General features: G+C 66.5%; 47 protein-coding genes and 2 tRNA genes (2 of these 49 only partly in view). 20 read left to right on the forward strand and 29 right to left on the reverse strand.

The window, feature by feature from the left end:
• The 6 genes in view from FBY33_RS18145 to FBY33_RS18170 are tightly spaced (at most 46 nt apart) and all read left to right on the forward strand, a layout consistent with a single transcriptional unit that may run on beyond the window.
• Positions 1-449 carry the 3' portion of a DUF7847 domain-containing protein gene (locus FBY33_RS18145; protein ID WP_235010612.1) on the forward strand. It extends 1,048 nt beyond the left edge of the window, so the window shows 449 of its 1,497 coding nt (coding positions 1,049-1,497); the start codon falls outside the window, past its left edge; its stop codon occupies positions 447-449.
• Positions 439-1,077 carry a DUF4129 domain-containing protein gene (locus FBY33_RS18150; RefSeq protein ID WP_142031729.1) on the forward strand — a complete coding sequence of 213 codons (639 nt, stop codon included), beginning with the start codon at positions 439-441 and terminating at the stop codon, positions 1,075-1,077. Before FBY33_RS18145 ends, FBY33_RS18150 begins: the two co-directional genes overlap by 11 nt.
• Positions 1,074-2,276 carry a DUF4350 domain-containing protein gene (locus FBY33_RS18155; RefSeq protein ID WP_142031730.1) on the forward strand — a complete coding sequence of 401 codons (1,203 nt, stop codon included), beginning with the start codon at positions 1,074-1,076 and terminating at the stop codon, positions 2,274-2,276. The genes FBY33_RS18150 and FBY33_RS18155 overlap by 4 nt, the downstream gene beginning before the upstream one ends.
• Positions 2,273-3,268 (forward strand): AAA family ATPase, encoded by a 996-nt coding sequence (locus FBY33_RS18160; protein WP_142031731.1) that lies wholly within the window; start codon positions 2,273-2,275, stop codon positions 3,266-3,268. The genes FBY33_RS18155 and FBY33_RS18160 overlap by 4 nt, the downstream gene beginning before the upstream one ends.
• Positions 3,268-4,560, forward strand: coding sequence for a DUF58 domain-containing protein (locus tag FBY33_RS18165; RefSeq protein ID WP_142031732.1), 1,293 nt, complete (start codon positions 3,268-3,270; stop codon positions 4,558-4,560). The genes FBY33_RS18160 and FBY33_RS18165 overlap by 1 nt, the downstream gene beginning before the upstream one ends.
• 46 nt (positions 4,561-4,606) lie before the next feature.
• Positions 4,607-5,320: a DUF4166 domain-containing protein gene (locus tag FBY33_RS18170; protein ID WP_142031733.1), complete on the forward strand. Its 714-nt coding sequence runs from the start codon at positions 4,607-4,609 to the stop codon at positions 5,318-5,320.
• A gap of 2 nt (positions 5,321-5,322) precedes the next feature.
• Here FBY33_RS18170 and FBY33_RS18175 read toward each other — a convergent pair whose 3' ends face one another.
• The 9 genes from FBY33_RS18175 to FBY33_RS18215 form a co-directional block, all read right to left on the reverse strand.
• Positions 5,323-6,330, reverse strand: a complete 1,008-nt coding sequence (locus FBY33_RS18175; protein ID WP_142031734.1) for a hypothetical protein — start codon at positions 6,328-6,330, stop codon at positions 5,323-5,325.
• Positions 6,331-6,404: 74 nt separating this feature from the next.
• Positions 6,405-6,812, reverse strand: a complete 408-nt coding sequence (locus FBY33_RS18180) for a chorismate mutase (RefSeq protein ID WP_056334802.1) — start codon at positions 6,810-6,812, stop codon at positions 6,405-6,407.
• A gap of 103 nt (positions 6,813-6,915) precedes the next feature.
• Positions 6,916-8,631 carry an ABC transporter ATP-binding protein gene (locus FBY33_RS18185; RefSeq protein WP_142031735.1) on the reverse strand — a complete coding sequence of 572 codons (1,716 nt, stop codon included), beginning with the start codon at positions 8,629-8,631 and terminating at the stop codon, positions 6,916-6,918.
• Positions 8,628-9,644 (reverse strand): ABC transporter permease, encoded by a 1,017-nt coding sequence (locus tag FBY33_RS18190; RefSeq protein WP_142031736.1) that lies wholly within the window; start codon positions 9,642-9,644, stop codon positions 8,628-8,630. The genes FBY33_RS18185 and FBY33_RS18190 overlap by 4 nt, the downstream gene beginning before the upstream one ends.
• A gap of 1 nt (position 9,645) precedes the next feature.
• Positions 9,646-10,737 (reverse strand): ABC transporter permease, encoded by a 1,092-nt coding sequence (locus tag FBY33_RS18195; protein ID WP_142031737.1) that lies wholly within the window; start codon positions 10,735-10,737, stop codon positions 9,646-9,648.
• Positions 10,738-10,864: 127 nt separating this feature from the next.
• Positions 10,865-12,508 (reverse strand): ABC transporter substrate-binding protein, encoded by a 1,644-nt coding sequence (locus FBY33_RS18200; RefSeq protein ID WP_142031738.1) that lies wholly within the window; start codon positions 12,506-12,508, stop codon positions 10,865-10,867.
• Between the two features lie 266 nt (positions 12,509-12,774).
• Positions 12,775-13,908 (reverse strand): tRNA 2-thiouridine(34) synthase MnmA, encoded by a 1,134-nt coding sequence (mnmA, locus tag FBY33_RS18205; RefSeq protein WP_142031739.1) that lies wholly within the window; start codon positions 13,906-13,908, stop codon positions 12,775-12,777.
• Positions 13,909-14,058: 150 nt separating this feature from the next.
• On the reverse strand, positions 14,059-15,288 hold the full coding sequence (locus FBY33_RS18210; RefSeq protein WP_142031740.1) for a cysteine desulfurase family protein: 1,230 nt from the start codon (positions 15,286-15,288) through the stop codon (positions 14,059-14,061).
• 46 nt (positions 15,289-15,334) lie between these two features.
• Positions 15,335-16,000 (reverse strand): helix-turn-helix transcriptional regulator, encoded by a 666-nt coding sequence (locus FBY33_RS18215; RefSeq protein WP_142031741.1) that lies wholly within the window; start codon positions 15,998-16,000, stop codon positions 15,335-15,337.
• An 88-nt stretch (positions 16,001-16,088) separates the two neighbouring features.
• Here FBY33_RS18215 and FBY33_RS18220 point away from each other — a divergent pair, with 88 nt between their 5' ends.
• On the forward strand, positions 16,089-16,511 hold the full coding sequence (locus FBY33_RS18220; protein WP_142031742.1) for a hypothetical protein: 423 nt from the start codon (positions 16,089-16,091) through the stop codon (positions 16,509-16,511).
• A gap of 175 nt (positions 16,512-16,686) precedes the next feature.
• On the opposite strand, the gene FBY33_RS18225 is transcribed toward FBY33_RS18220, so the two are convergent.
• Positions 16,687-17,388, reverse strand: coding sequence for a hypothetical protein (locus tag FBY33_RS18225; RefSeq protein ID WP_327436758.1), 702 nt, complete (start codon positions 17,386-17,388; stop codon positions 16,687-16,689).
• A gap of 200 nt (positions 17,389-17,588) precedes the next feature.
• Between FBY33_RS18225 and FBY33_RS18230 the strand changes: the two genes are divergently transcribed.
• The 4 genes from FBY33_RS18230 to FBY33_RS18245 all read left to right on the forward strand — a co-directional run bounded on the left by FBY33_RS18230 (position 17,589) and on the right by FBY33_RS18245 (position 20,719).
• Positions 17,589-18,536, forward strand: a complete 948-nt coding sequence (locus FBY33_RS18230; RefSeq protein WP_142031743.1) for a J domain-containing protein — start codon at positions 17,589-17,591, stop codon at positions 18,534-18,536.
• Positions 18,537-18,559: 23 nt separating this feature from the next.
• Positions 18,560-19,027 (forward strand): tRNA (cytidine(34)-2'-O)-methyltransferase, encoded by a 468-nt coding sequence (locus FBY33_RS18235; protein WP_142031744.1) that lies wholly within the window; start codon positions 18,560-18,562, stop codon positions 19,025-19,027.
• Between the two features lie 194 nt (positions 19,028-19,221).
• On the forward strand, positions 19,222-19,830 hold the full coding sequence (locus FBY33_RS18240; protein ID WP_142031745.1) for a sigma-70 family RNA polymerase sigma factor: 609 nt from the start codon (positions 19,222-19,224) through the stop codon (positions 19,828-19,830).
• Between the two features lies 1 nt (position 19,831).
• Positions 19,832-20,719, forward strand: coding sequence for an anti-sigma factor (locus FBY33_RS18245; protein WP_142031746.1), 888 nt, complete (start codon positions 19,832-19,834; stop codon positions 20,717-20,719).
• 89 nt (positions 20,720-20,808) lie between these two features.
• On the opposite strand, the gene FBY33_RS18250 is transcribed toward FBY33_RS18245, so the two are convergent.
• The 4 genes from FBY33_RS18250 to FBY33_RS18265 form a co-directional block, all read right to left on the reverse strand.
• On the reverse strand, positions 20,809-21,543 hold the full coding sequence (locus FBY33_RS18250; RefSeq protein ID WP_142033031.1) for a PIG-L deacetylase family protein: 735 nt from the start codon (positions 21,541-21,543) through the stop codon (positions 20,809-20,811).
• Positions 21,544-21,592: 49 nt separating this feature from the next.
• Positions 21,593-22,540: an electron transfer flavoprotein subunit alpha/FixB family protein gene (locus tag FBY33_RS18255; protein ID WP_142031747.1), complete on the reverse strand. Its 948-nt coding sequence runs from the start codon at positions 22,538-22,540 to the stop codon at positions 21,593-21,595.
• 13 nt (positions 22,541-22,553) lie between these two features.
• Complete coding sequence (locus FBY33_RS18260; RefSeq protein ID WP_142031748.1) at positions 22,554-23,345, reverse strand: electron transfer flavoprotein subunit beta/FixA family protein; 792 nt, start codon at positions 23,343-23,345, stop codon at positions 22,554-22,556.
• Between the two features lie 231 nt (positions 23,346-23,576).
• Positions 23,577-25,175, reverse strand: a complete 1,599-nt coding sequence (locus FBY33_RS18265; RefSeq protein ID WP_142031749.1) for a S1C family serine protease — start codon at positions 25,173-25,175, stop codon at positions 23,577-23,579.
• A 282-nt stretch (positions 25,176-25,457) separates the two neighbouring features.
• On the opposite strand from FBY33_RS18265, the gene FBY33_RS18270 reads away from it, so the two are divergent.
• The 3 genes from FBY33_RS18270 (at position 25,458) to FBY33_RS18280 (ending at position 29,918) form a co-directional block, all read left to right on the forward strand.
• Positions 25,458-27,506 carry a TPM domain-containing protein gene (locus FBY33_RS18270; protein WP_142031750.1) on the forward strand — a complete coding sequence of 683 codons (2,049 nt, stop codon included), beginning with the start codon at positions 25,458-25,460 and terminating at the stop codon, positions 27,504-27,506.
• Positions 27,507-27,614: 108 nt separating this feature from the next.
• The gene (locus tag FBY33_RS18275) at positions 27,615-28,403 is read left to right on the forward strand and encodes a PspA/IM30 family protein (RefSeq protein ID WP_142031751.1); all 789 of its coding nucleotides are present in this window, start codon (positions 27,615-27,617) and stop codon (positions 28,401-28,403) included.
• A gap of 87 nt (positions 28,404-28,490) precedes the next feature.
• Complete coding sequence (locus FBY33_RS18280; RefSeq protein WP_142031752.1) at positions 28,491-29,918, forward strand: cryptochrome/photolyase family protein; 1,428 nt, start codon at positions 28,491-28,493, stop codon at positions 29,916-29,918.
• A 54-nt stretch (positions 29,919-29,972) separates the two neighbouring features.
• Here FBY33_RS18280 and FBY33_RS18285 read toward each other — a convergent pair whose 3' ends face one another.
• From FBY33_RS18285 to FBY33_RS18305, 5 genes are all read right to left on the reverse strand, one after another.
• Entirely contained in the window at positions 29,973-30,905 is a 933-nt protein-coding gene (locus FBY33_RS18285) for a cytochrome b/b6 domain-containing protein (RefSeq protein WP_142031753.1), read from the reverse strand.
• A 136-nt stretch (positions 30,906-31,041) separates the two neighbouring features.
• Positions 31,042-31,115 (reverse strand) — tRNA-Met (locus FBY33_RS18290).
• 159 nt (positions 31,116-31,274) lie between these two features.
• A tRNA-Met gene (locus FBY33_RS18295) sits at positions 31,275-31,348 on the reverse strand.
• A 120-nt stretch (positions 31,349-31,468) separates the two neighbouring features.
• Positions 31,469-34,447, reverse strand: coding sequence for a UPF0182 family membrane protein (locus FBY33_RS18300; protein ID WP_200831471.1), 2,979 nt, complete (start codon positions 34,445-34,447; stop codon positions 31,469-31,471).
• Between the two features lie 162 nt (positions 34,448-34,609).
• On the reverse strand, positions 34,610-35,809 hold the full coding sequence (locus FBY33_RS18305) for a YlbL family protein (RefSeq protein WP_142031754.1): 1,200 nt from the start codon (positions 35,807-35,809) through the stop codon (positions 34,610-34,612).
• Between the two features lie 136 nt (positions 35,810-35,945).
• Here FBY33_RS18305 and FBY33_RS18310 point away from each other — a divergent pair, with 136 nt between their 5' ends.
• The gene (locus FBY33_RS18310; protein ID WP_142031755.1) at positions 35,946-37,424 is read left to right on the forward strand and encodes a zinc-dependent metalloprotease; all 1,479 of its coding nucleotides are present in this window, start codon (positions 35,946-35,948) and stop codon (positions 37,422-37,424) included.
• A 103-nt stretch (positions 37,425-37,527) separates the two neighbouring features.
• Here the strand turns inward: FBY33_RS18310 and FBY33_RS18315 are convergent, their stop codons facing one another.
• Genes FBY33_RS18315 through nudC form a run of 3 tightly spaced genes read right to left on the reverse strand, consistent with a single transcriptional unit; the run spans position 37,528 to position 41,331 of the window.
• Positions 37,528-38,121 (reverse strand): M48 family metallopeptidase, encoded by a 594-nt coding sequence (locus FBY33_RS18315; protein WP_142031756.1) that lies wholly within the window; start codon positions 38,119-38,121, stop codon positions 37,528-37,530.
• Positions 38,118-40,253, reverse strand: a complete 2,136-nt coding sequence (locus FBY33_RS18320) for an ATP-dependent helicase (RefSeq protein ID WP_142031757.1) — start codon at positions 40,251-40,253, stop codon at positions 38,118-38,120. Before FBY33_RS18320 ends, FBY33_RS18315 begins: the two co-directional genes overlap by 4 nt.
• 55 nt (positions 40,254-40,308) lie before the next feature.
• On the reverse strand, positions 40,309-41,331 hold the full coding sequence (gene nudC / locus FBY33_RS18325; RefSeq protein ID WP_142031758.1) for an NAD(+) diphosphatase: 1,023 nt from the start codon (positions 41,329-41,331) through the stop codon (positions 40,309-40,311).
• Positions 41,332-41,474: 143 nt separating this feature from the next.
• Between nudC and FBY33_RS18330 the strand changes: the two genes are divergently transcribed.
• Positions 41,475-42,767: a phosphotransferase gene (locus FBY33_RS18330; RefSeq protein ID WP_142031759.1), complete on the forward strand. Its 1,293-nt coding sequence runs from the start codon at positions 41,475-41,477 to the stop codon at positions 42,765-42,767.
• 97 nt (positions 42,768-42,864) lie between these two features.
• Here FBY33_RS18330 and FBY33_RS18335 read toward each other — a convergent pair whose 3' ends face one another.
• The 3 genes from FBY33_RS18335 to FBY33_RS18345 all read right to left on the reverse strand — a co-directional run bounded on the left by FBY33_RS18335 (position 42,865) and on the right by FBY33_RS18345 (position 50,128).
• Complete coding sequence (locus FBY33_RS18335; RefSeq protein WP_142031760.1) at positions 42,865-46,350, reverse strand: UvrD-helicase domain-containing protein; 3,486 nt, start codon at positions 46,348-46,350, stop codon at positions 42,865-42,867.
• Positions 46,347-49,598, reverse strand: a complete 3,252-nt coding sequence (locus FBY33_RS18340) for an ATP-dependent helicase (RefSeq protein WP_142033035.1) — start codon at positions 49,596-49,598, stop codon at positions 46,347-46,349. Before FBY33_RS18340 ends, FBY33_RS18335 begins: the two co-directional genes overlap by 4 nt.
• A gap of 113 nt (positions 49,599-49,711) precedes the next feature.
• A complete protein-coding gene (locus FBY33_RS18345; protein ID WP_142031761.1) occupies positions 49,712-50,128 on the reverse strand; it encodes an MGMT family protein in 417 nt (138 codons plus the stop codon).
• A gap of 63 nt (positions 50,129-50,191) precedes the next feature.
• Between FBY33_RS18345 and FBY33_RS18350 the strand changes: the two genes are divergently transcribed.
• The 4 genes from FBY33_RS18350 to FBY33_RS18365 all read left to right on the forward strand — a co-directional run bounded on the left by FBY33_RS18350 (position 50,192) and on the right by FBY33_RS18365 (position 53,733).
• Positions 50,192-50,902, forward strand: a complete 711-nt coding sequence (locus FBY33_RS18350; protein WP_142031762.1) for a 3'-5' exonuclease — start codon at positions 50,192-50,194, stop codon at positions 50,900-50,902.
• A 348-nt stretch (positions 50,903-51,250) separates the two neighbouring features.
• Positions 51,251-52,201: a substrate-binding periplasmic protein gene (locus FBY33_RS18355; protein WP_142031763.1), complete on the forward strand. Its 951-nt coding sequence runs from the start codon at positions 51,251-51,253 to the stop codon at positions 52,199-52,201.
• 33 nt (positions 52,202-52,234) lie between these two features.
• Positions 52,235-52,999, forward strand: coding sequence for an amino acid ABC transporter permease (locus tag FBY33_RS18360; protein ID WP_142031764.1), 765 nt, complete (start codon positions 52,235-52,237; stop codon positions 52,997-52,999).
• Positions 52,996-53,733 (forward strand): amino acid ABC transporter ATP-binding protein, encoded by a 738-nt coding sequence (locus FBY33_RS18365; protein WP_142031765.1) that lies wholly within the window; start codon positions 52,996-52,998, stop codon positions 53,731-53,733. Before FBY33_RS18360 ends, FBY33_RS18365 begins: the two co-directional genes overlap by 4 nt.
• Before the next feature lie 122 nt (positions 53,734-53,855).
• Here FBY33_RS18365 and hemL read toward each other — a convergent pair whose 3' ends face one another.
• The 4 genes in view from hemL to FBY33_RS18385 are tightly spaced (at most 58 nt apart) and all read right to left on the reverse strand, a layout consistent with a single transcriptional unit that may run on beyond the window.
• Positions 53,856-55,187, reverse strand: coding sequence for a glutamate-1-semialdehyde 2,1-aminomutase (gene hemL, locus FBY33_RS18370; protein WP_142031766.1), 1,332 nt, complete (start codon positions 55,185-55,187; stop codon positions 53,856-53,858).
• A 49-nt stretch (positions 55,188-55,236) separates the two neighbouring features.
• On the reverse strand, positions 55,237-56,313 hold the full coding sequence (locus tag FBY33_RS18375) for an LLM class flavin-dependent oxidoreductase (protein WP_142031767.1): 1,077 nt from the start codon (positions 56,311-56,313) through the stop codon (positions 55,237-55,239).
• On the reverse strand, positions 56,310-57,293 hold the full coding sequence (gene hemB / locus FBY33_RS18380; RefSeq protein WP_142031768.1) for a porphobilinogen synthase: 984 nt from the start codon (positions 57,291-57,293) through the stop codon (positions 56,310-56,312). Before hemB ends, FBY33_RS18375 begins: the two co-directional genes overlap by 4 nt.
• Before the next feature lie 58 nt (positions 57,294-57,351).
• Positions 57,352-57,671: the 3' portion of a uroporphyrinogen-III synthase gene (locus FBY33_RS18385; protein ID WP_142031769.1), read on the reverse strand. Its footprint extends 562 nt past the window's final position; the window shows 320 of its 882 coding nt (coding positions 563-882); the start codon falls outside the window, past its right edge; the stop codon is at positions 57,352-57,354.

Consider the following 57,671-nt stretch of genomic DNA (forward strand, 5'->3'; position numbering starts at 1 on the left):
GCGCTTTTGCCGGGCTTCGCCGCTCGTGGGAACTGACCCGGGCAAACTGGTGGCGGATCCTTGGCATCACCCTGGTGGTGGGCATCCTGGTCGCCGTCATCACGCAGGTGGTCCTGATCCCTGCAAGCCTCCTGCCCTCGGTGCTGTCGGGGGTCGTCTCGCCACACGGCGGCGGCGGACAGGACGCCTCGCTGTCCGTTGCCATCGGCATCATTACTGCGGTGGTGGGTGCCCTGGTGGGTGCGGTGGGCTACGCCTTCCAGACGTCTGTCATGGCATTGCTCTACATGGACCTGCGGATGCGCAAGGACGGGCTGGACATCGTGCTGCTTCGCGAACTGGAAACCGGCGCGGATCCTGGCGGCATCCCGGGGCGGAATGCCCAGGGCGGAAGCACCCCGTACCCCGGATACGGAGCGGCGCCGGGAGCATGGCCGTATGGCCGCTGAACCACCCGTGCTTCCCGACGCCGGGGAGGCACGGCGCTGGGCAGCGGAGGAACTGGCCAAACAGGAGTACCGGGACGCCGCCCCGTCCTGGCTGGACAGCCTGTGGCGGAACTTCCTGGAGTGGCTGCAGTCCCTCGATGGTTCGCCCGGGGAGGCTGCGCCGGTGCCCAGCCCGGTCATCGCCCTGGTCATTGCCGCCGTCATCGCGGCTGCCGTCATCCTGGCCCGCCCCCGGCTGAACGCGCGGGTCCGGCAGGCCAACGACGTCTTCGAAAGGGAAACCGCCATGGCCGCCGCGGACTACCGGAAGCGCGCGGAAGCGGCGGCCGCGGGCGGACAGTGGGGGGACGCCGTCGTCGACCGTTTCCGTGCCGTGGTCCGCAGCGCCGAAGACCGGACCATCCTTGATCCCCAGCCAGGCAGGACCGCTGACGAAGCAGCCCGGGCCTTGTCCGTTCCCTTCAGCAGCGAATCCATGCGCCTGGCCCGGGCAGCGGCCACTTTCGACGGGATCCGCTATGGAAACAGGGCGGCGGGCAGCCGCGACTACCAGGAGATGGTGGAGCTTGACACCATCCTGGACGCCATGAAGCCTGCCCCCACCGGCGCCGGGGTGGCCCTGCCATGACCGGGCTTCCCACCGCCGGCGAAAAGCGCCGGGATACTGATGAGGCCACCGGGTCCACGCCTGGTGCCCGGACAATGCAGGGTTGGCTGCGGCGGCACCGTGGCGTGAGCGCAGCGGGAGTGGTGGTGGCCGCGGCGCTGGCCCTGGTCGTGGGCACGCAACTCGCTCCCAAGGGTGACGCCGTTCCCCTCTCGGTCCACAATCCCGCGCCAAATGGAGCCAAGGCGCTGGGCAAGATCCTTGGCAGGCACGGGGTTTCCGTCCACAGCCCGGACCGGTTCGACGCAGCGCTTGAGGACCTGCGCGCCGGCTCCTCCCCCACGCTCCTGCTCTACGACCGGAACGGCATCCTGGATGCGCAGCAGTTGACCCGCCTGAAAGCGGAGGCGGAGCGCGTGGTGGTGGTTTCCCCCCGCCTGGAGACCCTGACCGCGCTTGACAGCGGCATCCGCCAGGCAGGCGTTGTCCCCGATGCCTTCCAGGTCCTTGACCCCGGCTGTTCCCACCCTGATGCACAGGCTGCAGGGCAAGTCACCGGGCAAGGAGCATTTGTCTACGACGGCGGCATGTCCTGCTTCCGGGCAGCAGGAACCGCCGGGATGCTTGCCGTCAGCCGCGACGGCCGTCTGGCCGTGCTGGGCAGCACGGCAGTCCTGGGCAACGAAAGGCTGGACGAACTGGGAAACGCGGCGCTGGCAATAAGGATGCTCGGCTCCTCGCCGGACCTGGTCTGGTACCTGCCCTCGATTGCGGATGCAGCAGTCAGCGGAACCGGTGAAACGCTCGATGACCTTGCGCCGGACTGGGCCCGCTTCCTGGGCCCCTGGCTGCTCCTGGTCGCGGCAACGGCCGTCGTGTGGCGGGGCCGCCGCCATGGCCCCCTGGTATTCGAGCCGTTGCCGGTGGTGGTCAAGGCCGTTGAGACGGCGGAGGGACGCGCCCGGCTTTACCAGGACTCCCGCGCGATTGACCAGGCCCGCGACAATCTCCGGGCCGGGCTGCTGGTGCGGCTTTCCGGGAAGCTGCGGATGGGCCCGGCCGCCACCGCTGAGGAGACGATCTCCGCGGCGGCCCGGCTCCTGGATCGGGATGCCGGCGAAATCCGTGCAGTCGTCAACGAACGCCCCACCAGCGAGGCCCGGCTGGTTGCCTGGTCGCAGGCCCTGGACAAACTCGAGAAAGAGGTCAAGATCCGATGAGTGAACAGAGCAGTAGCCAGCAGGTCCTTAACCCGATGGACGACGACGGCGCACGGCGGGCGCTGCTTGCCGTCCGCCGGGAGGTGGCCAAGGCGGTGGTGGGACAGGACGCCACCGTCACCGGCCTCCTGATTGCCCTGCTTTCCCAGGGCCATGTGCTGCTGGAGGGCGTCCCCGGTGTTGCAAAGACCCTGCTGGTCCGGGCACTGTCCTCAGCACTGACCCTGGACACCAAGCGCGTGCAGTTCACCCCCGATCTCATGCCGGGCGATGTCACCGGCTCGCTGGTCTACGACTCGCACACCTCCGAATTCAGTTTCCGGGAGGGACCGGTCTTCACCAACCTCCTGCTGGCGGATGAGATCAACCGGACCCCTCCGAAGACGCAGGCCTCGCTCCTGGAAGCCATGGAAGAGCGGCAGGTGTCTGTGGACGGCGTGTCCCGGCGGCTGCCGGCGCCGTTCCTGGTGGCGGCCACCCAGAATCCCGTGGAGTACGAGGGGACCTATCCCCTGCCGGAGGCACAGCTGGACCGGTTCCTGCTCAAGCTCACCATGCCGCTGCCCGGACGCGGGGAGGAGATCGAGGTCATCCGCCGCCATGCGGCGGGGTTCGACCCACGGGATTTGGCAGCAGCCGGCGTCCGGGCGGTGGCCGGCGCGGAGGACCTGGAACGGGCACGGGAGGCAGTGGCCCGGGTAGCGGTGGAACCGGAGATTATCGGCTACATCGTTGATCTGGTGCGCGCCACCCGTTCAGCTCCGTCATTCCAGCTTGGCGTCTCACCCCGCGGGGCCACAGCCCTGCTCAACACCTCAAGGGCGTGGGCCTGGCTCTCCGGCCGGCCTTTCGTCACCCCGGACGATGTCAAGGCGCTGGCCCTGCCCTGCCTGCGGCACCGGGTGGCGCTGCAGCCCGAAGCGCAGATGGACGGGGTCAGGGTGGACGACGTCCTGGGCAGCATCCTCGCTTCCGTCCCCGTTCCGCGCTGATGGCCATCTCCGGTCGCTTCGTGGCGCTGGTGCTGCTGGGCCTGGTACCGGTACTGCTGTTCCCGGGATGGCTGACCGCAGTAGCCACAATCGCGCTGCTCGTGGCGTTGTTGAGTGCCGATCTGCTTTTTTCGGGATCCCTCCGGCAGGTCGCTGTGACGCGTGCCGAGCCGGAGAACGTCACGCTCAACAACGCCGTGGAAGCCGTGCTCACGGTCCGCAACGGCGGCACCAGGCGGCTTCGGGGAACGTTCAGGGATGGGTGGCAACCGTCCGCAGGCGCCCTCGACCCCGTCCAGGACATGGACGTCCCGGCCGGCGAAGGAAGGCGGTTCGCCGTCCGGCTCCGGCCGGTCCGCCGTGGTGACCTTGCCGCGCCGCATGTGACGTTGCGTTCCTTTGGCCCGATGGGCCTGGCAGCCCGCCAGAGGACCATCGAATGTCCGGGCTCGGTGCGGGTGCTGCCACCCTTCCATTCCCGGCGCCACCTGCCCTCGAAGCTGCGGAAGTTGCGCGAACTCGACGGGAAGGCCGCCGTCCAGATCCGCGGCGCCGGCACCGAGTTCGATTCACTGCGGGATTACGTCCGCGGCGACGACGTGCGCTCCATCGACTGGCGCGCCACCGCCCGGCGCTCCGCCGTCGTCGTCCGGACCTGGCGCCCGGAACGGGACCGCCGCGTGGTGATGGTCCTGGATACATCCCGTACCGCCGCAGCCAGGATCCTGGACGAAACCCGACTGGACACCGGGATCGAGGCTGCGCTCCTTCTGGGAGTTCTGGCCGAACGGGGTGGCGACCGGGTGGACTTTGTGGCATTCGACCGCAGGACCAGGGCGCGGGCCGGCTCTGCCGGGCAGGGCACCATCCTGGGCCGGCTGGTCCAGGCCATGGCGCCCCTGGAGGCCGAACTGATCGAGATGGATTGGCCTGCCGTCCCCGCCGAGGTCCGTGCGGTTTCGGCGCACCGGTCCCTCGTGGTGCTGCTGACGTCACTGGACAGCGGGGCGCCGGAAGAAGGCCTGCTGCCCGCGGCGGAACGCCTGGCACGCCAGCATGTCGTAGTAGTGGCGGCCGTCCGCGATCCCCAGCTGGGCGCCATGCTCGGCGACCGCAACGATGCCACGGCGGTGTTCCGCGCGGCTGCGGCCGAGCGGGCCCTCCTCCAGCGGGCGGCGGTGACGGCCGAGCTGCGCCGCTACGGGGTGGAAGTGGTGGATGCCGAGCCACACGACTTGCCGCCAAGGCTTGCAGACATGTACATCAGGCTCAAGGCTGCGGGTAGATTGTGAAACCCAAAGGCAGTCGCTGCTCCACAGGCAACAGGAGGTCCACTTCATGAACGTCCCGATCTACCAGCAGGCCCTGGGCGGGGAATTCTCCCGGCTGCAGCCTGAACTCCAGGAGTACTTCTCGCTGGTCCCGGGATCCGGACAGTACGGCGTCGGGGAAGGAACTTTCGACGTCGTGGGCTGCCGCCAGCGGTGGCTGCGCCCTTTGCTGCGGCTCACCGGGGGTGAAGAGGCCTTTTTCCCTGAGTATGGGGAGAACGTCCCGTTCCGGATCGAGAACCACGCGCACCAGGATCCGTTCGGTCGATCCAGCCTTACCGCCCGCCGCGAGATCCGCTTCCCGGAACGCACGCGGCTTTTCCAGGACACCACCAGCGTCACCAACCGGGGTGGCAGCACCCAACTGGTGGACTACGTTGGGCGCTACCGGCGCCTGGTGACCGACCTGAATTTGAGCGTTACCGCCGGGGGAAGGCTGCGCGGCGTGTCAGAGGCGTCGCGGCTCTTCCTGGGCCCGCTCCGGGTGCCGCTTCCGGCAGCCCTGGACGCCAAAGCCTACGCCGAACAGTGGTGGGATCCTGCCGAGGGCAGCAACGGCCGGCACCGCATCCAGGTGAAGGTCATCCAGCCCCAGATCGGTCTGGTCCTGGTGTACGCCGGGGCCTTTGATTACCGGCTCCGCACCTATACCGGCGGCAGTTCCGCCCAAAGCTACCTGCCCCGCTACGCCCAGCCGGACCGTTGGGAGAACAGGGTGTAGCCCTATCCCAGCGCCTGCTGGTTCAGGCCGTCGGCTACCTGGGTGAGCCTGCCCAGGACGGCCGTGGCCCGCGCTGGTGAGTGCTCTGCCAGGCCGGCTGCCGGGGTCACCCGGATGGCGCCGAGCAACGACGGCGGAAGACCCAGCTGGCGCCATGGACGCCATACCGATTCCACGCAGTCGGCAACCCGGGGCAGCGAACCGCCGGCCGGCACGTCCAGCGCACCCGCCCAGAACTGTTTGCCTGCCTCCACCGCCGCGGCCACGTGCTCCCACTGCCGGTTGGTCAATGCCTTAAGAGGCAGCGCGATGCCGTCCGCACCGGCGGCCAGAGCCAGCTCGATCGGCGCTTCGATTTCAGGGCAGGACACGACAACTTCAGCTGCACCGGCAGAGCGCAGGGCATCCAGGACCAGACGCCAGGACTCGCGTGCTTCTGATGCGGGTACGGCGCGGAGGGTGCGGTATCCGCTGGACGTGGGTATGGTTCCGGCCAGCACGGCGGCGATGTCGGGCTCGTCCACCTGCACCACCAGGCGGGCACCCGGGACCGCGGCGGCCACCCGGCGAAGGTAGCCCCCCACCCCCGCGGCAAGGGACGCGGCGATATCCCGGCGGGCGCCGTAGTCCAGCAGGGCGCGCTCCCCGTTATGCAGATGCAGGCCGGCGGCAAGACTGAGCGGTCCCGCCAGCTGGACCTTCAGTTCACCAGCGGATACGTCCTCGGCCCCGGCCACGTCAGCGAGGACGTTCAGGTCGGTGGACAGTGCCGACGCTGCCCGATGCATGTCCTTGCCGGGGCGGTCAACCAGCCGCCATCCGTAGGGCTGGACGTCCACCGCCAGCTCTTCCAGGAGCGAGGCGGTGCGGCCCACGGCATCGGAACCGACGCCGCGCTGGGGCAGTTCGGCGAGGAATGGCAGGTGCGGACTGCCGAGTTCGCCGCGGATGATCCGGGCGGCTTCGAGCGGGTCATCGCCCGGCCATGGACCCAGACCGGTGGCCGTCACTTCCTTGGCTGCGGCTTCCTTGACAGGCGCTACGGCCGGACGCCGGTCAGGCTCCGGTTGCTGCTGTTCCCGGCTCACGCCAGTGCGGAGGTCTGCGGCTGCTGGCCGGACGAGGCCTGGTGGTCTTCGGCGATGGCCTCGTGATGGCGGATCACCTCGCCGATGATGAAGTTGAGGAACTTCTCCGCGAATGCCGGGTCGAGGTGGGCGTCCTCCGCGAGGCGGCGCAGCCGTGCGATCTGGGCCGCTTCACGTCCTGGATCGCCGGCCGGGAGGCGGTGCGTTGCCTTCAGGAAACCCACTTTTTGCGTGGCCTTGAAGCGCTCGGCGAGGAGGTACACCAGGGTGGCATCGATGTTGTCGATGCTGGAACGGATGGACAGCAGTTCAGCCATCACCGAATCGTCCACGTGGCCTGCCAGCGAGCTGGCGGATGGATCAAAATCGTCGGAGCCGGGAGAGGTGGGGTTGTGCTGCGTCATGGTTCCAGTCTATGGGAGCCGATGGAATCGACGCGGGTGTGAAGCGCCGGTGCCGGCCGTTCGCCGGCTCCGGCGCTTCACACTTCACGGATCTCCTCCCGGGTCAGATGCCCAGGAGCGCCCGGTGCTCCTCCCGCCGTTTAGCCTGTTCGGCCGGATCCGGCACCGGCAGGGAGGCGATCAGCCGGCGCGTGTAGTCATGCTGCGGGTTTCCCATGATCTGGCTGCCGATCCCCTGCTCCACCATCTTGCCTTTGTACAGGACGCCCACCCAGGAGGACAGGATGTCCACCACGGCCAGATCGTGGCTGATGAACAGGCAGCCGAACCCAAACTCCTCCTGGATGTCCCGGAACAGCTCCAGGACCTTTGCCTGGACCGAAACGTCCAGGGCCGACGTCGGCTCATCCGCTATCAGCAGCCGGGGGTTCAGGCTTAACGCCCGCGCCAGTGATGCCCGCTGCCGTTGGCCGCCGGACAGTTCGTGCGGATACCGGCCCGCGTACGACGCCGGCAACTGGACGGATTCCAGCAGCTCACCGACGCGTTTGCGCGCCTGGGCATCGCTTGGCCGGGTATGGATGAGCATCGGCTCGGCGATGCACTCGCCAATGGTCAGCTGCGGGTTAAACGACGCGGCCGGGTCCTGGAACACGAAGCCAATGTCCTTCCGGAGCGGCTTGAAGGTGCGTTCCCGAAGGTTGAGCATCTCGTAGCCCAGCACCTTGAGGCTGCCCCCGGTAGTCCGGTTAAGCCCGGCGATGGCCCGCCCGATGGTGGTCTTCCCGGACCCGGACTCCCCCACCAGTCCAAACACCTCACCCCTGGACAAGGTGAAGCTGACCCCGTCCACGGCTTTGAACGCGGGCGTGCCGAGCCGTCCGGGATACTCAATCACCAGGTTGTCAGCAGCCACCAGGATTTCCTCGTCCTGGTGGGGCCGTTCGGTAAGGCCCTCCGATGCCGAGTTGCGGCCCAGGTGCGGCACGGCAGCAAGGAGGTTGCGGGTGTACTCCTGCCGCGGTTCAGCGAACAAGGTCTTCGCCGGGGCCTCCTCCACAATGTCGCCCTGGTACATCACCACCACGCGGTCCGCCAGGTCCGCCACCACGCCCATGTTGTGCGTGATCAGCACGATCGATGTTCCGTACTTGTCGCGCAGGTCCCGCAGCAGCTCCAGGATCTCGGCCTGGACTGTGACGTCCAGGGCCGTGGTGGGCTCGTCGGCCACAATGAGTCCAGGATTCAGGGCCAGCGCCGCGGCGATCACCACGCGCTGCTTTTGCCCACCTGAAAACTGGTGCGGGTAGTAGTTGACGCGGTGTTCGGGGTCGGGGATCCCCACTTTTCGGAGCGCGTCGATGGCCCGCGTTTTCGCCTCCTTCTTCGAAACGCGCCTTGCGCCCTCGCTGGCGGCGTGGGCGCGGATGCCTTCGGCGATTTGCCAGCCCACCGTGAACACCGGGTTCAGTGCCGTGGACGGTTCCTGGAACACCATGGCGACGTCCCGGCCGCGGATCTGGCGCAGCTTGGCGGCGCTGACGCTAATGACATCGGCGCCATTGATCAGCACCGTGCCGGAGCTGCTGGCGGTTTCGGGCAGCAAGCCCAGGATGGTTTTGGCGGTCACCGTCTTACCGGAGCCTGACTCGCCCACGATGGCCAGGACCTCGCCTTTCCTGACGTCGAGGCTCACATCCTTGACTGCCCGGACATCACCGACGTCGGTGGCGAAAGTAACCTTGAGGTGGTCGATGTCAAGAACCCGCCGGCCGCCGTCAGTGCCCTGGTTGGGCAAAGGATCAATGTTGATGGTCATGACGTCCTCACTTCTGCGCCGAGGGCCTCGGTGGTCACTGGCGCTGGTGAACTGCCGCCACCGGTCCGCCTGCGGCCGCGGAGGCGCGGATCGTTCAAGTCGTTGATGCTTTCCCCCACCAGCGTCAGCCCGAGGACTGTCCAGACGATGGCGATGCCCGGGAACAGGCCGGTCCACCAGATGCCTGACGTGGTGTCTGCGAGCGCCTTGTTCAGGTCAAAGCCCCATTCGGCTGCCGAACTTGGCTCGATGCCGAAGCCGAGGAAGCCAAGGCCTGCCAGGGTCAGGATGGATTCGGACGCGTTGAGGGTGAAGATCAGCGGCAGTGTCCGGGTGGCGTTGCGGTAGATGTGCCGGGTCATGATGCGGATGTTCGACGCACCCACCACCTTGGCTGATTCGACGAAGGGTTCGGCCTTGAGGCGGATGGTCTCGGCACGGATCACCCGGAAATATTGCGGGATGAACACCACCGTGATGGAGATGGCGGCGGCCAGGATCCCGCCCAGCAAGCTGGACTGGCCGCCGCTGATGACGATTGCCATGACGATTGCGACGAGCAGTGAGGGGAAGGCGTAGATCGCGTCCGCCACCACTACCAGGATCCGGTCCAGCCATCCGCCGATGTATCCGCTCACCAGGCCGAGGATGACGCCGGCGAAGATGGAGAGGACCACGGCTACGATGATGACCAGCAGCGCTGTTTGCGTGCCCCAGATCACCCGCGACAGGACGTCATACCCGCCCACGGTGGTACCGAGGAGGTGCTTGCCGCCGGGCGCCTGCTGCGTGGGGAAGCTCCCGTCGGCATCCGACAGCTGTGCGAAGCCATAGGGCGCCAGCAGCGGTGCCGCCATTGCCGTGAGCAGGAAGATGCCGGTAAGGACGAGCCCCACCACCAGCATGAAGCGCTGCAGGCCGACGCTTTTGTTGAAGTGGGAAACCACGGGCAGCCGCCGGAAGAAGGGTGCCCGCGGGTTGGCGACGGGTTCCAGGGGTGTCTCTGCAGTCATGTCAGTACCTCACGCGGGGGTCGATCAGCGCGGCAATGATGTCCACGATGAAGTTGGTGACGGCGACGATGACGGCCAGCAGCACCACGATGCCCTGGACGGCCACGAAGTCGCGCGCCGTGAGGTAATTGGCCAGTTGGAACCCAAGGCCCTTCCACTCGAAGGTGGTTTCCGTGAGCACTGCGCCGCCAAGCATCACGGCGATTTGCAGGCCCATCACCGTGATGATGGGGATCAGCGCCGGTTTGTAGGCGTGCTTGGTCACCAGCCGGAACTCGCTGACGCCGCGTGAGCGGCCCGCCTCGACGTAATCCTTTCCGAGGGTGCCGATGACGTTGGTCCTGACCAGGCGCAGGAAGACACCTGCGGTCAGGAGGCCCAGGGCCAGCGCCGGAAGGACCGCGTGGGACATCACGTCGCTGAAGGCCGCCATGTTCCCACTGCGCAGGGCGTCCAGCCAGTAGATGCCGGTGGGCGCTTCCAGCGCGGTGAGGGACAGTTCCGTCCTTGTCCCCGCGCGGCCGGCCACCGGAAGCCAGCCCAGCCAGACTGAGAACACCAGCTTGAGCAGCATGCCGGCGAAGAAGACCGGGGTGGCGTAGAACAGGATGGCCAGGATCCGGAGCACTGCGTCCGGCAGGTGGTCGCGCCGCTGGGCCGCGATCATGCCCAGCGGGATGCCTACCAGCAGCGCGATGATGAGGGCGTTAACGGACAACTCCAAGGTGGCGGAACCGTAGGTGGTGAGCATCTCGGTGACCTTGCGGTTATCCGAGAGGGTGGTGCCGAAGTTGCCCGTGGCCAGTTGGCCCAGGTATTCGAAGTACTGGACGAACAGCGGCCGGTCGTAGCCGGCAGCGTGGATGCGTTGCTGCAGCTGGTCCGGAGGCAGCCGGCCGCCCATGGCGGCCGTAATGGGGTCGCCGGTGATCCGCATGAGGAAGAACACCATGGTGACCAGGATGAGGATGGTTGGGAAGATCAGCAGGAAACGGACCAGGATGTACTGGCCCAGTCCTCCGCCTCCCGGCTTTTTCCTGGGTGGTAGGAGTGCGTCCGCGTCAGTGGGCGGCGCGTCAATCAAAGTTGTCATCGGTACCTGGATTCGTGGTGACCGGGAGCCAGCAGTCCCCTCGGTGCTGGCTGATGACCGGCAAAAGGCGGGACGCCGTTGCGGCGTCCCGCCTCCGGCCCGTCAGAGCCCGATGGGGGTGGAGTGCTTACCTGGACAGGACGCCAAGGCGTGTCTTGAAGGAGGGATCAAGGGTCTTCTCGACGCCCTTGATGTCCTTCCCGGCCACCAGCAGCTGGGAGCCCTGGAGGAGCGGCAGGGTGGAAAGGTCCTTGGCCACCGCGGATTGGACGTCGCCAAGCAGTTTCTGGCGTTCGGTCTTGTCAGGCGTGGTGAGCTGCTTCTGCACCAGGTCCGTGACGGTCGGGTTCTCGTAGTGGTTCTTCAGGAAGTTGCCGGGGATGAAGAACGGCGTGAGGTAGTTGTCGGCGTCGGAGTAGTCCGGGAACCAGCCCAACTGGTAGACCGGGTAGGCGTCTGCGGTCCTGGCCTTCGAGTACGTCACCCATTCGGTGGACTGCAGGTCCACGGTGAACAGGCCTGACTTCTCCAGCTGTTCCTTGACCATGGCGTATTCGTCACCGGAGGACTTGCCGTAGTGGTCCGGGTTGTACTGCAGCTTCAGGTTGACCGGACCGGTGACTCCGGCGTCTGCCAGGACCTTCTTGGCCTTGTCCAGGCTCGGTTTGCCGCTGCCGTCCCCGTACATCTCCTTCATCGGCTGGGTTGCGCCGGGCAGGCCGTCCGGGACCACCGAGTATGCGGGCACGTAGGTCCCCTTGTACACCTGGTCGGAGATCGCCTGCCGGTCGACGATGTCAGCCATGGCCTGCCGCACTGCAAGGGCCTTGGCGGGGTTGGCTTCGGGCGTCTTGGCGCCGAAGGGCATAGTGTCGAAGTTGAAGACGATGTACCGGAGCTCGCCACCCGGGCCCTTGTAGACCTTGACCTTGGAGTCCTTGTCCAGGTCGGCGGCGTCGGTTGCTGTGAGGCTGCGGCCGGCAACATCGATATTGCCGCCCTGGACGTCCAGCTTCAGGTTGTTGGAGTCGGCGTAGTACTTGATGACGGCGCTGTCATTGGCTGGCTTGCCCAGCAGCCCGCTGTAGTCCGGGTTGCTCTTGAGGCTGACGAGTTCGTTCTTCTTGTAGGAATCGATGGTGTAGGGACCGGCGAAGGGCTTGCCGGAAACGATGTCCTCATCGCTCATCACTTTGTCGGCGGGGAAGACCTCCTCGTCGATGATCGGGCCCGTGTTGGTGCCCAGGACGCTGGGGAACACCTGGTCGTTGCCGGCCTTCAGGGTGAACACCACCGTGGTGTCATCCTTGGCCTCGACGGATTTGAGGTTGGACAGCAGGGACGAGGGTCCGTTGGGGTCGTTGATCTTCACCACACGGTCGTAGGAAAACTTCACGTCCGAGGCAGTCAGTGCATGGCCGTTGGCAAACTTCAGGTTGGGTTTCAGTTTGACGGTGAACTCTGTGGGCGTCGTGAAGGAGGCCGATTCCGCGATGTCCGGGCTGACCTCTGCCGCACCGGGCTTGGAGTTCATCAGGAAGGGGTACACCTGGTTCATCACCAGGAAGGAACCTGCGTCATAGGAGCCGGCGGGGTCGAGGGTTACGACCTTGTCCGTTGTTCCGAATGTGATGGCACCGCCACCGGCGCTGCCGCCGGTGGACGTTCCGCCGCCTCCGCCGCCCGATGGCCCGGTGCAGGCTGTCAGGGCCAGGGCGGAGATGCCTGCCAGCGCGATGGCGCGGTGCAGGGCCGTTGTGCTCTTGATCATCTGTGAACTTTCTGTCCGATGAGTACGTGCATGCCGGGCGCATAGGCTTATATGCCCCTGCTCCGGCGCGCAGTGCTGATCCCTAGATTCAATCAGAGAGTCGGCCCTCAGGACGGCCAATTCTGTGAGTTGAAACACAAACTTTATTTCTTTGGTACCCCCGCCCACTGGGCGGACAGCGGGTGCAGGCACCCCGGCCCAAGAGCCCGCTGCACGCAAAAGCACCGCCCTGGTGGTGACCGGGGCGGTGCCTTGGATGGTGCGGGTTAAAGCGCGGCGCGCTGGAGCGAGCGGGCGGCGTCGATGGTGGCCTGGCCCAGTACCCGGCTGCCCTGGTAAAGCACCACTGTCTGGCCGGGGGCCACGCCCCGCAGGGGCGTCACCAGCCGGACCACCAACTGGTTTCCTGCTGCGCCGTCAGTGGCGGACTCCACCCAGGCAGTGGCCGGGACCGGATCCCCATGGGCGCGCACCTGCGCGTGGCAGTCAAATTCAGTTCCGGTTTCCACTTCGGCGATGGGAAGTCCCGCCCAGGAAACCTTGATGCCGCGGATCTCGTCGATCGCCAGCAGCGCCTCGGGACCAACCACCACCTTGTTTTCCTTGGGCCGGATTTCCAGGACGAACCGGGGCTTGCCGTCGGCGGCAGGAGTTCCGAGCTTGAGCCCGCGCCGCTGGCCGACGGTGAATGCGTTGGCGCCGGGGTGCTCCCCCACCTTCGCGCCGGTCTCGTCCACGATGTCGCCGCTGGTCATGTCGATCTTTTCGGCAAGCCAACCGGCTGTATCGCCATCGGGAATGAAGCAGATGTCGTGGCTGTCCGGCTTATTGGCCACGGACAGGCCCCGCCGCTCCGCTTCTGCACGCACCTCGGCCTTGGACGGGGTATCGGCCAGCGGGAACATGGAGTGCTTGAGCTGTTCGTGGGTGAGGACGCCAAGGACATAGCTCTGGTCCTTGGCCCAGTCCGCGGCGCGGTGCAGTTCCCGGTTGCCGTCGGCGTCTTCGATCACCTTGGCGTAGTGGCCAGTGCACACAGCGTCAAAGCCCAGGGCAATGGCCTTCTCCAGCAGGGCGGCGAACTTGATGCGTTCGTTGCAGCGCATACAGGGGTTGGGCGTCCTGCCGGCCGCGTATTCATCGATGAAGTCCTGGACGACGTCTTCCTTGAAGCGCTCCGAGAAGTCCCACACGTAGTAAGGGATGCCCAGCACGTCGCAGGCACGCCAGGCGTCCCGGGAATCCTCGATGGTGCAGCAGCCGCGGCTGCCCGTGCGCAGGGTGCCGGGCATGCGCGAAAGGGCAAGGTGGACGCCGACGACGTCGTGCCCGGCCTCCACCGCGCGGGCGGCGGCAACAGCGGAGTCCACTCCGCCGCTCATGGCTGCTAGTACTCGCATGCTGGCTTTCTGTTGAGGGATGGTGTCTTCCGGGGCCGGGCTGAACCTCCCGGCGGCGGAAACGATCTTCGCCTATCTATTCTACGGTGGCAGGCAAATCGGTGATCCGCATACAAACGGGCCAGGCGTAAAGGAAACGGGCCGGCGGCTTCACGCGCCGCGCAGCGCCTGCCGCGCCACGGTTCCCGCTGTCTGGATCGAGGACTCGCGCCCGGCCATGCCAGCCTGGCGTGCCCGCGCATAAGCCTCCGGCAGCGCCCCGAGCAGGGCATCGACGTCGGCCTCGCTGGAAGCGTGCCCCAGGCTGAACCGCTGGGCTCCGCGCGCTGTCTCCTCGTCCAGGCCCATGGCCAGCAGCACGTGGGATGGCCGCGGAACGCCGGCCGTGCAGGCCGAACCGGTGGAAGATTCGACGCCGGCCAGGTCAAGGAGGAACAGCAGCGAGTCCCCTTCACAACCCGGGAAGGTGAAATGCGCGTTGCCCGGCAACCGGCCGCCGCCCGGCGCACCGCGAAGGACCGCTTCAGGGACGCGTTCGCGGACGCCCTCGATCAGGCGGTCACGCAATGCGGCAATCCGCGCGGCTTCAGTCTGCAATCCGGCAGTAACAGCCTCCGCGGCGGCAGCGAAGGCAGCGATGGAGGCCGTGTCCAGGGTGCCCGAGCGAACGTCGCGTTCCTGCCCGCCGCCGTGCTGCACCGGTGTCAGTTTGACCGTCCGGCCCAGCAGGAGCGCGCCCACTCCCACCGGGCCGCCAATCTTGTGTCCGGAGATGGACATGGCGTCCAGGCCCGAATCCTTGAAGTCCACCGGCACCGATCCGAAAGCCTGGACGGCGTCAGAGTGCACCGGGACGCCCGCGGCATGTGCCAGCTCAACCACGCGGCGGATGGGCTGGATGGTGCCCACCTCGTTATTGGCCCACATCACGGTCACCAGGGCCACGGCCCCGGGGTCCCGGGAAAGCTCGGCCTCGAGGACGTCAAGATCCAGGACGCCATCGCTGTCCACCGGCAGCCAGGCCACCTCAGTGCCCTCGTGGCGTTCAAGCCATTCCACGGTGTCCAGCACCGCGTGATGTTCGACGGCGGAGCAAAGGATGCGGCGCCGCTTTGGGTCTTCTGCCACGCGGGACCAGTACATGCCCTTCACTGCGAGGTTGTCCGATTCCGTGCCCCCAGAGGTGAAAATGACTTCCGAGGGGTGGGCTCCTGCAGCCGCGGCGATAACCTCGCGCGCATCCTCGACGGCGCGGCGGGCCCGGCGTCCCGATCCATGCAGCGAGGACGGGTTGCCCGTGCGCGCGAGTTCACGCGTCAGGGCGGCGAGCGCCGCAGCCGAAAGCGGAGTAGTGGCGGCATGGTCGAGGTACGCGGGCATCCCCCAATTCTATCGCGGCCTGCCGCTGCGTCCCCGGCGGGAGCCTTCAGTCCCCGCCGGTGATCCTTGCGCAGCACTGACCGGGTGCGGCGGCCGGGGCAACACGCTCTTCGGCACTGCCGCAGCCCACCGCGGCCCCGCGCAGGAAAGCGCCGTTCATGTCGCATACCACTGCTGTATGAGACCGCGAGAGCCGGTGGAACGGGCAGTTGGGAAGCAGGTAGCCGCCTTCACCGTCCTGCTCCGGCTGGTAGCCGGCTTCGGCCAGGAATTCCTCCAGGCCGCCGGCTGCCTCTGCCAGCTCCCGGCCTTTCCGGAAGGCGGCCGCACGGAGCGATTCACCGACGGGAGCGCCGCCGGCCTGGGAGTCTTCGATCGCCGCCGCCATGAGTTCCCCGGCGAGGTCATAGTTCCGGTCCGGCACCGACGCACCCACCTCGCTTCCCACCGGCCGGTACATCTTGGCGGGGCGGCCGGACCCCGGCCCTGCCCTGCCGGCGGGCTTGTAGAACTCCACGGCCAGCAAGCCGTCCTGAACCAGGCGGTCCAGGTGGAAAGAGACCGTACTGCGGGGCATGCCTGCAGCCTCAGCCACTTCGTCGCGCCCCAGCGGCGCGGGCGATGCAGCCACCAGTTCAAAAAGCTGCAGCCTCTTGGCGTCCGTCAGCGAGGCTACGGCAGCAATCCGGTCAGCCCACGGAAGTCGGTACATGATGTCCACCAATCCAAAGTCAAGATCTATTGATTATAGAACGTTTCCTTTCTAAAATTGGCATACCTACTTTTAGAAGGAGAGCACCATGAAATCAGCATCGGCAGTGCGGGCCGGGAACGCAGCAACAGCCATGCCGGCGGCCAGGCAGGCGTTCCTGCTGCTGCGCACTGTCTTTACCGTCGCCCCGATCCTTTTCGGTTTGGACAAGTTCACCAACATCCTCACTGACTGGACTGTCTACCTGGCACCCCAGGCCACCGCCGTCGTACCGCTGGCTCCCCAGACCTTCATGTACATCGTGGGCGTCGTGGAGATCATCGCGGGCATCGTCGTGGCTGTCCGGCCGAAATACGGCTCGCTGCTGGTGGCAGCCTGGCTGGCAGGGATCATCATCAACCTGCTGCTGCTCGGGAGTTTCTACGACGTGGCCCTCCGGGACTTCGGTCTGCTGGTGGGCGCGCTGGCCCTTAACCGCCTGTCGATGGGAACCAGCCGAACCACTGCGTAAGCTCGCGGGAATCCACCGGGCGCCGTCCGTGACAGCACCCAGCGTTACCGGCACAAAGACCCGCCGGCAGCTGAGCCCTCCAGCCGCCGGCGGTTTTGCGCGCGCGGACCTGGAAAACCGCGGATTCTGCCAAGGGATCCCGGCGCCGAGGAAGCCGCCCGGACCATGCGCAGCCTCAAGCGGACGGCGGCAGCAGCGGCAGGTAGCGGACCACGTCACCGCGGGCGGAAGCAAGCGTTGCCGGATCCGGGCAGGACACCGAGACATAGGCAGAGGATTGCGCAGCCCCAAAAACCCTTGCCAGCACGGCAGTGGACCGCCCCCCGGGAGCCGACTGCTCAAGCGCCAGCACTTCCACGTTCTTCCCGGGAGCATCGGGGGTACCGCCCCACTGCAACGTTTCCGTCTTCAGATACGAGGGCTGGATGGTGGCGTCCAGGTACTGGAACAGGGCGACGGAAGATTCGCGGTCCTCACCGCGTACCAGCGGAGCCTGGCCCGTACTGACCCTCGCGGCAACAAGGCACCCATCCGTTTTGGCGAACTGATTGGCGCCCGACACGTTCTCCTTAACCAGCTTCCAGCCAGGCACGTCTTTCAGCCCATCCGAAATGCCTACCGGCACCCCGGGCGCCAAGGTGCCGCCGGCAGCAAAGGGCAGGTCCCGTCCCGCCACAGCCGCAGCATCGTACCCCGGGGTGATGGTGGGCGTGGACACAACGGGTGTGCCGGCAGGGGCAGCAGTCACGGAAGGATCCCTCACGTCCACGCTGCAGCCGGCCAGAAGCACCGCACCCAGGCCGGCAGCGGCGAGCAACACCCTCCGGTTCCCTGCCCATCCGGTCCGCCCCGCCGTCGTCGGCATATCCTTCTCCACTCCGTTACTCCCCCTCCAGCTGCTGTCCGGCCGCGCAGCACGAGTCTAGACGGCATCCCATGGGAACCCGGAAGCCCCGGGCGTTCGTTGTCACGGCAGAGTGCCATCCGTGCCGGCTGGACTGTGCTGGCTAAACTGGGCGGGCACTTTGCTTCCCCTGCGGAGAATTGAAGAAGCCGCGCATCAAGAAAAGGAACATCTTGACCGAGAGCAGCAGCTCCCACTACCAGGTCCTTCGCGTGGCCGTCACCGCCACCGAAAAGGAAATCAAGGTGGCTTACCGGCGCGCTGCCAGGACGGCCCACCCGGACCACGGTGGTGACGCCGCAACCTTCCGCCGCGTGACCGCTGCCTACGAGACCCTCATCGATCCACAGCGCCGGAAGGCCTACGACCGCACCTATGGCGCCGGTCCGGTCCGCGGCATGCCGTCCGACGACGGGGCCCACTTTGATGCGCCCGCCGCCGGAAGCCGGGCATCTGCCACCGTCCGCAGGCCGGACAACGGCAGGAACACCGCGGGAGACCCGCCGGTGTACGTTCCGCCGTACGGGACAGGAAGCTCCGAAGTCCCCCTTATTCCCCTTGCCCAGGCGCGCCAACAGGTGCACGGCATGCCGCGGAAACGGGGGATCTTTGGGGCCGAAGCCCGCATCCAGCGCGAAATGCGGACCGTGCAGCTGCTGACCCGGCAGGTGCTGCCGAACATCCCGGCCGCCCGGCTCATCAACGGCCTGCAGTCGCCCGCTGACAACAATCACATCGACCACGCGGTCCTGTCCGGCTACCGGCTTGCCCTGGTGAACTCCATGCTCCTGCCCAAGGGCGCCTACGCCTGGGACGGCCGGACCCTCAACCACGGCGGCCGCGCGGTGGCGCCGCCGCAGCTCGCCCGGGTGGTGTGGGCCATGCAGGACATCTTCCCTGAACTGAATGTCACCGGCTGGACGGTGGTGCACAGCCCGGACGGCAACCTCCATGAACCGGTGATCGACCACCACCGGCGCCCGGCGGGCGCGCTGGAGACTGTGCAAATCGTCAACGCGGCGGGCATGGTGCGCGGCCTGAAGGAATTCCTGGCATCGGGCCCGGCCCCCAACACGGTGAACATCCCGGTCCTTGCCAGGCTGCTGCGCGGCATGCACTGAGCCTGGATGGCTAGGATGGGGAGGTGTTCCGCATCCTATTCCATGCCCCAGAAATCCCCGGCAATACCGGAAATGCCATCCGCCTTGCCGCCATCACCGGCGCAGAGCTGCACCTCGTGGAACCCCTGGGCTTCGACTTCTCCGACGCAAAACTCCGCCGGGCAGGCCTTGACTACCATGACCTCGCAGTAGTCACGGTGCACAAGTCAATCGACGACGCCTGGCGGCACCTTCAGCCCGAACGCGTCTACGCCTTCACGTCGGACGGCAACACCAGCTACACGGACATCGCCTACCAGCCCGGGGACGTGCTGATGTTCGGCCGCGAATCGGTGGGACTCCCGGAAGAGCTGAAGAACGACCCCCACGTGACGGCCACCGTGCGCCTGCCCATGCTGCCGGCCCTTCGTTCACTGAACCTTGCAAACGCCGCCTCGATTGCCGTCTACGAGGCCTGGCGGCAGCAGGGCTTTGCCGGGGCCAGGCTTTAGGAAGCCCCGGCCGAACAAATTTTTCACCCGCTGTCCCATCCACCCCGCCTCCGGCATCGAATGACTCTTGACGACATTCAGAGCGGGGCAAGGAGCGGCAGGTGACTCTACTGGAGGCAGGATCCCGGCAGACGGGCCGCAGCCGGAACGGCACTGCTGAGGATTCGCCGCCCGGAGACTTATGCTTGGACTTAATGGAAACTCCCAACGCGCCAAATTCCGAGGGCTCCGCCGCGGTGACTGACCCACCTGCGGACCTCAGCCAACGCCTCTCGGTCCTGCTGGCGGGCATTGCCCGCGGGGACCAGGCGGCCTTTGCCGAGTTTTACCAGCTGACCTCCCGCAGGGTCTTCGGCATGGCACGGCGCGTCCTGATCGATCCCGAACTCAGCGAGGACACCACACAGGAAGTCTTCCTGCAGGTCTGGCAAAACGCTGCGAAGTTCGATCCGCAGGCAGGGAGCCCGCTCTCCTGGCTAATGACCATCTCGCACCGGCGGGCTGTGGACAAGGTCCGGTCGTCACAGTCCTCCACCGACAGGGAAGCCAAGTACGGGGCCAGTACCCAGGACATCGACCACGACAGCGTGTCCGACGAAGTGGGCAGCCGGCTGGAAGCCGAGGCGGTGGTCCGCTGCCTGGGGACGCTGACCGAAACACAGCAGGAATCCGTGCGCCTGGCCTATTACGGCGGCCTCACCTACCGGGAGGTCGCGGAACGGCTGAATGCAGCGGTACCCACCATCAAGTCCCGCATCCGCGATGGACTGATCCGATTGAAGACCTGTTTGGGGGTGAGTTGAGATGAGCGGAACGGATGAAAGCCGCAACGGCGGGTCGAGTTCCTTCGGCGACACCGTCGCCATGGACCTTGCATCAGGCCGCGCCGTGGACCTGGCGGAGCTGTATGCCCTGGATGCGGTCACGGAGCAGGAACGCGACGCCATTGACCTCCATATCTCCACGGCCCCGGAAGCGGAACGCCAGGCCTTCTTCGAGCGCGTCCGGCAGTCCCGCGAGGCGCTGGCCCGCACCTTCCGGGTGGAGGAGGCACCGCCATCGGACCTCTTCGACCGGATCGTCGCGCAGCTTCCTGCCCAGTTGCCCGGGCAGGTCAGACTGCCTGGCGGAGGCGCGCCGGCACCAGCCGGAAGCAGCGCTCCAACGCCTCTTCGCGTCACCCCCGGCGGGCCGGACGCACGTGACGAGCTGGCGCAGGCCCGCAAGCGGCGGGAGGAACGGCGCGGCCCGTCCGGCGCCCGGCGCTGGCTCGTCGGTATGGCGGCCGCCGCAGCCATCGCCCTGGGCGGTGTGGGTGTGGGCGCCTACATGGCCGACCAGAACGACCCCGTCAACCAGGTGGCCAGGGCCGGGGACCTGCGTGAGGCTTCCGTGAACGTTATAGGCGGCGGCAAGGCCACCCTCCTGATTTCAGCGTCGGAGGACGCGGCCGTAGTGAAGATGAGCGGTGTGCCCGCTCCCCCGGCCGGCAAGGTGTACCAGATGTGGCTGATCCCCAAGGACGGCTCGGCGCCGGTGTCGCAGGGGCTGATGGATGAACAGGCCCTGTCCAAGCCCGCTGTGGTTCAGGGAATCCACTCGGCTGCCTCACTGGGGATCACCGTTGAGCCGGCCGGTGGGTCCAAGGCGCCGACGCTGCCCACGGTGGCGGCAGCCCCGCTTGGAGCCTGACGCGGCAGCAACACCGGCACCAACGCCCATAAAGAGAACGGAGCGCCCCCGGCCCCTTCCGATGGAAGGAACCGGGGCGCTTTCCTGCCCTAGAAACCTGCGATTGTCCCGGGCCCGTTGACTGCCACCACATGGAAGGCTTCTGCGCTGCGCCCGTCCGGAAGCCCGGCCCGGGCGGCGTTGAGCCGCATACCCTGACGCACGGTGGCTTCCATGGCGTCCACGTCAGGGTGCTGGCTGACGTGGACGTGGATGGCGGCCAGTTTCGCATCCACCTGCGCGGTGACGTCCACGAAGTGGTTTTCCCGTTCCGCCGGTCCGGCGTACAGCCACAGCCATGGCAGCTTGTAGGCTGCCAGGCCGGCTTCGGCCAGCTCCGGGTAGGCGAACGGGTTCTCGAGCGCCGGATACACGGCGCGGGTCACGGCTTCCCCCACGGCCAGGTGGTCGGGGTGGCTCTTTTGGATCCGCTGCCAGTTCCGTTCAGGATGCATGGCCAGCACGACGTCGGGACGGAGTTCGCGGATCAGCCGCACCACCCCTTTCATCACCTCGTGCGACGGTTCCAGGTACCCGTCCCGCTGGTGGAGGTAGTGGATGTCACTGACGCCGACCAGTTCCGCGGCGCGGTGCTGCTCGGCGTCGCGCATGGCGATGATGTCCGCGCGGTGGGCCGGATCGAAGCCGCCCGCATCGCCGTCGGTCATGATGCAGTAGCTGACCTCCACGCCGGCCGCCGTCCATGCGGCGATGGTGCCGGCGGCGCCGAAGTCGATGTCGTCAGGGTGGGCCGCAAAACAGAGCACCCGCCCAACCCGGTGCATATCCGGGTTGAACGGGCTCCCTGCCTGCCCATGGGAGGCAGCCAACGATTCAGCCTTTTCGCTTCTTGATCTCGGCCGCAGCCTGGGGAAGGACATCGAATACGTCACCGATGATGCCGAAGTCCGCAATTTCGAAGACCGGGGACTCGGCATCCTTGTTGACGGCGACGATGACCTGGGATGTCTGCATGCCGGCTTTCTGCTGGATGGCGCCGGAGATGCCCGCGGAGATGTACAGCTGCGGGGAAACTGTCTTGCCCGTCTGCCCCACCTGGGCGTCGTGGCTGATCCAGCCCGCATCCGTTGCCGCACGGGAGGCGCCCACGGCGGCACCGAGGGCATCGGCCAGCTCCTCCACGGGACCGAAGTCACCGTCCATGCCGCGTCCGCCGGCTACCACGATCCGTGCGTCCGTCAGGTCCGGCCGGCCGCTGGCCACCTTCTGCTCGCGGGCCGTGATCCGGGCAGCCGCAGCCACTGCGGGAACATCCACGGTGACCGTTTCGGGGGTGGTGGGCGCAGGGGCAGGTTCCGGGATGACGTTGTTGGCCTTCAGGGTCAGCACCGAAACCGGGGTGGTGGCCTTGCAGGCAGTGCTGTAGGAGCCGGCCAGGACGGACTTGTGCGCAGTGCCGTCCCCGTCCACGGCGACGACGTCTGTGATCACTCCTGCGTTCAACCGGATCCCCACGCGTGCTGCGATCTCCTTGCCTTCCGGCGAGTTGTCCAGCAGCACGATGGCGGCGCCGCTGGCCTCTGCCGCGGCGGCCACGTAGGCGGCCTTGGGTGCCACCAGGAAGTCATCCAGGTCCTGGGCGGACGGGTGCAGGATGCTGTCCACGCCGTACTCGGCGAAGGTGGCGGCCACGCCGTCGGAAAGGTCTCCGTTGAGTCCCACGGTGCTTCCGCCCAGGGAGCGCGCCAGGGTCAGCAGCTCAAGGCTGCTCTTCTTGAGCGATGCGCCCGGGTTGTCGATGAATACGAGTACTTTTGCCATGTCGATGTCCCTCTTAGAGCAGCTTCTGGGCGGCCAGGAAGTCAACCAGCTTGATGCCGGCGTCGCCCTCGTCGGTGATGATGGTGCCTGCGGTCCGGGGCGGCCGCTGCTCGGCGCTGGCCACGCTGGTCCAGGACCCGGCGAAGCCTACCTGGGCGGGGTCAACACCGATGTCGGCCAGGGACAAAGTGGTGATGCTCTTGCGCTTGGCCGCGATGATTCCCTTGAAGTTGGGGTACCGGGGCTCGTTGATCTGGTCCGTCACGGATACGATGGCGGGCAGCGGCGCCTCGACGGTCTCCGAGGAGGTGTCGGCGTCCCGGCGTGCCGTCAGCCGGCCGCCGTCGACCTCCAGCGTGGAGGCAAAGGTCACCTGGGGCAGCCCGAGCCGTTCGGCCAGCTGTGCCGGGACCAGGGACGTTTCACCGTCGGTGGAGGCCATGCCGGTGAGGACCAGGTCCACGCCGCCCAGGTGCCGGACCGCTGCGGCGAGCGCCAGGGAGGTGGCTGCGGCGTCCGAGCCGGCCAGGGCGTCGTCGGTCACGTGGACACCCTCGGTGGCGCCCATCTGGAGGGCCTTCTTGACGGCGTTGACAGCTCCGGAGGGGCCCATGCTGAGGGCGATGACCTGGTTGCCCGCCTTGCTTCCGCCCCTTGCCTCGGCCAGCTGCAGCGCTGCCTCGAGGGCGTATTCGTCAAGCTCGGACAGAATGCTTTCGTCGCGGTCCACGGTGTTGCCCGCACCGTTGAGGTGGCGGTCGAACTGGGCGTCCGGTACATGTTTGACCAGGACTACGATCTTCAATGTCTCTTCCACTGTGTTTACAGCAGCCTTCCATGCTTGTGGACAGCCAGCCGGGTGGGTCATGGCCGCGGAATGCCCGGCAGGCGGGTAGCTCCTAGCTAACCATATCGGCGTGCCCCCGCGCCCTCTTCCGTTAACGCCTGTGTCAGGGTGTGGCCGGGACGCAGTATGACGACGGCGGCGCCCCCTTGGGAACGCCGCCGTCGTTATTGCTGCTGTTGCTGCCGGACGTCAGCTGGCCGCCGCACCCAGGGTGACGTCGAACGTCTGCTCCTTGCCGCTGCGCTGGACAGTGATCTTCACGGTGGAGTTTGCCGGCTGTTCGCGGACAGCGGCAGTCAGCTGGTTCGGTTCGCCGATGGTGAGGTCGTTGAACTTGGTGATGACGTCGCCGACCTTGATGCCGGCCTTTCCGGCCGCCGAGTTGGGGTCAACGGTGGCGACGTCGGCGCCCACCGAGAATTCGGAGGATGCGCCGGACGTGGTTTTGGCCTTGACGCTGACGCCCAGCTGGCCGTGCGAGGCCTTGCCGGTGTCGATGATTTCCTGGGCCACGCGCTTGGCGTTGTTGATGGGGATGCTGAAGCCGACGCCGATGTTGCCGCTCTGCGAGGAGGACGTCCCGGATCCCGCGGAGGCAATGGCCACATTGACTCCGATGATCTCGCCCTTGCTGTTCACCAGGGCGCCGCCGGAGTTGCCGGGGTTGATGGCCGCGTCAGTCTGGATGACGTTGATGGCGATGGAGCCCTCACCCGCGCTTTGCTGGCTCTGGCCGCCGCCCGGAGGCGCGAACTGGAAGCCCTGGTCGCCGCCCTGGCTGTTGTCACCGCCCTTCGGCGCTGCAGACGATGCGACGCTGATGGTCCGGTTGAGGGTTGAGACGATGCCGTCCGTGACGGTTCCGGTCAGGCCGAGCGGGGATCCGATGGCGATGGCGGTATCCCCCACGTTGAGTTTGGCGGAATCGCCCAGGGTGGCAGGGGTGAGGCTTGAGGTGTCGTCCACCTTGATGACGGCGAGGTCGGACAGGGGGTCGGTGCCCACCAGCTTTGCCGGCAGGACCTTTCCGTCGCTGGTCCGGATTTCGAGGGTGGCGTTGGCAGTCTGGCCATCGAGGGTCACCACGTGCGTGTTGGTCAGGATGTGGCCCTGGTCGTCGAGGACGATGCCCGAACCAGTGCCCCCTGAACTGCCGCTGCTGGCACTGATGGTGACAACGCTGGGCGAAGCCTTCACAGCCGCTGCGGTGATGGCGTTGACGTCGTCCTTGTTGTTGACGATGACGGTCCCGGGCTGGCTGTTGCCGGTGACGGTTGAGGTGCTGGACCCGGTGTTGCCGAACAGTTCCCCGGCGCCAACCGTGGCCACGCCGCCGCCGACGAGGCCTGCTGCGAGGATGCTGGCCACGAGGGTCCCGACGCCGAAGCTCGCCTTCCGCCGGGGCGCGTCCTTGGGGTTGGGCGCCAGGCCGACACTCCCGTTGCGCGTGCCGTGGCCGTCACCGTGCAGGGGCTGGCCGTTCTGCTGCTGGCCGTAGTATCCGGACTGGCCGTAGAACGGCTGGCGCTGCGGGTATACCGGACGCGGGGCCCCCGGCAACTCCTGGGTGTGGTTCTCACGCGACTGCGGCTGGTCCAGCCGCTCCGTGTGGTTCTGGTGTCCCGTGGGGTTCTGCTGCTCCCCGCCGCTGTTCCCATACTGAGTGGCCGCCTGGCGGTCTCCGGGCTGCTGCTGGTCCTGCCGCTGCGGATCCTGCTGCTGCCACGGGTTCCTGCTGCCCGAGTGGCTGTCCTCCGGGACCTGTCCTGGGGTTTGATTCTCAGTCATGGGACTTCCTTTCATCCTGGTCTGCCATTAACTATGTACCGTTCCGCTGGAACAAGCTCGGATGTTTGCTGGGAGCTTCCTGAACACCCAAGTGGTGGCCGCACCAATGGACCGGTGTTTCGCTTGGGGCATATTCGGCCGCATGGACTGGCTGTGGGGTGCACCATAGAATCAAGATGAATTGCCACAGCGACCTGCGGCTTCACACCAAGCGTGGGGGCGCTGCTGGATTCGACGACTGATTCGTCCCGAATCGGTGTCAGGCGTGCTGAAGGGTTGCACATGCGGTCAAAGTTCAAACGTATCCTCGCCGTGATCGGCCTTGCCGGGTTGCTGGCGGTACCCGCCGGCGCAGCCTGGGCCGAAGACCCGGTCAAGATCCCGTCGGGCACCAACATCGTGGATGACGCCAGTGTCCTGGGCGGCCGGAAGGGTGAGGTCCAGGACGCCATCCAGAAACTGTTGAAGGACCACAAGTACAACCTGTACGTGGTCACGGTGAAAACCTTCACCAACCCGACCGACCCGGCTCAATGGACGCAGAAAGTAGCTGAGCTGAAGAGCATGGGCAGGGCCGATGCCGTCCTGGCAATTGCTGTTGATGACGGCAAGTTCAACTTCGCCACGAATTCGAACAGCCCTATCCGGTCCAAGCAGGCCAACATCAGCCAGAACGCAGTCACCGCCAACCTCGCTGGCGGCAAGCGTGATTTCGCGCAGGCCGCCATTGATACTGCCTCCGCCATTGGTGACGCCGCCGGCGGCGGCAGCGGCAACGTGTCGTCCGGTGACGGCGCCGGCGCCGGCGTCCTGGTAGGTGCGGGCGTGGTGGTGGCCGGAGGCGGCGCGTACCTCTACTACCGGAACCGCCGGAAGAAGGCTGCCGGCCAGGACGCATCCAGCGGAAGCTATGGGCCCCAGGGCGCCGAGCTGGACCCGCTGGCGTCACTCAGCGTGGAGGAACTCCGCCGGAAGAGCGGTTCCCTGCTGATCGAGGCGGATGACGCCATTAAGACCAGCGAGCAGGAACTCGGCTTTGCCCAGGCGCAGTACGGCGATTCCGCCGTCGGAAACTTCACCAAGGCCCTGGCTGAGGCGAAAGCCCACATGACGGAGTCGTTCAAGCTGCAGCAGCAACTCGACGACCACATTCCGGACACGGAGGAGCAGCAACGGACCTGGCTGGGCGAGATCATCCGCCGCTCCGAGGCTGCCCTGGCTTCCCTCCAGGAGCAGAAGGCTGACTTCGACTCCCTGCGTGAGCTGGAGAAGAACGCGCCGCAGGCCCTTGCCGCAGTCAACGCCGGAGCCCGCGAAGCGGACGCCAAGATCGCCAGCGCGGAGCAGTCCCTGGCCACCATGCGCTCCAAGTACGCGGACAGTGCGCTAACCCAGGTCTCGGACAACATCGTCCAAGCCAAGGAACGGCTGGCCTTCGTACAGAACGCGTCCGAAACGGCGCAGCAGAAGCTCGGTGAGGGCGAGAGCAGCCTTGCTGCAGTGGCCGTACGCGCGGCCGAAGAAAGCCTGCACCAGACCAACGTCCTCCTGGACGCCATCGCCAAGGTGGCCACCAATCTCGACGAGGCCCGCAACGGCCTCGAAGCCTCGGTGGTGGACACCTCCCAGGACCTGGCCCAGGCAAAGGCCATGATCCAGTCCGGCGCCCACGCCGAGCTGGCCGGGCCGGTAGCCGCGGTGGAGGCCGCATTGGCCCAGGTTAGGAGCGAAATCCAGGGCGGAAAGATCGACCCCATCGCCACCCTGCAGCGGGTCGAAACCGCCCACCAGTCCCTGGACCAGGCCCTGACCGGGATCCGGGACCAGCAGGAGCAGGCGCGGCGCGCGCAGGCCTCGCTGCAGCAAACCATCATGTCCGCCCAGGCGCAGATCAGTGCCACGTCCGACTACATCACGGCGCGCCGCGGCGGAGTGGGCACCGAGGCACGCACCAGGCTTGCTGAGTCTCAGCGCAACCTCGACTATGCGCTGTCCATTGCCCGCACGGACCCTGTCACCGCGCTCACCTACGCACAGCAGGCGCATGCCCTGGCAGCGCAGGCGGCCCAACTGGCCCAGGCCGACGTCGAACACTTCGACGGCTACGCCAACCAGGGCTACGGCCGCGGCGGCATGTTCGGCGGCGGAGGCGGCGGTGGACTGGGCGGTGCCATTCTGGGCGGCATCCTGATCAACTCGATCCTCAACGGTGGCCACGGCGGCTGGGGCGGCGGCGGTGGCTGGGGCGACGGCGGAGGAGGCGGTGGCTTCGGAGGCGGCGGGGACTTCGGCGGCGGCGATTTCGGCGGCGGAGACTCCGGCAGTTTCTAAGGACTTCCGCCGGAACACGCCGGAGAACCCCGGCGGGCGGACAGAAGCAGTACACCACTGTGCACCGGTTCCAGTGGTTAACCCAGAGCAGGACGAAAGGCAAACACCATGGTTAAGCAGTCCATTTTTGGCCGGATCGCGCAGCTGGCAAAGGCGAACATCAATACTTTGCTGGACAACGCCGAGGATCCGCAGAAGATGCTGGACCAGATGGTCCGCGACTACACCAACAACATCGCCGAAGCAGAGTCCGCCGTGGCGCAGACCATCGGCAACCTCCGCATGCTGGAAGACGACTACAACGAGGACGTCAAGAACGCGCGCGACTGGGGAAACAAGGCACTGGCCGCCTCCCGCAAGGCTGACGAGTTCCGCGCGGCCGGCGACGTTGCCGACGCCGAAAAGTTCGACAACCTGGCAAAGGTGGCCCTGCAACGCCAGATGTCGGCCGAGAACGAAGCCAAGGGTGCGGAGCCGAGCATCGCCTCCCAGCGCGAGGTGGTGGACAAGCTGAAGACCGGCCTGGACCAGATGAAGAACAAGCTCAACCAGCTGACCAGCAAGCGCAACGAACTGGTGGCCAGGTCAAAGACGGCAGCGGCGCAGTCCCAGGTGCACGACGCCATCAAGAGCATCGACATCATGGACCCCACCAGCGAAGTTGGCCGCTTCGAGGAAAAGATCCGCCGCGAAGAGGCCAAGGTCCGCGGCCAGGAGGAACTTGCAGCATCCAGCCTGGATGCGCAGTTCAACCAGCTGGAGGACCTGGGCGAGCAGACCGAGATCGAGGCCCGGCTCGCTGCGCTGAAGTCCGGCGGTGCCAAGCCTGCCCTCGGTGCCGCCAGTGCCTCACAGTCCGAGTCGACCGTTGAGGAAGCCGACTTCGACAAGCTCTAAAGTCAACTGGCTTCCACAGGCAAACAAGGCGATGGCCGGGGCCGCGGTCCCGGCCATCGCCATGTCCACAGTGTGTAGCGTGGTGCCATGACCTCCCCTGAAGAAACCGCCCTGGTCTGGCTCCGCGACGACCTTCGCCTGGACGACAACCCGGCCCTGAACGCCGCCGCCGCGCTGGGCCTGCCGCTGACGGTGGTCTACGTCCTGGATGAAGAATCTGCAGGGATCAGGCCGCTGGGCGGAGCAACCCGGTGGTGGCTGCACCATTCACTCGCAGCACTGGCCTGCGCCCTCGAGGCCCGCGGCTCGCGTCTGCTCCTTCGCCATGGGCCGGCTGAACAGGTGATCAAGGAAGTGGCGGCGCAGAACGGAGCTGCCCACCTCTTCTGGAACCGGCGCTACGGGCAACCTGAGCGGACCATCGATGCCGCAGTCAAGGCGTGGGCCGGGGAGGAGGGCCTGGAGGCATCAAGCTTTCAGGCAAACCTCCTGTTCGAGCCCTGGACCGTTAAGACCGGCTCCGGAGGCCCCTACAAGGTGTTCACGCCTTTCTGGCGGGCATGCCTTGCCGGCCAGGATGTCAGGGAGCCTATGGAGCCTCCCGCCGTGATCCCGGAGCCTCCACAGCAACCAGGCCGCTTCCAGGCCGGCGACGACCTCGACAGCTGGCGGCTGCTCCCCTCCTCCCCTGACTGGAGCGGCGGACTCGCTGCCACCTGGGGTCCCGGCGAGGAAGGCGCGCATCACCGGCTGGAGGAGTTCCTGGACGGTCCGGTCGAAGAGTACGGAACCGGACGGAACCTTCCCGGCACCGAGGGAACCAGCCGCCTGTCACCCCACCTGCGGTTCGGCGAGGTCAGTCCGTTCCGGGTGTGGCGCGAGATCCGCCGCCGCTATCCTCAAAAGGTTCCTGCCGACGTCGGAATCTTCCGCTCCGAGCTTGGCTGGCGCGAATTCTGCTGGCAGCTGCTGTACAACAACCCGGAACTTGCCACCCGCAACTACCGGCCCGAATTCGACCGGTTCGCCTGGCAGCAGCCGGGCAGGAATGAGCTGGCAGCCTGGCAGCAGGGGCGCACGGGGTATCCCCTGGTGGACGCGGGCATGCGGCAGCTGTGGCAGACCGGCTGGATGCACAACCGCGTACGGATGGCCGCGGCCTCGTTCCTCGTCAAGAATCTCCTGGCTGACTGGCGGATCGGAGAGGAATGGTTCTGGGACACCCTGGTGGATGCCGACGCCGCCAGCAACCCGGCCAACTGGCAGTGGGTGGCCGGCTCGGGCGCTGACGCGTCGCCGTATTACCGGATTTTCAATCCCGTCACCCAAAGCAAAAAATTCGACGCCGGCGGCCGCTACCTGCGCGAGTTCGTCCCGGAGCTCGCGGACCTGGACAACAAATCCATCCACGAGCCCTGGAAGACAGGGGTCCCGGACTATCCCGAACCCCTCGTTGAGCTGCCGGAGTCCCGGGAACGGGCGCTGGCGGCTTACCAGCAGCTCAAGGACGGCTGAGCCGGGCTCCAGCTGTACCGTCCCTCTCCTCCTCTGCGGAAGGCTGAGCTGGCCTTAGCGGCTGACTTTGCCCGTGAGGGAGGCGATGGGCCGCAGGAAGATGGGGCGGGCCAGGAACCAGGCGGCCACCATGACGGCCACGGAGGCCAGGAACACCCAGAAACCGAACCAGCTGTCGTCGTCCCTGACCCCGTACATGTGGTTCAGGTTCCGCAGCGCACCGGTGGTGAGCACCAGGAAGACGTGGACCACGATGAAGGCCACGAAGTAGATCATCACCGGGAAGTGGACGGCGCGCGCCCACTCGATGGGGTAGGCCTTGTTTAGGCCCGCAGCCTTCTTTGGCCAGGCCGAGGACATCCGCAGGCCCGTGATGAACGCCAGCGGCGCAGCGATGAAGACGGTCACGAAGTAGGCCAACAGCTGCAGCGCGTTGTAGTTGATCCAGCCGTCTTCCGTGGGCCAGTCCAGCGAGGCGTACTGCAGCGCGGCCGACAAGGCATTGGGGAAGATGTCCCAGCTGGTGGGGACGATGCGCATCCATTGCCCGGTAGCGAACAGCAGCACGGCGAAGACGAGCCCGTTCAGGATCCAAAGGGCATCCAGCGTCAGGTGGAACCACAGTTCGAGGGTGATCTTGGTGGGCGCGTTCCTGGTGCGGATCAGGCCCTTATTGTTCCGGGTCCAATGCCCGCTGGGCCGTGTGGTGGTGCGTACCTGCCACCCTGTGCGGATGATCAGGAGCAGGAAGAAGGCGTTGAGGAAGTGCTGCCACGCCAGCCACGCCGGAAAACCCACCGGGGCGTTGTCTGGAAGTGCGGACTGGCCGGGGTAGTCCGCGAGAAAGGACGCGACGGCGGGCAGTCCCACGAGGAGCCGGGCCACCAGGACCACCAGGACCAGCGCCGCGAGGACAGCGGGAACCACCCAGTAAAGCCGGGACCGCTTACCCGTCGCGGCGCCGGGTTTCTTCGTGGGTGTGGCCATCGAACTACATACCTCTCAGGAATGACTCGGCGGCCCGCAGATCGCGGGGCCCTTCGAAAGAGAATACTAGGAACTGTGCGCATCCAAGGAAAAGAAAGGCCCTGACCGGCGTAACTGCCGGTCAGGGCCTTCATAGTTGCGGGGACAGGATTTGAACCTGTGACCTCTGGGTTATGAGCCCAGCGAGCTACCGAACTGCTCCACCCCGCGTCGCTTGATCAACACTACCCTACTTTCGCGGCCGCCCTGACCACGCTCCACCAGGTCCCCCTTTGGGATTCGACGGTCCCGGCAAGGTTGGCCGCGGCAGAGACGCCAGGGAAAGCAAAAGGCCCGGACATTGTTTCCAATGTCCGGGCCTTTCCTCAGTTGCGGGGACAGGATTTGAACCTGTGACCTCTGGGTTATGAGCCCAGCGAGCTACCGAACTGCTCCACCCCGCGTCGCAAGAACTACTTTACCGGGAGGTGAACCGCAGGCCAAATCGAAGCGGCGTGACGTCCGTTACGCCGGCCCGGCACCCTGGCCCCCGTAGGAGCTTCTGGTGCCGGGCCGCCGTCGTACTACTGGCCCGCTGATGCGGACGGCGTTGCCGAAGGTGAGCTGGAAGCTGCGGGGGCCGGGCTGGCCTCCGGAGCGGTCACCGGGATCTTGGCTTCGGCGTCCATGGCCTTCTTCAGCGCTGCCGCAATCTTCTTCTGCGCTTCGCCATAGGCAGCAAAGTCACCCGACGCGAGCGCCGTCTGTCCGGACTGGATGGCCGCATTCGCCTCATCCAGGGCCGCCTTCAGCTGGGCCTTGGCGTCCGCCTCTGCCGGTGTGGCAGGCGCGGCCGGGCCGGCCGGCGTCTGCCCGTTGTTGGCGGAGTCACCCGCGGCTGCGCCGGAGTCACCACCGAAGAGCTGCTTGAGGGCCGCGTCCAGCGTCGGGGCGAAGCCAACCTTGTCGCCAAAGGCCACCAGGACGCGCTGCAGCGTGGGGTATGACGTCTCACCCGTGGACTTGAGGTAGACCGGCTGGACGTAGAGGATGCCGCCGCCGACGGGCAGGGTGAGCAGGTTGCCGTTCAGCACGTCCGACGCACCTTGGCGCAGCAGGTTCAGCGCCTGCGAAACGGTGGGGTCGGAGTTGAACTTGTTCTGCGCCTGCCCCGGACCGGGCACCTGTGTTTCCGGCGGGATCTGCAGCAGCCGCAGCTTGCCGTAGCCTTCCGCCTTCACGCCGGCCTGGTTCCCCGCGTCCGAATCCGCGGCGAGGAAGCCGTACAGGACGTTGCGGGCGTTTCCGTTCACGATCTGCGGGATGAAGGAGGAGGTCAGCTGGAACGCCGGCTTTTCCTGGTCCGGCATCTGCAGCGACATGTAGAACGGCGGCTGCTTGACGTCGGTATCCACGGTCGGATCGGCGGGGACGCTCCACGCGTCGTTGTTCTTGTAGAAGCTGGTGGGATCCGTCACGTGGTACTGCCCCAGGAGCTCACGCTGGACCTTGAACAGGTCCTCCGGGTAGCGGACGTGGCTCATGACTGCCCCGGACATCTCCGAGTACGGCTTCAGGGATGACGGGAAGACCTTCTGCCAGGCCTTGAGGACCGGGTCCGTGTCGTCCCAGGCATAGAGGGTGACCGAGCCGTCGTAGGCGTCCACCGTGGCCTTGACCGAGTTGCGGATGTAGTTCACCGTGCTGTTGGGCAGGGCCACGGCGCGGCCGGAGCTGGTCTGCGAATCAGTGGTGGCATCCGACAGCTGCTTCTGCTGGGAGTACGGGTAGTACTGGCTGGTGGTGTAACCGTCCACGATCCACTTGACCCGGCCGTCCACCACTGCCGGGTACGCGCCGCCGTCAACCGTCAGGTAGGGTGCCACCTTCTGGACCCGCTCGCGGGGGTTGCGGTCGTACAGGATCTGCGACTCCGGGTTCACGCCGTCCGAAAGCAGCAGGTCCGAAGACTGGAATTTGATGGCGAAAAGGATCTTGTTGAAGAAGGAGCCAACATTGGGCCCGGCGTTGCCCTTGAACGTGTACTGGGTTTCGCCCTCCCCTTCCTTTCCGGAGGGGCGGTCCTGCTCGCGCGGGGCTGCGCCGTCGGGGGCACCGACGATCGAGTATTCCGGTGATGTCTCACCGAAGTAGATGCGCGGTTCGTAGGTTGTGTCGTTCCCCAGCACGCCGGTGGACGGAATGCCGGACTGCAGGAATTCGGGCTTGCCGTCCACGGTGAACTTGTTGCCCTTGGCAGCCACAACCCCGTAACCATGGGTGTACACCACGTGCTGGTTCAGCCAGCCCTGCTGGTTGGTTGCCACGTTCGTGGGGTTCAGCTCCCGCACGGCGATCACGGTGTCCTGGATCTTGCCGTCCACCTCGTAGCGGTCCACGTTGAGGGCCTTGGGGAACTGGTAGTACGCGCGGTACTGTTCCAGCTGCGCAAAGGCGTCTGAGATCAGGTTCGGGTCCAGGAGCCGGATGTTGGCCGTGGTCTGGGCGTCCGGCGCGAGTGCGCCGGTGTTGGCCGTGTTGGTGGCGTCGTACCGGGTCTCCTGGATGCCGTTCAGGCCGTAGGCCTTGCGCGTGTTCTCGATGTTGCGCTGGATGTACTTGCTTTCCAGCGTCTGCTCGGACGGGCGGACCTGGAACTGCTGGATCACCCAGGGGTAGACGCCGCCGGCCAGGATGGAGGTGATGATCAGCATGGCCGTGCCGATTACCGGAAGGCGCCAGCGGCCGATCACGGCGGCCACGATGAACAGGATGGCGACCAGGACGGCAGCAACCGCCAGGATTGCCTTGGTGGGGATGACGGCGTTGACATCCGTGTAGAGCGCGCCGGCCCAGCGGCCCCCGTTGCTCTGGACGGAAGAGTAGCGGTCCAGCCAGAAGTTCACGCCCAGGAGCACCAGGAAGGCGGCGCCGGTCACGGCGATATGGATTTGCGCTGCGCGGCTGGTGAAGACGCCGCGTTCCATCAGGCGGATGCTGCCGTACAGGTAGTGCGTGAGGATGCCGGCGATGCCCGCGATCACCACCACGCTGATCAGGAACCCGGTCACGAACCCGAGGAACGGCAAAGTCATCAGGTAGAAGCTGATGTCCATGTTGAACTGTGGATCAGCCTCACCGAAGCCAACCTGGTTGAAGAACAGCAGGACCTTCTGCCACTGGCTCGCGGCCGCGCTGCCCGCAAACAGGCCGAAGAGGACCGGCAGGCCCACCATCACGATCCGCCGGACCGGCTCCAGCTGCGCCTGGTACCGGTTGAGGTTGTCCCGGATCTCGGAATCCGGCGCGTAGACCGGCCGGGCGTTGTAGGCAATGCGGATTGCGAAGAACACCGCCGCGAACATGATGGCGAAGCCGGCCACGAAGGTGGCGATCTTGGCGAGGTTCTCGGTGACGAAGACCTCGATGAAGCCCAGTTGCCGGTACCAGAGGACGTCGGTCCAGACATTGGCGAAGAAAATGAAGCCCACGACCACCAGGGCGACAACGATCAGGGTGGGCGTCAGGGCGCCGCGTCGTGAAGGGGGCCTGCCGGTGGACATGGTGCTGGCGGGACGGGACAAACTGGGTACCTCATAGCTGGTCGTCAGATATTCGAAGCGTGCGGGCGACGTACGGTACCGGTCAAACGGCTGGTTTCGTCCGTCAACTTGTGCCACGAGTGGCGGTAAAGCTTAGTTCCTGTGAGTCTAGTTGCGCCCAGTCTATTTGCTGGCGCAGGCCGGGAGCGCGGATGTGTCCTGTCCGCTTCCGGCCAGTTCCACGGCATGCCGGGCTTCCGAAAGGTTTTCCACGCGGACCACCTGGAGGCCGTCGGGAACGTGGCCCGCAACTTCGTCGCAGTTGCCGGCGGGCGCCAGGAACAGGGTGGCGCCCGAAGAGCGCGCACCCCGCATTTTCTGTCCGATGCCGCCGATGGGTCCTACCGCGCCGTCCGGTGAGATGGTGCCGGTGCCCGCCATGTGTTTGCCGCCGGTGAGGTCGCCCGGGGTGACAGTGTCGATGATGCCCAGCGAGAACATCAGCCCCGCGCTTGGGCCACCCACCTTATCCAGGGAGATCTGCACCTGGAACGGGAAACTGAACAGGTACTTGAGCATGACGCCAAGGATGAACCGGCCCTGGCCGTTGTCCCTGGGAGTGACCTCAACGGTGACGGGCCGGCCGTCGCGTTCCACGGTCACCGATACCGGGGCGCCCTTGCCGGCGGCCAGTTCATCCTGGATCACGCTGAGTGCGGTGATGTCCTTGCCGTTGATGGACTTCAGGATGTCCCCCTGCTGGATCTTGCCGGCGGAAGCGGACTCCTTTGACAGGTCTGCGGCCTGGAGCTGCTGGCCGAAGGGGATCCTGAGTTCGTTCAGGGCGGAGGCCACGGCGTTCTCCTGGGACGTGGCCATGGCCACCGCACTTTGTTCCTGCGCCTCTTCCCTGGTGGTGCCCGTGGGATAGATCAGTTCAACCGGGTAGACCGCCTTGGAAGGGTCCAGCCACGCAGAGAACGCGTTGAGGATGCTGACGGAGCCGGTGGGGCCGCCGTCGACATAGACGGTGGTCAGGTCCAGGCTTCCGGCTGCCGGATACGTTTCACGGCCGCTGACATTGATGACGGGATGCCCCTGGCTCTCCCCCAGCGTGTTGTAGGTGGGACCGGGCGATTCGATGACATAGGGCACCGGAAGCGTGCCCACGGCAATTCCCAGCCCCAGCGCCGCCAGCCCGGCAACCATCATCGTGGAAAGCCGCTTCCCCCGGCCTCCGCCGTCGGACGGTTTGATGCTGCTGTCCGCAGCCGCTGTGCCGCCGCTGTCCAGGCCGCCGGCACCAAACGGACCGGGATTGGAGTAGGGGGGAAGATCGGGAACGTGGTCCTCGAAGGGATGGCCGCCACGGGTTGTAGTCACCCCACCAACAGTACGCGGTGGCAGTGGGCGGAGGTGCTTTGCCTAGAGCGAACGACGGCGGCGGGCGGCAGACAGCCGACCCCCGCCGGGGTACCGTGAAGGTTGATCAACAGTCACACCATCGATCGGCGGGACCATGACCTCCAACCCACTCAATCCGTCCAACGGCGACGACGACACCCCCAAGGATCCGTTGACCGAAATGCTCCAGAACCTGATGGGCGGCAAGGGGATGGAGAACTTCGATCCCGCCGAGCTCGCCAAGGCTGCCGGCCTGCCGGATGACCCCAATCTGCTGGCGCAGATGTTCTCCCAGGTGCAGGCGATGATGAGTGCCCCGTCCGAGGGGCCCGTCAACTGGACGCTGGCCCACGACAATGCCCGGCGGGTGGCGGCCGGCACCTCTGATCCGTCGGTCAGTGCCCAGCAGTCCCGGGAGGTGGATGAAGCCCTCCGCCTCGCTGAGCTGTGGCTGGACCCGGTCACCGACCTGCCCGGCACCGGTTTGATCGGCAAGGCCTGGTCCCGCGCGGAATGGGTGGAAGCCACCCTGGGCACCTGGAAGCGGCTGACCGAACCCGTGGCCAACAGCATCGCCAACGCGCTCTCCTCCGCCATGACGGAGCAGATGCCCGAGGAAATGAAGTCCATGATGGGCGGCGCTTCCTCGATGCTGCAGAACATGGGCGGCGCCATCTTTGGGATGCAGCTGGGGCAGGCCATCGGCGCCCTGTCCCAGGACGTGGTGAGCTCCACCGACATCGGTGTGCCGCTTGCCGACCTTGAAATGGCGCTCCTGCCAACAAATGTTGCCGCCTTCGGTGAAGGCCTGTCCCTGCCCGCGAACGACATCCGGCTGTTCCTCGCCGTGCGCGAAGCGGCGCATGCCCGGCTGTTCGTGCAGGTTCCTTGGCTGCGCGGACACCTGCTGGGAGCCATCGAGGCCTACGCCCGCGGCATCCACATCGACACTTCCCGCATCGAAGAGCTCGCCCGCGACCTCGATCCCAGCAATCCCGAAGGCATCCAGGAGGCATTGTCCCAGGGCGTCTTCATGCCGCAGCGGACGCCGGCCCAGGAACAGGCGCTGGAAAAGCTGGAGACCGCGCTGGCCCTCGTGGAGGGCTGGGTGGATGAGCTGACCGCGGCCGCCACGGAGAAGGTACTGCCGTCCGCCGGCGCGCTGCGCGAAACAGTACGCCGCCGCCGGGCAACGGGCGGTCCCGCCGAGCACGCCTTTGCTTCCCTGGTGGGGCTCGAGCTTCGTCCGCGCAGGCTGCGTGACGCGGCCACCCTGTGGGCCACCCTGAAGGAAGAACGCGGGATCGAGGGCCGTGACGCCATCTGGCACCACCCCGACCTCCTGCCCACGGCCGAAGACCTGGATGATCCGAAGGGCTTTTCCTCCCGCCGCAAGTTGGCCGAAGCCAGCGACAGCGAGGTGGATGACGCCCTGCAGAAACTGCTCAGCGGCGGTTTTGACGGCACCTCCGGCGATGAGGGCGCTGCAGGGGACACCGGCAGCAAGGACGACGGCGGAACGGACGACGACGGCGGAGCGGACGACGACGGCGGAACGGACGACGACGGCGGAGCGGACCAGCCCCGGGGCTGACACTTTTCTGGCGGGCCAGGGGTTCCTGGCCCGCCAGAGTGCTTTTTGGCCGGCATGCCTTCGCCCGGTGCTCTTTTCGCCGGCTTAGTGTCCTGCGCTGGACCTAGTCGGCGTCTTTGTCCATTCCCCGGGACGTGGCAAACGAAACACCTTCGAGAAACGCCTTGGCCCGCTGGGTTTCGGGGTAGGCCTCCAGCAGCTTCCAGAACGCGGCGTTGTGTGAGGCCACCAGGAGGTGGGCCAGCTCGTGGAGCAGGACGTAGTCGATGACCCATTGCGGCATGGGCCGCAGCTTGTCAGACAGGCGGATGGTCCCCTCGGCCGGCGTGGCCGAACCCCACCGGGAATTCTGGTTGCTCACCCAGCGGACGGAGGTGGGCACTGACCGGCCACCAAGATATTGGGCGGACAACTGGGCCGCATGGGCTGCCAGGGCTTCGTCGGTGGCAGGACGCCGCCGCCCGGCAGCCGCTTGCCGCTCCCCCTGCCTGTGCAGTTTGGCCAGCATCTTGTGAACCCATTCATGCTCCTGCGCGGCCGTGAAGCGGGCCGGAATCGCAACAACCGCCGTACCGTCTTCCCAGAACGCTGCCACGGTGCGGGTCCGCCGGGCAGAACGCCGCACCTCCACCGGAGAACCGTTTGGGGTAGTCAGCTGGGCAGCCTCCCGGGCACCGCCGCTGGGTCCGCGCCTCACAGGACGGAACTCTCGACAAGGACCCGGAGGACGTCCTCCCCGTACTTTTCCAGCTTGGACGGGCCAACCCCGGCGAGGCCGGCAAGCTCCTCCAACGACGCCGGCCTGGCCTCCGCGATGGCGGTAAGGGTGGCATCGGTGAAGACAACGAATGCCGGGACGTCCGCGGACTGTGCCACCTCGCGGCGCCAGTTGCGGAGGGCGTCAAAGGTCTGTTCCTCGTAGCTGGGGGGACACGCGTTGCAGCGGCCAACCTTCCGTTCGGCCCCGCTGGCCAGCATGCTGCCACAGACGCGGCACACAGCCGGGGCGGCAGCTTTGCGGCGTGGCGCCGGCCCCTTGCCCCGGGTACTCGAGCTTGCCACCGAGTCCGGCCGCAGGCCCTCCAGGAACCGGGACGGCTTCCGGTTGGCCCGGCCCCCGGGAGTCCTTGCGGTGCTCCACGAGAGGGAAAGGTGTTCGCGGGCGCGGGTGATGCCCACGTACAGGAGGCGGCGCTCCTCATCCACGGATTCGGGTGAATCGGCAAAGGAGATGGGCATCAGGCCTTCGCTGAGTCCCACCAGGAAAACAGCGTCCCATTCCAGGCCCTTGGCCGCGTGCAGCGAGGCGAGCGTAACGCCCTGCACGGTGGGCGCATGCTGGGCGAGGGAACGCTCCTGAAGTTCGTTCACGAAATCCGGCAGGCCGAACTGGGGGCCGCGGGCCTGCACGAGTTCATCGGCGAGTGCCACCAATGCCGCAAGGGACTCCCAGCGTTCGCGAAGTGCACCTCCGCTGTGCGGTGCCGCATCGGTGTAGCCGAGGGAGGAGACGATGTCCCGCACCAGTTGGCCCAGCGGTTCCGGCGCATCTGATTCGGAAACGGCCCGGGTGGCTGCACGCAGCTGCAGGATGGCGTCCCGGACCTCCTTGCGGGCGAAGAACCTCTCCCCGCCGCGCAGTTGGTAGCCGATGCCTGCCGCTGCCAGCGCCTGCTCGTAGGCCTCGGACTGGCCGTTGGTACGGAAAAGGATGGCCACCTCGCTGGCCGGAGTCCCGGCGTCGAGCAGTGCCTTGATCTTCTGCGCCACCGTGGCGGCTTCGGCTTCATCGTCCGTGCACTCGGTGAACTGCGGTGCGGGTCCCGCCGGGCGCTGCGCCACGAGTTGCAGGGGTGAAGCCCACGCAGCGTCGGCGGTGGGGCCGCCGCTGCGGCGGGCGGCCAGCAGGTCGTTGGCCAGTTTCACCACCTGCGGGGTGGAGCGGTAGTCCCTGATGAGCTTGACCACGTTGGCCTGTGGATAGCGGCTTTTGAAGTCCAGGAGGTGCCTGGGCGAGGCGCCGGTAAAGGAATAGATGGTCTGGCTGGCGTCACCCACCACGCAGAGTTCGTCACGGCCGCCGAGCCAAAGTTCCAGGAGCCGCTGCTGAAGCGGGGAAACGTCCTGGTATTCATCCACCACAAAGTGCCGGTACTGTTCCCGGACCGTGGCAGCAACCTTCTCGTCCTCCTGGAGGATGCCCACCGTGATCAGCAGGACGTCCTCGAAGTCGATCACGTTGCGGTCGGTCTTGACGTCTTCATAGGACTGGAAGACGCGGGCCACCGTGGTGAGGTCGAACCCGCCGGGCGCGCCCCTCCCCTGGGCGTTCTCGAGGTAGTTTCCCGGTGTCAGCATGGACACCTTGGCCCATTCGATTTCCGAAGCAAGGTCGCGGATGGAGGCCCGGTCCGTGCTGAGCCGAAGCCGCCGGGCCGCCTCGGCGAGCATCTGGGCTTTGTGGTCCAGCAGGTTGGGCAGTGTTCCGCCCACCGCCTGCGGCCAGAAGAACTGGAGCTGGCGCAGTGCGGCGGCGTGGAAAGTGCGGGCCTGCACATTGCCGGCACCGAGGTCCCGCAGGCGGCTGCGCATCTCTGCCGCGGCCCGCGCGGTGAACGTCACGGCGAGCAGGCGCTGGGGCGTGTAGACCCCGGAGTGCACGCCGTAGGCGATGCGGTGGGTGATGGCGCGGGTTTTGCCGGTTCCCGCGCCGGCCAGCACGCACAACGGGCCGTTCAGGGTGCTGGCCACTTCACGCTGTTCGGCGTCCAGACCCCCGAGGATCCGGTCCTCGAGTGAGGCTGCTCCGTCAAAATTCTCTGTAGTCACTTTTGCTGCTTTGTTTCTCGACTACCGCGTACTGGAGTCTGGTGGATGGAATAACTTAGGCGCCGGTCAGGTCCTGGATCCGGCCGCCGTACCAGTGCTCAATGAGCGATCGGGCAATAGAGAGCCTGCTGGAAATGGTGATCTCACCGCTGAGCACCGCTTCCTGGAGTTCCTCTCGGCTGAACCAGCGGGCCCTGGTGACCTCCACGCCGTCGGGCGTTGCCTGGGCGTCCTCGGTGACGGCGGTAAATCCAAGCATAAGCGAGGCGGGGAACGGCCATGACTGGGAGCCGAGGTACTGGCAGGCGGTGACCCGCACCCCAACCTCCTCCTGGATCTCGCGCACCACGGCCTCTTCGAGTGATTCGCCGGGCTCAACGAAGCCGGCGAGGGTGGAGTAGTTCCGGGCGTCCACGGGCCCTCCCCCGCCCAGCAGCAGCCGGCCATCCGGGCCGACGACCGTGACAATGATGGCGGGGTCGGTGCGCGGAAAGTGTTCGGAGTTGTCCGAGGGGCACCGGCGCACCCAGCCGCCGGCTTCCACAACCGTTGGCGTGCCGCAGCGCGGGCAATGCGTATGGGCTGCGTGCCAGTTGGCGATGGCGCTGGCTTCAACGAACAAGGCTGTGGAGGTGGCGGTCAAACCTGCGGCGACCTCCCGGAATCCGGCCCACTGCGCGTCCTTCGGGATACCGGCGGTCCCGGGCCCGGGAGGCTCAGGAAGGACGAAGAGCAGCAGTTCGGTCCCGGCTGGCAGGTCGGCGGCGGGCAGGGCCGATCCAAGGTACACCACGAGGTCCGGTGTTGATCCTGCTTCTGCCAGCGCTGACAGGAGCTCCCTGGCCCCGGTCAGGACCAGGTTGCTGCCCTGCACCAGCCCCTGGCGTCCCGACAGGACTGCGGCCTGGGCATCCGGCCCGGCAAGCAGGTCATCGATCATGCCGGGCCTGGCGCGGGCGACAGATCCCCGGTCCACCAAGGCGGGCCTTACCGGGAGCAGGGTATCCGCCAAATGGTTCGCCGGCAGCCGTGCCGGCGCAGCCTGGTGGACAGGTATTACAGACTCCGCATGGCTCATGGTTCCACCGTACTGACTGCCACCGACATTTCACATTTCAGCAGCTCCCACCGCTTGCCCCGAACCCCCTCGTTTTGCACCTATCTCAAGACTCGCCGCGGCCGGACCGCGGTGTGGGACGGCAGGCAATCTACCGTGGAACGGTGAGAAGAAAACCGATTGAACTTGCGGCAATTGCAACCGCGGCAGTCCCCGGGCTGACCCCGACCGCCGTTAGCTCTGCCCCGGACGACCCCGCGGACTTCGACTCGGCCCTGCTCCTCGATTCCGAAGGCAAGCGCTGGCGGGTCCGGTCGCCGCGGCATGCCGAAGCCAGCGCGCGCCTGGAAACGGAGTTCCTTGTACTCCGGGCTTTCGCTCCTGCCGTCCGGGCGGAACTGCCGTTCCTGATGCCGACCGTGGCCGGCAGCGTCCGGCTGGGAACCTTGACCACCTTCGTTTACTCACACCTCTCCGGCACCACCCGCAGCGTCGAGGAACTGACGTCAGGGCCTGCCGGGCTCGCCCAGGAGATTGGCTCCGCCCTGGCCGCGGTCCACGACCTGCCCCGGTCCCTGGTCAGCAACGCCGACCTGCCCAGCTACACCCCCAATGAATTCCGCCAGCGGCGGCTGAATGAACTGGACCAGGCTGCCACCACGGGCAAGATTCCCGCGGCACTGCTGCGCCGCTGGGAACACGCCATGGAGGATGTATCGCTGTGGCGGTTCAACCCTTGCGTGGTCCACGGAGACCTGCACGAGGACAACCTGCTGGTGGAGGCGGGAAGGGTGACCGCAGTTACGGGTTGGACGGACCTGCGCATTGGGGACCCTGCCGACGACTTTGCCTGGCTGGTTGCTTCGAATGAACAGGACTTCATTGACGCCGTACTGAAGGCCTACACGTCCAGCCGCCGGGACGTCCCGGACCAGCACCTGCTGCGCCGGGCTGCCCTGTCCGCTGAGTTCGCCCTGGCTCAATACCTGGTGAAGGGCCTTGCCGCCGGGGATCAGGACATGGTCAGCGAAGCGGAGGACATGCTGAAGAGCCTGGCAAGCGACATTGCCGAGTACGGCGGCCGGCCGATCAGCGTCGAGCCCCTTCCGGCCGCGGGCAGCCCGGATGAGGCTGGAACGTCCGTTCCTGCTTCCACCGCGGGTTCCGGGGCCGCCCCCGTCTCCGGGGGCGGCAGTTCCGCTGTCACTCCCGCCGTTACGGTCATCCCGGTTCCTGCCCAAACCGCTGCTCCGGCACAACCGTCAGTAGCGCCGGTCCAACCGGCGGTACCTGTGCATCCGGCCGTTTCCGTCCAGCCGGCCGTGCAGGTCACCCCCATCCCGGTGGAGCAACCGGAGGCATCGGCTGACCCCGTGGAACCCCGTGGCGCCGAAACCAAAGGTCCGGACGATACATCCACCGCCGCCATTTCAATCGTCAACGCCAAGCAGGGCTGAACCGGGCCGGTCGTTGCCCCCTGGCTGGGCCATTCGAGGACGGCCCAGCACAAGGACGTCCCAGCACAAGGACGGCCCAGTCCAAGGACGTCCGTGCTCAAGACCTGCTCAGCGCAGCGGCCACGATTCCTTCCAGCTCGTCGGCAGTTCCCAGGTCGTGCGGCCGGACCACGGCGTTGTCAGCGACATAGAAGAACGCAGCCCGCACGTCCTCCAGGGGAACATCCCTAAGGCGGGCCCACGCCAGTCGGTACACGGCCAGCTGGATCGAACGGGTCTTCAGTTGCTCCGCGGTGGGCCGGCGGCCGGTCTTCCAGTCCACCAGGTCCCAGCGGCCGTCGGCGTCACGGAATACGGCGTCTACCCGGCCTCGCACCACAACCTCCCCAACCCTGGTTTCCACCGGAACCTCGACGAAAGCCGGGGATCTCTCGGCCCACGGGGAAGCTTTAAAGGTAGCCACCATCTCGTCCAGGTCGTAGGCGGCGTCAATGTGGTCATCCGAACCCGGCGCTTCGCCGAGGTCCAGCATTCCAGCCCTTCCAAAATATTCCTCCACCCAGGCGTGGAAGGCAGTACCCTTCCGGGCCGACATGCCCGGTTCCCGCGGCACCGGCCGGCGCAGACGGGCCAGCACCGCCTCGGGATCGTCCCCGAGGTCAACCAGGGTGGAGGCGGAGATGTGGGTGGGCAGGTGCACATCCTGTCCACTTGACCTTCTTGCCCTGCGCTCCAGCAGCAGGGCCGCTTCGCGCGCCCAGCCTGCCGCTGCTCCCGTCAGGCTGGGCGGATGCGCGGGCCTCTCCGGCGGCACTAACTGTCCTCCGCCGGCCGCCAGGATCCCGCGAACCCGTTGCGCCGCCGCTTCCATAGCTGTCCTGCGCCCCCGGGCCAGGCGGAGCCGCTCACCGGTCCGTGGATCCACCGGTCCTTCAAGGGGGTCGTAGGGCCACATTGCTTCTTCTGTTTCGAGCGTCAATGGACTCTGCTGCGGCAGTGCGCCTTCCTCCAGGGACAGGGGGTGGACCATGGCATTCGGACCGCCGGCGGAGTCGGCCGGCCGGGTCAACACTTCCAGCTCCGCAAGGAACGGCGACATCTCCGCCCTGCCGGCCCGTGAACCCACCCAGGCCGCGCTGGACACCCACAGGACGTGCTTGGCCCTGGTATAGGCGACATAGGCCAGCCGTCGCTCCTCCGACTCGCCATGGACCTGGACGGCGGTCTTGTAATCCTTCTCGGCATCCAGCCAGCCTTTCTGGTCCGGCTGGTCAAGGTCCCACTGCGGGAGGTCGGCCCGGTCCCCGCGCAGGGGCCAGGGCAGCGCGGCCGAACCGCTGCTCCAGCGGGAGTCCCGGTCGCTGGGGAAGGATCCCGCATTCAGTCCAGGAACAAACACCACGTCCCACTCCAGGCCCTTGGACGCGTGGACGGTCAACAGCTGAACGGCTTCCCGGTTCACATCGCTGGCGGGCGCCTCCAACCCGTTTTCTTCCGCCGAGGCAGCCTCCAGCCAAGCCAGGAAAGCGAGGATGTCCACTCGCTGGGAGGTGCGAAGGAATCCGGCTGCGGCATCCTGGAAGGCATCGAGGTTGCGGCGGGCCTGGTGGATGCTGATTCCCGGGCGCGCTGCCACTTCGATGTCCAGCAGCATGGCCCTCTCCACCTCGCCCAGGAGTGTGGTGAGGTCATCGCCGAGGTAGCCGCGCAGCTGCCGCAGCTCCGCGGACAACCTGGCCAGCCTGCTGCGCGCCTCCCAGGTGAGCGTGCGGCCATTTGCGGACGTCCACCCGTCACGCGGCAGGAAGTCCAGGGCTTCTACCAGGCTGGCGCCGTCAGTCAGGTCGCCCTCCAGGACGGGGGCATCTGCTTCATCACTGTCGCTGTCCTGGCTGTCGCTGTCGCTGTCGAACCCCAGTGGCGCCCTCCCCCGGCTCCGTGCCAGCTGGCTGGACCAGTCGCGCAGGGCCATGAGGTCAGCGGGGCCTATGCGCCACCGGGCACCAGCGAGCAGCCGCATGAGGGCGTCGGAGCGGCCGGGGTCGGCAAGGACGCGAAGGGTGGCCACCAGGTCAACGATTTCCGGGGTGTCAAGGAGGCCCCCGAGGCCCACGATCTCGTAGGGGATCCCCCGGGCCTCGAACTGCCGCCGGACAGTTTCCATCTGGGCGCGCCTGCGGCACAGCACGGCGAGAGCCGGTGGCTCCGCAGTCCCGTCGGATTTCAGCTCGAAGTCGGTCACCCGGTATCTCAGGACGTCCTCAGCCAGGGCTGCAGCCTCCTCGGCATCGCTGGCGAAACGGCCCAGCACCACCGTCCCGTCCACGGCATGGGGGCTCGGTTGCAGCGCAGGAACTTCAGCAGCGGCGGCCCTGTCGCCGGCAGGGCCGTTGTGGGCAGCTGCCCGGCCGAGGGACTGCGACGTGACGTTGGCTGCGGCCAGGATCGAGCGGCCGTTCCGCCATGCTGTTGTGAGGTAGGAGGTTGGGGCAGGCGCCCACTCCGCTCCTTCGTCCGACTTCCCGGTCCGGACAGGAAATTCGCGGACGAAGTGGAACAACTGGCCCGCCGAAGCGCCACGGAAACCATAGATTGACTGGTTTGGGTCGCCCACCGCTGTCACGGCATGGCCGTCACCGAAGAGTCGGGAGAAAAGCACCAGCTGCGCGTATGAGGTGTCCTGGAACTCGTCAAGCAGAACCACTTTGTACCGCTGGCGTTCCATCTGCGCTGCCAGGGGAACTTCCTGGGCAACCTTGGCAGCGAGCGCCACCAGGTCGCCGAAATCGAGTGCGCCGCGGGCGCGTTTGGCTGCGGCATAGCGACCCACCATGTCAGCGACACTTGCCCTGGTCCGCAGCATTCCGCCGAGGTCCAGGGCCGCCTTGGACGGGTTCCTCTTCTTGCCGGCCACGTAGGGCATCGACTCATACTCCGAAAGGCGCGCCATAAGCCAGGCTTCGACGTCCTCGGGTTCCTGCAGGTGTTCCGCGCATTCCCCAGCCAGTTGGATGACGGCTTTCACCAGTGTGGACTTGGCGGCCCGGAAGTGCGCGTATTCACCGTCGTAGGCCTCAACCACCTCGCTGGCCAACTGCCACGCCTGCGCGCCGCCGAGCAGCACCACATCCCGCTCCACGCCGAGCCGCAGTCCGTAATCGGAGACGATGCCGCTGGCGAACGAATGATAGGTGGAAACTTTCGGCTCCAGCGTGTCGCTGTTGCGCAGGCCCTCCGGGAAGACCCCCTTGCCGGTGTCCTGGGCGGCAAGACGCTGCAGTGCCAGGAGCTTTGACCGGATCCGGCTTGCAAGTTCGCCGGCAGCCTTCCGGGTGAAGGTCACGCCCAGGATCTCCTCCGGGGTGACCCACCCGTTGGCCACGAGCCAGACCACCCGGTCCGCCATGGTTGCGGTCTTTCCCGATCCAGCTCCAGCGATGACGAGCCGCGGTGCCAGCGGGGAGGAGATGATGGCTGACTGCTCAGGAGTGGGGGTGTTTTTTTCACCGAGCAGCACGGACAGTTCTTCGGGGCTGAAGCGCACCGCCGGGGCGGCTTCCGCGGCAATCAATGCCCCGCTCATTCTGTTACCTGCCTTCCGCGCGCACACAAGGGGCACACCTCAGGGAGCCGGCAACCGTGGCCGCCATGGCTGCCTTTGGCAGGGTCGTGCCGTGCAATGAATTCCTTGCCTGCCATCACGGCGGCTGCCTCCTTCACCATGTCCAATGCCCAGTTCTGCTGTGGGTCGAGTGGCTCCTGCTGCTGAACGGCTGGATTGACCGCCCCGGTCCCCAGCTGCGCCAGCACGGCTCCGCCGGATCCGCCGCCGCCCCCGTCCGCTCCCGCGTCAAAACCGCCGGCCAGCACTGCCGCCTGGTATGCGCCAAGCTGCGGGTGGCGGGAGAGCTCATCCTTCCCTGGTTGCCGCTTGCCAGTCTTGAGGTCCACCACCACCAGCCGGCCGTCGCCGTCGATCTCCAGCCGGTCCACCTGGCCGCGGAGGACTGCTTCCCGCGGCAAAGCTTCGTCCACTGCTACATGGCCAAGGGCCACTTCAAAGTCCTGCTCCACGCCCAGCAGGCTGCGCCCTTCACTCCTCATCAGGAGCACGTACTGCGCCAGCTTCCGCACCATGGCCTCGGCACGCTGGAAGTCCAGTCTTCCCTCCCAGTTATCCTTCATGCCCATGGCCGGCCAGCGCCGCACCAGTTCAGCAACATACTCCGATCCGGATGCGTCGGGCATGTCCTGGGCAATCGCGTGCACCAGCGTGCCGAGGCTTCGGGCGAAGTCGGTGGCTGGTTCCCCGCCGGCCGCCTGGACGAACCAGTCCAACGGCGACTTTTGGACAGTCTCCACCTTCGAGGGGGACACGGATACCGTTCCGCCCGGTGGGACCACGGCCTCGGTGGAGGACAGCGGGGCAAGCCCCCACCAGCTGTCCGGGTTTGCTCCAGACACGGCAGGCTCCTGGGCGGCGAGATGCGCCAGCACCCTGGCAGCTTCCTCTGCCTGCGCTGTCCCTTCCAGCTGGGCATGTTGCCTGAGCTCGGCGACCAGCGCACGCAGGGTCATGGGCCGTTCCACCTGCGTAAACGCCCGTCCCTCCGCCTCCGGGCCCAGGGGCGCAACGAAGTCCAGGAAGGACGACGGCTGGTGGTCCTCCGACGAGACTGCGGTGCAAATCAGCATTTCCCTTGCCCTGGATACCGCTGTGGAGAAACTGCGGAGTTCGTCGTAGCGGATGTCCCGAAGCCGGCTCAAGGGGTCACGCTGGAGGGCGTATCCGGGGCCATGTTCGACGGCGTCCGCATACAGCGTGCTGCCGAGCAGTTCCCCGCGGAGCCTGGTGTTGGGCCACACTCCCTCCTGAAGTCCCGCAACGATCACGACCGGCCATTCGCGCCCGGCCGCGCTGGCGGGCGTCATCAGTTCCACCGCGTCATCCACCTGGGCGCGGGCGGCCAGGGTATCCATGGGAAGCTCCTGGTTCAGCAGGTATTCCAGGAACTGTTCAGGGCCGGCGCCGGGCATCTGGTCCACGTAGCGTTCCGCGGTATGGAAAAGCGCCATCATCGCGTCAAGGTCGCGGTCAGCCCGGGCACCATGGGGCCCGCCCGACAACGCGGTGGCTGTCCACGCCGACGAAAGCCCCGTGGAGTTCCACAGCGCCCACAGCACCGATTCGGCATTGGCGCCGGGCAGATAGGCGGCTTCCCGCCCAGCCTGGATCATCCGGGCCGTCCGCCGGGCGGCGCGGCCCTCGATGCCCAGCGCACCCAGTGCACCGGGCTCAAGCAGTGCCTCGACCAGCAGGGCGTCGCTGGCGCGGCCTCCACCACCCAGGAGTTCTTCGCGCCGCAGCGATTGCCGGAGCCTGCGGAGTTCAATCGAGGTGGCACCGCCGATGCGAGACGTAAGAAGTGACACAGCAGCTTCGGGTGTCAACAGCTGCGGATCCAAGGCGATGGCGAAGGCATCCAGCAGGGGCCTGACGGCGACCTCGTCCCGGACCGCGGATTCGGCCACCGGCACCCGCACAGGAATGCCCTGCCCGGACAGGTAGCGCTGCAGCTCGCTGACCTGGCCGCCGTTCCGAACGATGACTGCAATGTCCGCAAGCTCGCGGCCGTGGTTGATGTGCTGGTCCAGGATCCGCTGGGCAACATACCGCAGCTCATGCACCGGAGTGGGAACCAGATGGGCCTCGACGTTCCCGTGACGGGCGGGTTCGGCGTGCCCAGGGCTTCCAGGCTGTCCGTGCCGCGCCAGCGGTTCAAGTCGTCGTGCCAGCTGCCCGCCCGCACGCTGGGAAATTCGGCCGGCGACGTTCAACCACGCCTCCGCCACGGCGGGCGCCAGGCCATGGGCATGCCACAGCGGGCGCTCCAGGACAGGCGCCTGGGTGGACAGCAACCGGGGCAGCTCGGCAACCAGGTCCGGCCGTGCTCCGCGGAATCCCTGCACCACCGTGTCCGGGGACGAGGTCACGTAGCAGTCCTTGCCGGCGGCAACGTCTGCCAGGAACTCGAAGATGGCGGGGTTTGCTTCCTGGATATCGTCCACCAGGACAACCTGCAGCCGGGCGCGTTCCGCGGCGAGGAAATCGGGTGCATCCTGGAAGATCTGACGGGCGGCCGTGATGATCCCGGCGGGATCGAAGGCTTCGGGCATCCGCAGGTCAAGGACGTCCCGGTATTCGGCATACAGGGCCGCTGCGGCTTTCCAGTCCGGCCGGTGGCAATCATGCGCCAGCTGAACCAGGTCTTCGGCCGTGCGGCCCGACTCGATGATGCGGTCAAAGAGCTGCCGCACTTCCTGTCGGAAGCCGCGAGTTTCCAGGGCCCCGTCAAGATCGGCGGGCCAGGGCAGTTCCAGGCCGGGAATCCGGTGGCCCTCGAGGAGTTCCCTGATGATGAGGTCCTGCTCCGGGCCGGACAACAGGCGCGGCGGCCTGGACAGCGGGATGACACCCTCGGCCTTGGCACGGCGGATCAGGTCGAAGGCGTAAGAGGCCCACGTCCTGGCGGGGGTGGTGCTGAGGCTCCTGTCCAGCCGCGCGGTGAAACGGTCACGCAGGAAATCGGCGGCAAGGCGGGTGGGCGCGAGGATCAGCATGCGCTCGGGGTCGACGCCGTCACGGAAGACCCGCTGGACAGCCGCCTCAACCAGCACGGTGGTCTTTCCCGTGCCCGGCGCGCCCGGGACCAGCACCGGCCCCGAACCCTGAGTGACATCAACGGCCGCCTGCTGGTCCGGTGTGAGCCGAAGGGCTTCCGCGTGCACCCGCCGTGGCGGCAGCAACCGAAGAGCAGGGTTAGCCTGCAGGTCAGTGCTGTTATCCGGGTTTCCGGGGGCGGGGACATACGCCCGGCCTGTTTCGCCTGTCCCCGGTTCTTGGCGGTGCGGGTCCCAGGGGCCGGTCAAGGGAATTGTTACGGTCACAAAATCATTCCATCATCAGCCACCGACAATCTGTGGAGGCTGCGCTCCAGCTGCTCGGCAATTGTGTCGATACTGTCAAAATCGCTGTCCGCCGGTGCCCAGCGGGCGGTATTCAGGTCCACCCGCCACCGCCCCTCCCCGGTCCGAAGATACGAACTGAAAGCGCCAAGGAGCGGCGTGCCCTCTTCAAGGTAAAGAAGCAGGGCCTCGGCTTCATGCCCCTCGGGTGCGTGGCCGCTTGCCTTCAGGATCCGCCACCAGGGAACGCCTCCCCCATGGTGGCTCATGACGTAGCCGATCTGGCGCGGGCCGCCCGACCCCAGGAGCTCGGCAACGTCGCCGTAGGAAACTGCGGACCCCGGCGGTACCAGCCTGACGACGGCCAGGACCGCTTGGACGTACTCATTCCGCATTGATCCAATCTAGCCGCAGTGGCGTTCCACGGAATTGTCGGTGGGTCCCTTTAGCGTTGAAGCATGAGTTCCTGGAACACCCTCCCCCGCGCAGCCTTCGACCTGGAGACCACCGGCCGCAATTCGCGGGCGGCAAGGATCGTCACAGCGTCAATCACCGTGGTGGACCACCATGGCGAAGTCATCAAAGAGCACGAATGGCTGGCTGATCCTGGCGTGGAAATCCCCACCGAGGCAAGTGATGTCCACGGCGTCACCACGGAACAAGCCAGGCGGGACGGGCGGCCGGCCCACGAGGTCACCCGTGAAGTGGCTGCGGTACTCCAGGAGCTCTTCGATTCCGCCACCCCGGTGATCGCCTTCAACGCAAGCTACGATTTCACGGTCCTTGCCGCCGAGTCCGCCCGTTACGGAATTCCCCAACTCAGCCGGTTCCCCGTTCTGGACCCGTACATTATGAACAAGCAGGTTGACCGGTACCGCAAGGGCAAGCGCACCCTCACTGCATTGTGTGAGGAGTACGGCGTGGTCCTGGACAACGCCCACACGTCGGCGGCGGATGCGCTGGCCACCCTTCGGGTCCTGGATGCGATGGCAGGAAAGTTCCCAAAGCTGGTGATGCCGGCCAGCCAGCTACACCAGCTGCAGGTGGATTGGGCGGTGAGCCAGGCCGCGGACTTCCAGGGGTACCTCCGAAAGACGAAACCGGCCGCCGTGATCGAGGGAGACTGGCCGGTGCTGCCGCCCCAGGATGCCACGGCGGGCGGCTTTTAGACACAGCCGCATTACTCCTGAATCACCCGCGCTGCTCCTGATTGCGAGGCATGTCACAGTCACCCTGCTTAACATTCGTGGGGGCGCACGCAACCTGATCATTCATCAGAAGAGGGAAAGCATGCGCAAGGTGGCCCGGCGCAATGCCCAGCGGCAGAATTTCCTTTCCCAGAAGAGGGATCCAGCTGGCGGTTATTCGGACGGCGCCTGCTGTTCACGCTAGTGAGACAATAAAGTTTTGCGGTCACCCCTGCCCCGACGGTTTGACCAGCACCGGGCAGGTGCCAGGCGCCACAGCGCTGCCTTGCGGCCCGGTCGACTTATGACTCATATGAAAGTGACAACCTGATGAAAATCAAAGCGATGAAGTGGCTCACTACCGCTCCCGTTGCGCTTGCCCTCGCGGTTTCCCTCGCTGCCTGCGGCGGCGGGTCTTCCCAGCCCAGTGGCACCCCCACTGACGCCCTGAAGGGCAGTGACCAGCAGACGCTGGACAAGTACACCACCGCCGATGTCACCCCCATCGACAAGATCGACAAGAGCAAGCTCAACCTCATCACTGAGGGCACCCTGCGCGTGGGAACGTTGTCAGACGCCCCCCCGAATATCTTCGTTGATCCGGCCGGCAAGTTCACCGGCTACGACAATGAGCTTCTGCGGGCGATGGCCGACAAGCTGGGGCTCAAGGTCGAGTTCGCCTCCACCAAGTTCCAAGCGCTTCTTAGCCAAGTTAAGAACAAGCAGTTCGACGTCGGATCCTCCTCGATTTCCACCACGGACGCCCGCCGTGAAACGGTTGCATTCACCAATGGCTACGACTTCGGCTACATGGCCCTGGTGACCAAGGAAGACGCCAAGGTTCAGACGTTCGCTGAACTGAAGAGCGGCCTGCGCATTGGCGTTGTCAGCGGCAGCGTCCAGGAAGACTACGTCAAGAACACCCTGAACATTGAGCCTGTTTCCTTCCCCGACTACAACACGGTCTTCGCCAGCCTGAAGAGCGGGCAAGTGGACGCCTGGGTGTCCCCGTCCCAGCAGGCAACCGGCCAGGTCAAGCCCGGTGACGGCACGAAAATCGCCGAGAAGAAGCTGAACACGCAGAATTTCACCGCCTACGCCGTTGCCAAGGACAACCCTGCCCTGCTCGAAGCGCTGAACTCTGCCCTTGACGCCATTGTTGCCGATGGCACATGGTCCAAGCTGACTGCCCAGTGGTACACGGACCGCCCGACCGCTGCCGAACAGACACCCGAGGGTTGGAAGCCTGGCAGCAAGGCCGTCAAGATTCCGGCGAAATAGACACTGGCCACTTAGAAAAGATAGCGACGCCATATGGATTTCCTGCAACGACTCGGAGAGACCTTCCTTGACTGGAAGCAGATCGCCGAGGTTCTGCCAAGCATGTTCACGGTGGGCCTGCCCAATACGCTGGTCCTTGCGATCATTTCGGGACTTATCGGGGCCTTCGTCGGCCTGATTTTGGCTCTCATGGGAATTTCACGGAATCCTGTGGCACGGTGGGCCGCCCGGGTGTACACAGACATATTTCGTGGACTCCCGGCGGTTCTCACCATTCTGGTTATCGGCCTTGGATTCGGGCCAATTTTCCGCGAAATGACGGGCAGTAACAGCCCTTACCCCATGGGCATTGCGGCTCTGTCCCTCATGGCCGCGGCGTACACAGGCGAGATTTTCCGCTCCGGCATTCAGAGCGTGGACAAGGGGCAGCTTGAGGCATCGCGCGCCTTGGGATTCGGCTACGCTCCCTCGATGCGTCTCGTCGTGGTTCCCCAAGGCATCCGCAGGGTACTTCCTGCCCTCATGAATCAGTTCATTGCGCTGATCAAGGATTCCTCTTTGGTCTTCACCTTGGGCTTGCTGGCCACGGAACGCGAACTGTTCCAGATCGGCCAGGACGCAGCCGCTCGCAGCGGGAACCTGTCCCCCTACGTGGCAGCCGCCATTTTCTACCTGGCCATGACCATTCCGCTCACCCACTTGGTCAACTACATCGATGCCCGACTCCGGACCGGCCGGCCGGAAAAGAAAGAACCGGACGAGGCCGCAGCAGTCGTTGGAAAGGGAGCCCAGGCATGAGTGAATTCGCATCGGGAACCCTGAGCGCAAAGAACATCCACCTTTCCTTCGGGAGCAACCACGTGCTGCGGGGCATCGACCTGCACGTTCCACAGGGCACCACGGCCTCTGTGATCGGCCCTTCCGGGTCGGGCAAGTCCACACTGTTGCGTGTGATGAACCGGCTGATTGAGCCGGACCAGGGGGACATCCTGCTGGATGGCCGTTCGGTGCTGAAGGACAACCCGGACGAGCTCCGGCGCCGGATCGGCATGGTGTTCCAGCAGTTCAACCTGTTCCCGCACAAAACGGTGGAGGAAAACGTCTCGCTGGCCCTGCGGAAGCTGCGCAAGCTCTCCAAGGAGGAGGCGCGCAATGAGGCCTTGGAACAGCTGGACCTGGTGGGCCTGAGGCACAAGGCCGATTCCCGCCCGGCCAACCTTTCCGGGGGCCAGCAGCAGCGCGTGGCCATTGCCCGTGCATTGGCCATGAAGCCGGAGGTCATGTTCTTCGACGAGGCCACGTCCGCGCTGGATCCCGAACTGGTGAAGGGCGTCCTGTCCCTGATGGCGGATTTGGCGAAGGGCGGCATGACCATGGTGGTGGTGACCCACGAGATGGGATTCTCGCGCAACGTGTCGGACACGGTGACCTTCATGGACGCCGGCGTGGTGGTGGAATCCGGCCCCCCGGAACAGATCTTCACGGCGCCCCGAACGGACCGCCTCAAGGGCTTCCTCTCGGACGTCCTCTAGGCCCCACAGGCAGGCACAGACAGAAAATCCCCGCTTCCCGGACTTTTCCCCCTCGCATACAGGGAGAATTGGTCCGGAAGGCGGGGATTTGTCGTCCCGGGGGCAGGTGCCCGACGGCGGCCCTACCTTTGGGCGGCTGCGGCGGCCTTGGCTGCCGCGGGAAGGGCGTCGTAGATCCTGTTCATGGCGTCGTCATCGTGCGCGGCGGAGAGGAACCAGGCCTCAAAGACCGACGGCGGCAGGTACACGCCGGACTCCAGCATGGAGTGGAAGAACGGTGCGTAGCGGAACGCCTCCTGTGCCTGGGCGTCGGCGTAGTTGTGGACGCCGTGAACCGAGGTGCCGAACGCCACCGAGAAGAGGTTGCCGGCGAACTGGATGGAGTGGTCCACCCCCGCGGCATCCAGGGCAGTGGACAGCGCCGAGGAGAGTTCCAGGGACCGGACGTCGATGAACGAGTAGACGTCGCGCGTGGCGTGGGTCAGGGTGGCAACGCCTGCAGCCATGGCCACCGGGTTCCCGGACAGCGTTCCGGCCTGGTAGACCGGGCCGGTGGGGGCGAGGTAGTCCATGACGTCGGCACGTCCGCCCAGTGCCGCCGTCGGCATTCCGCCGCCGATGACCTTGCCGAAGGTGAGCAGGTCCGGGATCCACGGCTCCTGGGCGTCCGGCGCGCCGCCCGTGAGGCCCCAGTAGCCGGAGTAGCCGGTGCGGAAGCCGGTAAGGACCTCATCAACGATGAGCAGCGCGCCGTGCTCGCGGGTGATCCGCGAGAGCCCTGCGTTGAACCCTTCAGCGGGGGTGACCACACCCATGTTGGCCGGCGCGGCCTCGGTGATCACTGCCGCGATGTTGGGTCCGTGCGTGGCAAACGCTTCCTTGACGGCCTGGAGGTCGTTGTAGGGCAGCACCAGGGTCTCGGCGGCGGTCGCTTCCGTGACACCGGCCGAACCGGGCAGGGCGAGGGTTGCCACGCCGGAGCCTGCGGCGGCCAGGAGCCCATCAAGGTGGCCGTGATAGCAGCCGGCAAACTTGATAATGAGGTTGCGGCCGGTGAACCCGCGGGCCAGCCGGACTGCCGTCATGGTCGCTTCGGTGCCGGTGGATACCATCCGGAGCCGTTCGACGGCGGGGACGCGCTCCTTCACGATTTCAGCCAGGTTCGCTTCGTCGGGGGTGGAAGCGCCGAAGGAGAGGCCGCGGTCGACGGCGGCATGGACGGCGTCGAGCACGGCCGGGTGGGCGTGCCCCAGCAGGGCCGGGCCCCAGGAGCAGACCAGGTCCACGTATTCCTTGCCGTCGGCATCGGTCAGGTACGGCCCCTTGGCGGAGACCATGAAGCGCGGCGTTCCGCCCACGGACCCGAAGGCCCGGACCGGCGAGTTGACTCCGCCCGGCATGAGCTGGCGGGCGCGGTCGAAGAGTGCCTCATTGCGAGGATTGCTGGAAGTCATGGTTTCTATTCTCTCAGTTTGCCGGAAGCTCAGTCAGCGGGAAGTACAGTCAGCCGGCGAGCAGCTCTGCCACGCGGGGCGCCACCGCCGTACCCATCAGTTCGATCGAGCGCATCATGGCGGCGTGCGGCAGCGGCCCGTTGCTGTATTTGAGGTCGAAGCGGTCGACACCCAGGTTCCGCTTCAGCCGGACGATCTTATGGGCCACCGTTTCCGGCGACCCCACATACAGCGCACCTTCCGCCGAACACAGGGCATCGAACTCCCCGCGCCCGGCCGGTCCCCACCCGCGCTCGGCGCCGAGCTTGTTGCGGAGCTTCAGCCAGTGCGGGAACAGCTCTTCGCGGGCCTGCTCGTCGGTGTCGGCCACGTGGCCCGGCGAGTGCGTGGCCATCTGCTGCATGGGGTGCCCGTACTTGGCCATCGCTTCCCGGTAGAGGTCGGCGAGGGGCCGGAAGCCGCGGGGTTGGCCGCCGATGATGGCGAAGATGATGGGATAGCCGTACTGGGCGCAGCGGAGCACCGATTCGGGTGTTCCACCCACCCCGATCCAGGTGGGCAGCAGGTGGTGCTCCAGGGGCGGATAGACGCTCAGGCCATGCAGGGCAGGCCTGGTGCGGCCTTCCCAATGCACGGGCTTTTGCGCCCGGACCTTGTCGAACAGCTCGAGCTTCTCTTCGAACAGGACCTCATAGTCAGCCAGATCCAGCCCGAACAGCGGGAAGGACTCCACGAACGACCCACGCCCCAGCATCACCTCGGCCCGGCCGTTGGAGATGGCGTCCACGGTGGAAAAGCGCTGGAAGACACGGATGGGATCGTCCGAGCTCAGCACCGTTACGGCGGAGCCCAGCCTGATGCGGGTGGTGCGGGCCGCCGCGGCGGCCAGGAAGACCTCCGGCGCGGACACGGCGTAGTCCTTGCGGTGGTGCTCCCCCACGCCAAAGGCATCGAGTCCGACGGCGTCGGCAAGTTCCGCCTGCTCCAGCAGCTGGCGCAGGACCTGGGCGTGCGGCTGCTGGCTGCCGTCCGGGTTCTCGCCTACATCACCGAAGGTGTTCAGGCCGAGGAGGATTCGGTCCTCCCCCACCGGCGCGGTGGGTTCCGGGGCCTGCCCGGCGGTCACCGGTCTTCCTTCAGCCAGCCGGCCAGTTCGGCGGCCCAGTACGTGAGGACCATGTGGGCGCCAGCCCGCCGGATGCCCAGGACGGATTCGGTAATGGCGGCACGCCGGTCAATCCAGCCGTTGGCAGCGGCAGCCTCGATCATCGCGTATTCACCCGAGATCTGGTACGCCGAGACGGGGACGGGGCTCATCGCGGCAACGTCGGCCACGATGTCCAGGTAGCTCATGGCCGGCTTCACCATAATGATGTCCGCGCCCTCAGCCAGGTCCAGTTCAACCTCGCGAAGTGCTTCGGTGCGGTTGCCGGCGTCCATCTGGTAGGTCCGCCGGTCGCCCTTGAGCTGTGAGTCCACTGCTTCGCGGAACGGCCCGTAAAACGCCGAGGCGTACTTCGCGGCGTAGGCAATGACGGAGGTGTTGGTGTGGCCGGCCTCATCCAGGGCCGAACGGATAGCCGCGATCTGGCCGTCCATCATCCCCGAGGGGCCCAGCATGTGCGCGCCGGCCTCTGCCTGCGCCACGGCCATCCTCGCGTAGATCTCCACGGTGCGGTCGTTGTCCACGTAACCGTCGGCGTCGAGCACTCCGCAGTGGCCGTGGTCGGTGAATTCGTCCAGGCACACGTCGCTCATGATCACCAGGTCATCGCCCACTTCGGCACGGACGTCCCGGATGGCCTTGTTCAGCACGCCCTTCGGGTCCAGCGATGCCGAGCCTTCGGCGTCACGGGTTTCGGGGATGCCGAAGAGCATGATGCCGCCCAGGCCGAGCTCCACAGCCTCCGCCGCGGCCCGCTTGAGCGTATCCGTAGTGTGCTGGACCACGCCCGGCATGGAGGTGATGGGGTTCGGTTCGCTCAATCCCTCCCGGATAAAGGCCGGAAGGATGAGTTCCGACGGCGCAAGGCGGGTTTCGGCGGTGAGCCGGCGCATGGCGGGGGTGGTGCGCAGGCGGCGGGGGCGTTGGTTGGGGAAAGTCATGGGTCCTGTCCTTCGCGTTGTTCTTGAAGCTTCATGGAGCGGGAGGCGTGCTGGCCGGTCAGGGCGGGTTGAGGGCCTTCGCAACCGCTGCCACCAGCCCGTCCGGTGTAGGCTCGGCCGCCACTGCGGCGACGTCCAGGCCCAGGGCAGCTGCCTGTTCCGCCGTCGAACGGCCAATGACCACCAGCTTGCAGCCGGCCAGCGGACCAAGGGCGGAAATCCTGCGCACGGCGCTCGGCGAGGCAGCGATCACGGCCGCCATGCGCCCTGCAGCGATGTCCGCGGCGGCGGTTTGGGGCGTCAGGAGGGTGTACGACGGCGGCTGCGGGCCGGCGTCGCCGTCTTCCGGCTGCACGGCCAGCCTGCGCTCCGCTGCCG

The sequence above is a fragment of the Arthrobacter sp. SLBN-112 genome (assembly GCF_006715225.1).
GTDB lineage: Bacteria > Actinomycetota > Actinomycetes > Actinomycetales > Micrococcaceae > Arthrobacter.

Bases quoted from the DNA above. Each gene is read 5' to 3' on its own strand.
- FBY33_RS18150 (WP_142031729.1), top strand. From the start codon at position 439: ATGGCCGCTGAACCACCCGTGCTTCCCGACGCCGGGGAGGCACGGCGC.
- FBY33_RS18155 (WP_142031730.1), top strand. From the start codon at position 1,074: ATGACCGGGCTTCCCACCGCCGGCGAAAAGCGCCGGGATACTGATGAG.
- FBY33_RS18160 (WP_142031731.1), top strand. From the start codon at position 2,273: ATGAGTGAACAGAGCAGTAGCCAGCAGGTCCTTAACCCGATGGACGAC.
- FBY33_RS18165 (WP_142031732.1), top strand. From the start codon at position 3,268: ATGGCCATCTCCGGTCGCTTCGTGGCGCTGGTGCTGCTGGGCCTGGTA.
- FBY33_RS18170 (WP_142031733.1), top strand. From the start codon at position 4,607: ATGAACGTCCCGATCTACCAGCAGGCCCTGGGCGGGGAATTCTCCCGG.
- FBY33_RS18180 (WP_056334802.1), bottom strand. From the start codon at position 6,812: ATGACGCAGCACAACCCCACCTCTCCCGGCTCCGACGATTTTGATCCA.
- FBY33_RS18185 (WP_142031735.1), bottom strand. From the start codon at position 8,631: ATGACCATCAACATTGATCCTTTGCCCAACCAGGGCACTGACGGCGGC.
- FBY33_RS18190 (WP_142031736.1), bottom strand. From the start codon at position 9,644: ATGACTGCAGAGACACCCCTGGAACCCGTCGCCAACCCGCGGGCACCC.
- FBY33_RS18195 (WP_142031737.1), bottom strand. From the start codon at position 10,737: ATGACAACTTTGATTGACGCGCCGCCCACTGACGCGGACGCACTCCTA.
- FBY33_RS18200 (WP_142031738.1), bottom strand. From the start codon at position 12,508: ATGATCAAGAGCACAACGGCCCTGCACCGCGCCATCGCGCTGGCAGGC.
- mnmA (WP_142031739.1), bottom strand. From the start codon at position 13,908: ATGCGAGTACTAGCAGCCATGAGCGGCGGAGTGGACTCCGCTGTTGCC.
- FBY33_RS18210 (WP_142031740.1), bottom strand. From the start codon at position 15,288: ATGCCCGCGTACCTCGACCATGCCGCCACTACTCCGCTTTCGGCTGCG.
- FBY33_RS18215 (WP_142031741.1), bottom strand. From the start codon at position 16,000: ATGTACCGACTTCCGTGGGCTGACCGGATTGCTGCCGTAGCCTCGCTG.
- FBY33_RS18220 (WP_142031742.1), top strand. From the start codon at position 16,089: ATGAAATCAGCATCGGCAGTGCGGGCCGGGAACGCAGCAACAGCCATG.
- FBY33_RS18240 (WP_142031745.1), top strand. From the start codon at position 19,222: ATGGAAACTCCCAACGCGCCAAATTCCGAGGGCTCCGCCGCGGTGACT.
- FBY33_RS18245 (WP_142031746.1), top strand. From the start codon at position 19,832: ATGAGCGGAACGGATGAAAGCCGCAACGGCGGGTCGAGTTCCTTCGGC.
- FBY33_RS18250 (WP_142033031.1), bottom strand. From the start codon at position 21,543: ATGCACCGGGTTGGGCGGGTGCTCTGTTTTGCGGCCCACCCTGACGAC.
- FBY33_RS18255 (WP_142031747.1), bottom strand. From the start codon at position 22,540: ATGGCAAAAGTACTCGTATTCATCGACAACCCGGGCGCATCGCTCAAG.
- FBY33_RS18265 (WP_142031749.1), bottom strand. From the start codon at position 25,175: ATGACTGAGAATCAAACCCCAGGACAGGTCCCGGAGGACAGCCACTCG.
- FBY33_RS18270 (WP_142031750.1), top strand. From the start codon at position 25,458: ATGCGGTCAAAGTTCAAACGTATCCTCGCCGTGATCGGCCTTGCCGGG.
- FBY33_RS18275 (WP_142031751.1), top strand. From the start codon at position 27,615: ATGGTTAAGCAGTCCATTTTTGGCCGGATCGCGCAGCTGGCAAAGGCG.
- FBY33_RS18280 (WP_142031752.1), top strand. From the start codon at position 28,491: ATGACCTCCCCTGAAGAAACCGCCCTGGTCTGGCTCCGCGACGACCTT.
- FBY33_RS18285 (WP_142031753.1), bottom strand. From the start codon at position 30,905: ATGGCCACACCCACGAAGAAACCCGGCGCCGCGACGGGTAAGCGGTCC.
- FBY33_RS18300 (WP_200831471.1), bottom strand. From the start codon at position 34,447: ATGTCCACCGGCAGGCCCCCTTCACGACGCGGCGCCCTGACGCCCACC.
- FBY33_RS18310 (WP_142031755.1), top strand. From the start codon at position 35,946: ATGACCTCCAACCCACTCAATCCGTCCAACGGCGACGACGACACCCCC.
- nudC (WP_142031758.1), bottom strand. From the start codon at position 41,331: ATGAGCCATGCGGAGTCTGTAATACCTGTCCACCAGGCTGCGCCGGCA.
- FBY33_RS18335 (WP_142031760.1), bottom strand. From the start codon at position 46,350: ATGAGCGGGGCATTGATTGCCGCGGAAGCCGCCCCGGCGGTGCGCTTC.
- FBY33_RS18345 (WP_142031761.1), bottom strand. From the start codon at position 50,128: ATGCGGAATGAGTACGTCCAAGCGGTCCTGGCCGTCGTCAGGCTGGTA.
- FBY33_RS18350 (WP_142031762.1), top strand. From the start codon at position 50,192: ATGAGTTCCTGGAACACCCTCCCCCGCGCAGCCTTCGACCTGGAGACC.
- FBY33_RS18355 (WP_142031763.1), top strand. From the start codon at position 51,251: ATGAAAATCAAAGCGATGAAGTGGCTCACTACCGCTCCCGTTGCGCTT.
- FBY33_RS18360 (WP_142031764.1), top strand. From the start codon at position 52,235: ATGGATTTCCTGCAACGACTCGGAGAGACCTTCCTTGACTGGAAGCAG.
- FBY33_RS18365 (WP_142031765.1), top strand. From the start codon at position 52,996: ATGAGTGAATTCGCATCGGGAACCCTGAGCGCAAAGAACATCCACCTT.
- hemL (WP_142031766.1), bottom strand. From the start codon at position 55,187: ATGACTTCCAGCAATCCTCGCAATGAGGCACTCTTCGACCGCGCCCGC.
- hemB (WP_142031768.1), bottom strand. From the start codon at position 57,293: ATGACTTTCCCCAACCAACGCCCCCGCCGCCTGCGCACCACCCCCGCC.